Annotated in this window: 59 protein-coding genes (1 of these 59 cut by a window edge); 21 read left to right on the top strand and 38 right to left on the bottom strand. The window is 67.4% G+C overall.

Features of this window, described 5'->3' with window-relative positions:
• The 13 genes from RZ1_RS19420 to RZ1_RS19360 all read right to left on the bottom strand — a co-directional run.
• Positions 1-79, bottom strand: partial view of a hypothetical protein gene (locus tag RZ1_RS19420; protein WP_371305750.1) — the 5' portion only. 371 nt of this gene lie to the left of the window's left edge; the window shows 79 of its 450 coding nt (coding positions 1-79); its start codon is at positions 77-79; its stop codon lies off the left edge, out of view.
• A gap of 41 nt (positions 80-120) precedes the next feature.
• Entirely contained in the window at positions 121-726 is a 606-nt protein-coding gene (locus RZ1_RS19415; protein ID WP_238071623.1) for a TetR/AcrR family transcriptional regulator, read from the bottom strand.
• Between the two features lie 138 nt (positions 727-864).
• Positions 865-2010, bottom strand: a complete 1146-nt coding sequence (locus RZ1_RS19410; protein WP_072814198.1) for a thiolase family protein — start codon at positions 2008-2010, stop codon at positions 865-867.
• A 38-nt stretch (positions 2011-2048) separates the two neighbouring features.
• Positions 2049-2864, bottom strand: coding sequence for an enoyl-CoA hydratase/isomerase family protein (locus RZ1_RS19405; protein WP_072814142.1), 816 nt, complete (start codon positions 2862-2864; stop codon positions 2049-2051).
• Positions 2861-4102 carry a CaiB/BaiF CoA transferase family protein gene (locus RZ1_RS19400; RefSeq protein ID WP_072814141.1) on the bottom strand — a complete coding sequence of 414 codons (1242 nt, stop codon included), beginning with the start codon at positions 4100-4102 and terminating at the stop codon, positions 2861-2863. Before RZ1_RS19400 ends, RZ1_RS19405 begins: the two co-directional genes overlap by 4 nt.
• The gene (locus RZ1_RS19395) at positions 4102-4869 is read right to left on the bottom strand and encodes an SDR family NAD(P)-dependent oxidoreductase (RefSeq protein WP_072814140.1); all 768 of its coding nucleotides are present in this window, start codon (positions 4867-4869) and stop codon (positions 4102-4104) included. The genes RZ1_RS19400 and RZ1_RS19395 overlap by 1 nt, the downstream gene beginning before the upstream one ends.
• Positions 4869-6035 (bottom strand): acyl-CoA dehydrogenase family protein, encoded by a 1167-nt coding sequence (locus RZ1_RS19390; protein WP_072814139.1) that lies wholly within the window; start codon positions 6033-6035, stop codon positions 4869-4871. The genes RZ1_RS19395 and RZ1_RS19390 overlap by 1 nt, the downstream gene beginning before the upstream one ends.
• 98 nt (positions 6036-6133) lie before the next feature.
• Complete coding sequence (locus RZ1_RS19385) at positions 6134-6448, bottom strand: hypothetical protein (RefSeq protein WP_072814138.1); 315 nt, start codon at positions 6446-6448, stop codon at positions 6134-6136.
• The gene (locus tag RZ1_RS19380; RefSeq protein WP_072814137.1) at positions 6445-6798 is read right to left on the bottom strand and encodes a hypothetical protein; all 354 of its coding nucleotides are present in this window, start codon (positions 6796-6798) and stop codon (positions 6445-6447) included. Before RZ1_RS19380 ends, RZ1_RS19385 begins: the two co-directional genes overlap by 4 nt.
• Entirely contained in the window at positions 6795-7502 is a 708-nt protein-coding gene (locus RZ1_RS19375; protein WP_072814136.1) for an ABC transporter ATP-binding protein, read from the bottom strand. Before RZ1_RS19375 ends, RZ1_RS19380 begins: the two co-directional genes overlap by 4 nt.
• On the bottom strand, positions 7499-8212 hold the full coding sequence (locus RZ1_RS19370; RefSeq protein WP_072814135.1) for an ABC transporter ATP-binding protein: 714 nt from the start codon (positions 8210-8212) through the stop codon (positions 7499-7501). Before RZ1_RS19370 ends, RZ1_RS19375 begins: the two co-directional genes overlap by 4 nt.
• On the bottom strand, positions 8190-10325 hold the full coding sequence (locus RZ1_RS19365; RefSeq protein WP_072814134.1) for a branched-chain amino acid ABC transporter permease: 2136 nt from the start codon (positions 10323-10325) through the stop codon (positions 8190-8192). Before RZ1_RS19365 ends, RZ1_RS19370 begins: the two co-directional genes overlap by 23 nt.
• A complete protein-coding gene (locus tag RZ1_RS19360; RefSeq protein ID WP_238071692.1) occupies positions 10325-11725 on the bottom strand; it encodes an ABC transporter substrate-binding protein in 1401 nt (466 codons plus the stop codon). The genes RZ1_RS19365 and RZ1_RS19360 overlap by 1 nt, the downstream gene beginning before the upstream one ends.
• 344 nt (positions 11726-12069) lie before the next feature.
• Between RZ1_RS19360 and RZ1_RS19355 the strand changes: the two genes are divergently transcribed.
• The 7 genes from RZ1_RS19355 to RZ1_RS19325 are packed head-to-tail and all read left to right on the top strand — an operon-like array spanning position 12070 to position 17737.
• The gene (locus tag RZ1_RS19355) at positions 12070-12621 is read left to right on the top strand and encodes a carboxymuconolactone decarboxylase family protein (RefSeq protein ID WP_072814133.1); all 552 of its coding nucleotides are present in this window, start codon (positions 12070-12072) and stop codon (positions 12619-12621) included.
• A gap of 4 nt (positions 12622-12625) precedes the next feature.
• Complete coding sequence (locus RZ1_RS19350) at positions 12626-13909, top strand: aromatic ring-hydroxylating oxygenase subunit alpha (RefSeq protein WP_072814132.1); 1284 nt, start codon at positions 12626-12628, stop codon at positions 13907-13909.
• Complete coding sequence (locus RZ1_RS19345; protein WP_072814131.1) at positions 13890-14216, top strand: hypothetical protein; 327 nt, start codon at positions 13890-13892, stop codon at positions 14214-14216. The genes RZ1_RS19350 and RZ1_RS19345 overlap by 20 nt, the downstream gene beginning before the upstream one ends.
• Positions 14217-14219: 3 nt before the next feature.
• The gene (locus tag RZ1_RS19340) at positions 14220-15431 is read left to right on the top strand and encodes a metal-dependent hydrolase family protein (protein WP_072814130.1); all 1212 of its coding nucleotides are present in this window, start codon (positions 14220-14222) and stop codon (positions 15429-15431) included.
• On the top strand, positions 15418-15831 hold the full coding sequence (locus tag RZ1_RS19335; protein ID WP_072814129.1) for a nuclear transport factor 2 family protein: 414 nt from the start codon (positions 15418-15420) through the stop codon (positions 15829-15831). The genes RZ1_RS19340 and RZ1_RS19335 overlap by 14 nt, the downstream gene beginning before the upstream one ends.
• Complete coding sequence (locus RZ1_RS19330) at positions 15828-16919, top strand: acyl-CoA dehydrogenase family protein (protein ID WP_072814128.1); 1092 nt, start codon at positions 15828-15830, stop codon at positions 16917-16919. The genes RZ1_RS19335 and RZ1_RS19330 overlap by 4 nt, the downstream gene beginning before the upstream one ends.
• Positions 16916-17737 (top strand): acyl-CoA dehydrogenase family protein, encoded by an 822-nt coding sequence (locus RZ1_RS19325; protein ID WP_072814127.1) that lies wholly within the window; start codon positions 16916-16918, stop codon positions 17735-17737. The genes RZ1_RS19330 and RZ1_RS19325 overlap by 4 nt, the downstream gene beginning before the upstream one ends.
• A gap of 75 nt (positions 17738-17812) precedes the next feature.
• Here the strand turns inward: RZ1_RS19325 and RZ1_RS19320 are convergent, their stop codons facing one another.
• The 4 genes from RZ1_RS19320 to RZ1_RS19305 all read right to left on the bottom strand — a co-directional run bounded on the left by RZ1_RS19320 (position 17813) and on the right by RZ1_RS19305 (position 21469).
• Complete coding sequence (locus tag RZ1_RS19320) at positions 17813-18355, bottom strand: MTB12 C-terminal domain-containing protein (protein ID WP_072814126.1); 543 nt, start codon at positions 18353-18355, stop codon at positions 17813-17815.
• A gap of 163 nt (positions 18356-18518) precedes the next feature.
• The gene (locus tag RZ1_RS19315) at positions 18519-19301 is read right to left on the bottom strand and encodes an enoyl-CoA hydratase (RefSeq protein WP_072814196.1); all 783 of its coding nucleotides are present in this window, start codon (positions 19299-19301) and stop codon (positions 18519-18521) included.
• 10 nt (positions 19302-19311) lie between these two features.
• Complete coding sequence (locus RZ1_RS19310) at positions 19312-20487, bottom strand: acyl-CoA dehydrogenase family protein (RefSeq protein WP_072814125.1); 1176 nt, start codon at positions 20485-20487, stop codon at positions 19312-19314.
• Positions 20471-21469, bottom strand: coding sequence for an acyl-CoA dehydrogenase family protein (locus RZ1_RS19305; RefSeq protein WP_072814124.1), 999 nt, complete (start codon positions 21467-21469; stop codon positions 20471-20473). The genes RZ1_RS19310 and RZ1_RS19305 overlap by 17 nt, the downstream gene beginning before the upstream one ends.
• 183 nt (positions 21470-21652) lie before the next feature.
• Between RZ1_RS19305 and RZ1_RS19300 the strand changes: the two genes are divergently transcribed.
• The 3 genes from RZ1_RS19300 to RZ1_RS19290 are packed head-to-tail and all read left to right on the top strand — an operon-like array spanning position 21653 to position 24287.
• A complete protein-coding gene (locus RZ1_RS19300) occupies positions 21653-22306 on the top strand; it encodes a TetR/AcrR family transcriptional regulator (protein ID WP_072814195.1) in 654 nt (217 codons plus the stop codon).
• A gap of 57 nt (positions 22307-22363) precedes the next feature.
• Entirely contained in the window at positions 22364-23191 is an 828-nt protein-coding gene (locus RZ1_RS19295) for an acyl-CoA thioesterase (protein ID WP_072814123.1), read from the top strand.
• A 16-nt stretch (positions 23192-23207) separates the two neighbouring features.
• Positions 23208-24287 carry an NAD(P)H-dependent amine dehydrogenase family protein gene (locus tag RZ1_RS19290; protein WP_238071693.1) on the top strand — a complete coding sequence of 360 codons (1080 nt, stop codon included), beginning with the start codon at positions 23208-23210 and terminating at the stop codon, positions 24285-24287.
• Between the two features lie 80 nt (positions 24288-24367).
• On the opposite strand, the gene meaB is transcribed toward RZ1_RS19290, so the two are convergent.
• The 3 genes from meaB to RZ1_RS19275 are packed head-to-tail and all read right to left on the bottom strand — an operon-like array spanning position 24368 to position 27852.
• Positions 24368-25246 carry a methylmalonyl Co-A mutase-associated GTPase MeaB gene (gene meaB, locus RZ1_RS19285; protein WP_072814122.1) on the bottom strand — a complete coding sequence of 293 codons (879 nt, stop codon included), beginning with the start codon at positions 25244-25246 and terminating at the stop codon, positions 24368-24370.
• 34 nt (positions 25247-25280) lie between these two features.
• Positions 25281-26420 (bottom strand): thiolase family protein, encoded by a 1140-nt coding sequence (locus RZ1_RS19280; protein ID WP_072814121.1) that lies wholly within the window; start codon positions 26418-26420, stop codon positions 25281-25283.
• On the bottom strand, positions 26413-27852 hold the full coding sequence (locus tag RZ1_RS19275) for a class I adenylate-forming enzyme family protein (protein ID WP_072814120.1): 1440 nt from the start codon (positions 27850-27852) through the stop codon (positions 26413-26415). The genes RZ1_RS19280 and RZ1_RS19275 overlap by 8 nt, the downstream gene beginning before the upstream one ends.
• 53 nt (positions 27853-27905) lie before the next feature.
• Between RZ1_RS19275 and RZ1_RS19270 the strand changes: the two genes are divergently transcribed.
• Both RZ1_RS19270 and RZ1_RS19265 read left to right on the top strand, forming a co-directional pair.
• Positions 27906-28670 (top strand): SDR family NAD(P)-dependent oxidoreductase, encoded by a 765-nt coding sequence (locus tag RZ1_RS19270; RefSeq protein ID WP_072814119.1) that lies wholly within the window; start codon positions 27906-27908, stop codon positions 28668-28670.
• Positions 28667-29416, top strand: a complete 750-nt coding sequence (locus RZ1_RS19265) for an SDR family NAD(P)-dependent oxidoreductase (protein ID WP_072814118.1) — start codon at positions 28667-28669, stop codon at positions 29414-29416. Before RZ1_RS19270 ends, RZ1_RS19265 begins: the two co-directional genes overlap by 4 nt.
• A 582-nt stretch (positions 29417-29998) precedes the next feature.
• On the opposite strand, the gene RZ1_RS19260 is transcribed toward RZ1_RS19265, so the two are convergent.
• A complete protein-coding gene (locus RZ1_RS19260) occupies positions 29999-30901 on the bottom strand; it encodes a LysR family transcriptional regulator (protein WP_072814117.1) in 903 nt (300 codons plus the stop codon).
• Between the two features lie 108 nt (positions 30902-31009).
• On the opposite strand from RZ1_RS19260, the gene RZ1_RS19255 reads away from it, so the two are divergent.
• The 3 genes from RZ1_RS19255 to RZ1_RS19245 all read left to right on the top strand — a co-directional run bounded on the left by RZ1_RS19255 (position 31010) and on the right by RZ1_RS19245 (position 33169).
• The gene (locus RZ1_RS19255) at positions 31010-31594 is read left to right on the top strand and encodes a cupin domain-containing protein (RefSeq protein WP_169918010.1); all 585 of its coding nucleotides are present in this window, start codon (positions 31010-31012) and stop codon (positions 31592-31594) included.
• Positions 31595-32377, top strand: a complete 783-nt coding sequence (locus tag RZ1_RS19250) for an SDR family NAD(P)-dependent oxidoreductase (RefSeq protein WP_072814115.1) — start codon at positions 31595-31597, stop codon at positions 32375-32377.
• A 183-nt stretch (positions 32378-32560) separates the two neighbouring features.
• Positions 32561-33169: a TetR/AcrR family transcriptional regulator gene (locus tag RZ1_RS19245; RefSeq protein WP_072814114.1), complete on the top strand. Its 609-nt coding sequence runs from the start codon at positions 32561-32563 to the stop codon at positions 33167-33169.
• 76 nt (positions 33170-33245) lie between these two features.
• Here the strand turns inward: RZ1_RS19245 and paaK are convergent, their stop codons facing one another.
• The 9 genes from paaK to RZ1_RS19200 all read right to left on the bottom strand — a co-directional run bounded on the left by paaK (position 33246) and on the right by RZ1_RS19200 (position 40948).
• A complete protein-coding gene (paaK, locus tag RZ1_RS19240) occupies positions 33246-34541 on the bottom strand; it encodes a phenylacetate--CoA ligase PaaK (RefSeq protein ID WP_072814113.1) in 1296 nt (431 codons plus the stop codon).
• Positions 34542-34605: 64 nt separating this feature from the next.
• Positions 34606-35703 carry a 1,2-phenylacetyl-CoA epoxidase subunit PaaE gene (gene paaE / locus RZ1_RS19235; RefSeq protein WP_072814112.1) on the bottom strand — a complete coding sequence of 366 codons (1098 nt, stop codon included), beginning with the start codon at positions 35701-35703 and terminating at the stop codon, positions 34606-34608.
• A gap of 2 nt (positions 35704-35705) precedes the next feature.
• Complete coding sequence (gene paaD / locus RZ1_RS19230) at positions 35706-36230, bottom strand: 1,2-phenylacetyl-CoA epoxidase subunit PaaD (RefSeq protein WP_072814111.1); 525 nt, start codon at positions 36228-36230, stop codon at positions 35706-35708.
• 1 nt (position 36231) lies between these two features.
• Complete coding sequence (gene paaC / locus RZ1_RS19225; protein WP_072814110.1) at positions 36232-37149, bottom strand: 1,2-phenylacetyl-CoA epoxidase subunit PaaC; 918 nt, start codon at positions 37147-37149, stop codon at positions 36232-36234.
• A gap of 48 nt (positions 37150-37197) precedes the next feature.
• Positions 37198-37503, bottom strand: coding sequence for a 1,2-phenylacetyl-CoA epoxidase subunit PaaB (gene paaB / locus RZ1_RS19220; RefSeq protein WP_072814109.1), 306 nt, complete (start codon positions 37501-37503; stop codon positions 37198-37200).
• Complete coding sequence (gene paaA, locus RZ1_RS19215) at positions 37503-38453, bottom strand: 1,2-phenylacetyl-CoA epoxidase subunit PaaA (protein ID WP_072814108.1); 951 nt, start codon at positions 38451-38453, stop codon at positions 37503-37505. The genes paaB and paaA overlap by 1 nt, the downstream gene beginning before the upstream one ends.
• A gap of 80 nt (positions 38454-38533) precedes the next feature.
• A complete protein-coding gene (locus RZ1_RS19210; RefSeq protein WP_072814107.1) occupies positions 38534-39325 on the bottom strand; it encodes an enoyl-CoA hydratase-related protein in 792 nt (263 codons plus the stop codon).
• 43 nt (positions 39326-39368) lie between these two features.
• On the bottom strand, positions 39369-40223 hold the full coding sequence (locus RZ1_RS19205) for a 3-hydroxyacyl-CoA dehydrogenase family protein (protein ID WP_072814106.1): 855 nt from the start codon (positions 40221-40223) through the stop codon (positions 39369-39371).
• On the bottom strand, positions 40220-40948 hold the full coding sequence (locus tag RZ1_RS19200; protein ID WP_072814105.1) for an enoyl-CoA hydratase/isomerase family protein: 729 nt from the start codon (positions 40946-40948) through the stop codon (positions 40220-40222). The genes RZ1_RS19205 and RZ1_RS19200 overlap by 4 nt, the downstream gene beginning before the upstream one ends.
• A gap of 274 nt (positions 40949-41222) precedes the next feature.
• On the opposite strand from RZ1_RS19200, the gene paaZ reads away from it, so the two are divergent.
• From paaZ to paaI, 3 genes are read left to right on the top strand one after another with little or no spacing between them, the layout of a single operon-like run.
• The gene (gene paaZ, locus RZ1_RS19195) at positions 41223-43274 is read left to right on the top strand and encodes a phenylacetic acid degradation bifunctional protein PaaZ (RefSeq protein ID WP_072814104.1); all 2052 of its coding nucleotides are present in this window, start codon (positions 41223-41225) and stop codon (positions 43272-43274) included.
• A 1-nt stretch (position 43275) separates the two neighbouring features.
• A complete protein-coding gene (locus RZ1_RS19190; protein WP_072814103.1) occupies positions 43276-43605 on the top strand; it encodes an EthD family reductase in 330 nt (109 codons plus the stop codon).
• Positions 43602-44006, top strand: coding sequence for a hydroxyphenylacetyl-CoA thioesterase PaaI (gene paaI, locus RZ1_RS19185; RefSeq protein ID WP_072814102.1), 405 nt, complete (start codon positions 43602-43604; stop codon positions 44004-44006). The genes RZ1_RS19190 and paaI overlap by 4 nt, the downstream gene beginning before the upstream one ends.
• A 512-nt stretch (positions 44007-44518) precedes the next feature.
• On the opposite strand, the gene RZ1_RS19180 is transcribed toward paaI, so the two are convergent.
• The 4 genes from RZ1_RS19180 to RZ1_RS19165 are packed head-to-tail and all read right to left on the bottom strand — an operon-like array spanning position 44519 to position 48712.
• Positions 44519-45286 (bottom strand): enoyl-CoA hydratase/isomerase family protein, encoded by a 768-nt coding sequence (locus RZ1_RS19180; RefSeq protein WP_072814101.1) that lies wholly within the window; start codon positions 45284-45286, stop codon positions 44519-44521.
• 1 nt (position 45287) lies between these two features.
• On the bottom strand, positions 45288-46376 hold the full coding sequence (locus RZ1_RS19175; RefSeq protein ID WP_072814100.1) for an acyl-CoA dehydrogenase family protein: 1089 nt from the start codon (positions 46374-46376) through the stop codon (positions 45288-45290).
• A complete protein-coding gene (locus RZ1_RS19170; RefSeq protein ID WP_072814193.1) occupies positions 46363-47268 on the bottom strand; it encodes an acyl-CoA dehydrogenase family protein in 906 nt (301 codons plus the stop codon). The genes RZ1_RS19175 and RZ1_RS19170 overlap by 14 nt, the downstream gene beginning before the upstream one ends.
• Positions 47246-48712 carry a class I adenylate-forming enzyme family protein gene (locus RZ1_RS19165; RefSeq protein WP_083583782.1) on the bottom strand — a complete coding sequence of 489 codons (1467 nt, stop codon included), beginning with the start codon at positions 48710-48712 and terminating at the stop codon, positions 47246-47248. The genes RZ1_RS19170 and RZ1_RS19165 overlap by 23 nt, the downstream gene beginning before the upstream one ends.
• Positions 48713-48786: 74 nt before the next feature.
• Here RZ1_RS19165 and RZ1_RS19160 point away from each other — a divergent pair, with 74 nt between their 5' ends.
• Positions 48787-49815 (top strand): ferredoxin--NADP reductase, encoded by a 1029-nt coding sequence (locus RZ1_RS19160; protein ID WP_072814099.1) that lies wholly within the window; start codon positions 48787-48789, stop codon positions 49813-49815.
• Positions 49816-49882: 67 nt separating this feature from the next.
• On the opposite strand, the gene RZ1_RS19155 is transcribed toward RZ1_RS19160, so the two are convergent.
• From RZ1_RS19155 to RZ1_RS19140, 4 genes are all read right to left on the bottom strand, one after another.
• Positions 49883-50935, bottom strand: a complete 1053-nt coding sequence (locus tag RZ1_RS19155; RefSeq protein WP_072814098.1) for a CaiB/BaiF CoA transferase family protein — start codon at positions 50933-50935, stop codon at positions 49883-49885.
• Positions 50932-51888 (bottom strand): LLM class F420-dependent oxidoreductase, encoded by a 957-nt coding sequence (locus RZ1_RS19150; RefSeq protein WP_072814097.1) that lies wholly within the window; start codon positions 51886-51888, stop codon positions 50932-50934. Before RZ1_RS19150 ends, RZ1_RS19155 begins: the two co-directional genes overlap by 4 nt.
• Positions 51889-51967: 79 nt before the next feature.
• Positions 51968-52369: a cobalamin B12-binding domain-containing protein gene (locus tag RZ1_RS19145; RefSeq protein WP_072814096.1), complete on the bottom strand. Its 402-nt coding sequence runs from the start codon at positions 52367-52369 to the stop codon at positions 51968-51970.
• The gene (locus RZ1_RS19140; RefSeq protein WP_072814095.1) at positions 52369-53988 is read right to left on the bottom strand and encodes a methylmalonyl-CoA mutase family protein; all 1620 of its coding nucleotides are present in this window, start codon (positions 53986-53988) and stop codon (positions 52369-52371) included. Before RZ1_RS19140 ends, RZ1_RS19145 begins: the two co-directional genes overlap by 1 nt.
• A gap of 43 nt (positions 53989-54031) precedes the next feature.
• Here RZ1_RS19140 and RZ1_RS19135 point away from each other — a divergent pair, with 43 nt between their 5' ends.
• Positions 54032-54862: an SDR family oxidoreductase gene (locus RZ1_RS19135; RefSeq protein ID WP_072814094.1), complete on the top strand. Its 831-nt coding sequence runs from the start codon at positions 54032-54034 to the stop codon at positions 54860-54862.
• Positions 54863-54873: 11 nt separating this feature from the next.
• Positions 54874-55036: (2Fe-2S)-binding protein (locus RZ1_RS19130; RefSeq protein ID WP_072814093.1), on the top strand; the 163-nt coding region annotated here is incomplete at its 3' end.

Here is a 55036-nt window from a genome sequence, read left to right as displayed (position 1 = left end):
CCTCGGGATCGACCACGGCGACCGTGACCTCCCAGCCCGCCATCACATGATCGAACAGCCAGCCTCCGGCGAACTGCACGGCGTCGGCGACATTCGGTGCGACGACGGCCAGCCGACGCCTCAGCTGGTGGCGACGAGCGTGAGCTGTCGAGTAAGCGACTGTGTGTACTCCCGGAACACCTCGGTCAGAGGTATCGATGGATCGAGCAGCCATGAGGTTTCCATTCCGTTGAGAAAGGCGACGATCTCTACTGCCTTGGTCGCAGGGTCCACGTCGGCCCGATACCGTCCCGCGAGCTGGCCGCGCCGGATACCGTCTTCGACGGTGTCGAGCGAAGCCCGGTATCGATCGAGCAGGCGACCGTGCAGGGGTGCATCCGGATCGAGATTCTCGATTACCAGCGTGGCGAACATCCCTACCAGTTCGGGTGAGCGTTCGAACCGTTCCGGGACTCTCCCGAGCTGTTCGAGAAGGTCACCGGATCGATCCGCGTGCGCATCGTCGTCGCGGTCGCGGGCATCGAGCACCGCGTGCAACAACTGGTCCTTGGATTCGAAGTGATGCAGCAGCCCGGCGGTGCTGACGCCGGCCTCTCCCGCGATCTGGGCGAGGGTCGTGGTCCGCCAGCCGTTCCGTGCAAGCAGTCGCTGCGCGACCGCCAGAATGAGCTGACGGCGATCTTCACCTTTGGAGAGGAGTGTGTCGTACGGTCTTGGTGCAGACACCTCGCTCCTTCCTCGATCCAACCTACCTATCACACAGTAGGTCGATTCTCCGGATGTGACAAGTGTCTCACTCGGGATCTTCGGGTGGAGCATCTCACAGCATGCTCCCGGGTTGCTCGGACCCGGGCCGGCGACCTGTCAGGACACGAGTTCGACGACTGTCGCGTTGGCCGTACCCCCGCCCTCGCACATGGTCTGCAGCCCGTACCGGATCCCGTTGTCGCGCATGTGGTGGATCATCCGCGTCAGGAGAACGGCTCCGGAACCGCCGAGCGGATGCCCCAGCGAGATGGCGCCGCCGAGGGGGTTCATCAGCGCCGGGTCGGCGCCCGTCTCCGCGAGCCAGGCCAGCGGAACCGACGCGAACGCCTCGTTCACCTCGAACACTCCGATGTCGCCGATTCCCAGGCCCGCCTTCCGCAGCACCTTCTCGGTCGCCGGGATCGGGCCGGTCAGCATGAGCACCGGATCCGATCCGGCGACCACACCGGCCCGGTACCGCACGATCGGATTCAGACCGAGTTCGCGTGCCTTCTCCGTCGTGGTGACAAGGAGCGCCGCGGCCCCGTCGGCGATCTGGGAGGAGTTCCCCGCGTGGATCACCCCGTCCTCCTTGAACACCGGCTTCAGGCCGGCGAGCTTCTCGACGGTCGTGCCGCGCCGCAGACCCTCGTCGCGCGCGACCGTTCCGTCCCCGGTGTCGACGGGCACGATCTGGCCGTCGAACGCGCCGCTGTCGACCGCCGCGGCCGCCCATTCGTGGGACTGCGCCGACAATTCGTCGAGCCGGGTCCGTGACAGCCCCCACTTCTCGGCGATCATCTCGGCGCCGATGCCCTGGTTGAACTGGAAGTTGCCGTAGCGCGCGAGTGCGCGCGGTCCGTACGGCATCCCGTCTGCCTTCGCCGCACCGAGCGGCACCCGGCTCATCGACTCGACACCACCGGCGACCACGACGTCCTGCTGGCCTGACATCACCGCGTGCACGGCGAAGTCCAGTGCCTGCTGGCTCGACCCGCACGCGCGGTTGACCGATGTGCCGGGGATGCTCTCGGGCCAGCCCGCGGCCAGCACCGAGTACCGGCCGATGTTGCTGGATTGGTCGCCGACCTGCGACACGCATCCCCAGACCACGTCGTCGACGATCACCGGGTCTATCCCGGTTCGCTCCGCGAGCGCCGTGAGCACCACCGCGGACAGATCCGCCGGATGCACCCCCGACAACCCGCCGTTGCGCTTGCCCACCGGTGTCCGGACCGCTTCCGCGATCACCACTTCACGCATGTACTTCTCCCAGTCGTCATTCGAGGACACGCCGCGCATCACTTCTGCGCGCGGCCGACCGTCCACTGTCCTGTGAATCGCGGTTCCCGCTTCTCGACGAACGCCGCGAACGCCTCCGGCGCGTCGGCCGTCGCGAAATTCGTTGCCTGCGCGCGTGCCTCGTTCGCGAGGGCATCGCGCAGCGTCCGGTCGGCACCCTCGTTGAGCAGCGCCTTGGTCTGGGCGAGCGCAACAGGCGGCCCGCCGACGAGCCTGCGTGCAAGTTCGTCCACGAAGACGTCGATCTCGTCGCCGGGGACCACCCACGTCACCAAATTCATCGCGTGCGCCTGTTCGGCGTCGATCGTCTCGGCGAGCAGGGTCAAGCGCTTCGCCTGCTGCAGGCCGACGAGCTTCGGCAACAGCCACGAGCCGCCCAGGTCCAGCGACAGCCCCCGCTTCGTGAAGATCTGCGAGAACGTGGACTCCGGCGTCGCCACAACCAGGTCGCACCCGAGCGCCAGGTTCCAGCCCGCGCCCACCGCGACACCGTTCACCTTGGCGACGGTCGGCACCGGCAGCTCGTGCAGCAGGAGCGCGACGTCGCTGAGCACCCGCATCTTGCGCATCGGGTGCGCGACACCGGGGTTCGCGATGTCCGCGCCCGAACAGAACGCGCCGGCGGCGCCCGTGAGCACGACCGCACGCACGTCCGGGTCGGTACCGGCGTCGTCGAGTGCGTCGCGCAGACACCCCCAGAGTTCGGTGTCGATCGCGTTCTTCCGGCGCGGCCGGTTCAGTGTCAGCGTGCGGATACCGTCGAGGTCGTCGCGCAGCAGTACCGGTCCCTCGACGCGGAGCTCGCTCGCAGTCATCGTTCGTACTCCGGGCCGACTGCACCCTGCCGGCGCAATTGCTCGATCTCCGACTGTGCGAATCCGAAGTCGGACAGCACGAGGTCGGTGTGCTCACCGAGACCGGGGACCGGATCCATCCTCAGTTCGCGTCCGGCAACGATCGGCGGAGGCAGGATCGCCCGGATCGGGCCGGCCGGGGTGCCGATCGTCCGCCATCGGTCACGCTCGCTCAACTGCGGATGGACGAGGACCTCGCTCGGAACGTTGTAGCGCGAGTTGCCGATTCCCGCCTCGTCGGCGGTCTTCTGCACGTGAGCGAGATCGTGACGTGCGCACCACTCGACGATCGCCTCGTCGAGCACGGCACGGTTGCGGACCCGGTCGGAGTTCGTCCGGAACCGCTCGTCGTCGGCGAGGTCGTCGCGCTGCAGGATCTCCCGGGCCAGCCTTTGCCACTCCCGGTCGTTCGTCGTGCCCAGGACCACCGTCTGATCGTCCGCCGTGCGGTACGCGCCGTAGGGTGCGACCGCCGGGGAACTCATTCCGAGCGGCTGCTGGTCCACGCCCGAATGCTGGGTGTAGGTCAGGGGGTAGCCCATCATGTCGGTCATCGTGTCGAACAGACTCACCGACACGGCCTCGAGACCCCGGTTGCGCTCGGGATTGCGCGATTTGCCGCACAGCAGCGCCAGAATCGACAACGCCGAGTACAGGCCGGTCGAGATGTCCGCGAAGGGCGGGCCCGGTTTCGCGGGCTCGCCCGGGAAACCCGTCACCGCGCACGATCCCGATTCCGCCTGCACGAGAAGGTCGTATGCGCGCTTGTGCGACAGCGGCCCCCCGGACCCGTAGCCGTCGATCTCGACGACGATCAGCTCCGGATAGCGCATCTCGAGTTCCGCAGCGGTCAGGCCGAGACGCGCCGTCGCGCCCGGTGCGAGGTTCGACACGAGCGCGTCCGCCGATGCGAGCAATCGGTGCAACACGTCCAGTCCGGCATCGGATTTGAGGTCGAGTGTCACCGACTCCTTGCCGCGGTTGGCCCACACGAAGTGAGCGGCGAGGCCACCGACGACGTCGTCGTAGTCGCGGGCGAAATCGCCGCCCTTCGGGTTCTCCACCTTGATGACGCGGGCACCGAAGTCGGCGAGCACCCGCGTGGCCATCGGTGCCGAGACCGCCTGTTCGAGCGTCACGACGGTGACCCCGTCGAGCGGGCCGACCGTGCCACCGGCGGCTACCGGCTCCGGTGTCATCACATCACCATTCCACCGTCCACCGGCAGAACCTGGCCGGTGACGAAGGACGCGGCATCCGACGCAAGGAACACGAACGCCCCCGCAACCTCCGACGGTTCAGCCCAGCGGCGCAACGGAATACGGTTGAGCATCTGCTCGGAGAACTTCTCGTCGGTGCGAATGGTGGTCGTCATCGGGGTGGCCGCCAGCGGCGCGATCGCGTTGACAAGGATGTTCTTGCGAGCCAGTTCGCGCGCCAGGGACTTGGTGACACCGATGATGCCGGCCTTCGCCGCGGAATAGTTCACCTGCCCGAGCGTGCCCGTGATTCCGGCCGACGACGTGACGTTGATGATCCGGCCGGTACCGTCGGTCGGAAGGAACGGCAATGCCGCCTTGGCGCACGTGAACGCGCCCAACAGATGAATGTCGAGCATCTTCTGGACGCTCTCGATCTCGAGGTCCTTGAACATCGCGGGCTCGGTGACTCCGGCGTTGTTCACCAGGATGTGCAGCGCCCCCTCACCGAACCCGGCGGCGCGGGCCGCGGCAGCATCGGCGGCGGCGCGGTCGCGCACGTCCAGTCCGGCGCTGTCCGCCTTGCCGCCGCTCGCGGCGATCCGCTCGGCGACGGCGGCGGCCGCGTCCGGGTTGATGTCCGTCACGAGAACGGCCGCCCCCGCGGCGGCGAGTGCCTCCGCGACCGCTGCGCCGATGCCGCCCGCCGCACCGGTCACCAGAGCCGACCGGCCGGTCAGGTCGAACAGAGGATTGCTTGCTGCCATCAGTAACTCCTCGGCATTCCCAAAGTGTGTGATCCCAGATAGTTCAAAATCATTTCCTGGCTGATCGGGGCGATCCGCATCACCCGAGCCTCACGGAAATAGCGGGAGACGTTGTACTCCTCCGAGTACCCCATTCCCCCGTGTGTCTGCAACGCGCGGTCAGCCGCCGTGAAACCTGCTTCGGCACAAAGGTACTTGGCGGTGTTCGCCTCGCGGCCGCACGGTCTGCCGTTGTCGTAGAGCCAGGTTGCCTTGCGCAACACGAGTTCTGCCGCATCGAGATGCGCCAGCGAGTCCGCGAGCGGAAACTGAATTCCCTGGTTCATGCCGATCGGCCGGCCGAAGACCTCGCGCTCGTTGCCGTACTTGACGGCCCGGTCCAGAGCGACCCGCCCGATGCCGAGAGCCTCGGCTGCGATGAGCATACGCTCCGGGTTCAGACCGTCCAAAAGATACCGGAATCCCTTGCCCTCCTCACCGACCCGGTCCTCCACAGGGATCCGCAGATCGTCGATGAACAACTCGTTGGAGGAGACCGCATTACGCCCCATCTTCCGGATCGGCCGGACCTCGACACGGCTGCGATCCAGATCGGTGAGGAACAGCGTCATGCCGTCGGTCTTCTTGGCGACCTCGTCGTAGCGCTGCGTCCGGGTGAGCAGGAGGATCTTCTCCGACTCCATCGCCTTGGAGATCCACACCTTGCGGCCGTTGACGATGTAGTGGTCGCCCTCGCGGCGCGCGAAGGTCGTGATGCGCGAGGTGTCCAGTCCGGCACCGGGTTCGGTGACGCCGAAGCACACGTGCAGGTCGCCGCTGGCGACGCGGGGCAGGGTCCGCTGCTTCAACTCGTCGGAACCGTGAACCACGACCGGGTGCATCCCGAAGATGGACAGATGGATCGCGGTCGCGGCGTTCATACCACCGCCGGACCGGGCGACTTCCTCGAGCAGGATGGACGCCTCGGTGATGCCCAGACCGTGCCCGCCGTACTCTTCCGGAGTGGTGATGCCGAGCCACCCGCCGTCGGCGAGTGCCTTGTAATACTCAGTCGGAAATTCGTGCGCGAGATCCTTTTCCATCCAGTATTGGTCGCCGAAGTTCTTCATCAGCTCGGCGACCGACTTGCGGATCAGCTCCTGGTCCTCGGTCAGCTCGAAACTCATGCCACCGGGCACAGCCATGTTCTCAGCTTCTTTCTTCGTGTTCCCGCGGGACCGCCGGTCCGTGTCCGGCGGCCCCACCGGACCTGATGGTCGATACCTCAGTCGGAGGCGGGAAGAGCCTTGGCCGCCTTGACGGTCAACGGCACACCGTCGTAGCTCAGTTCACCCACGCCCGGCGAGGTGCACAGCACCTCGAGCGTGTCGCTCTCGTTGACGTACCGCTTGCCGATGAGCGTCACCAGGCCGGTGATACCCGCCGTCGACGGGCGCCCACCGGTCGCGGGCACCATCGGGCTCCCGCCGCACGCGAGGACCGCTTCACCGTCGGCCGGTGCGCGGACGACGACCACACGGACCGTGCAGTCGGCGCTGGCGAGCTGCTCGCCGGCACGTAGGGGAGTCGACATGGTCATGCTTGGACCTCACTATCGGAAGTGCGCTCGGCGAGCATGCCGAGATCGAAGGACTGACGGGCCATCCAGAACCGGAGGAATCCGGTGAGCGAGTAACGCAGGTAGAGCGCTGCGCCGACGACGGCGACGGCGACGCCCAGAATCGAGACCACGATCGCATCGCGCTGCACGAGCGCATCGGATGTGTTGTGCGACATGAAGTATGCCACCACTCCGAGGATCGGGCCGACCACCATGAGAGCGATACCGAGCCGCAGCCACAGCGACGACCGGCCGGCGGAGGGATCGGGGATCTTCAGCTCGGACAGTTCACGGGTGAAACGGTCCGCACGGGATTCGGTCGAGGTCATGCAGAACTCCCAAGGTAGAGGGCGGCGAGCTCGGATCTGAGTCCGCTGTCGGGATGGCCTTGTTTCTGGATGCGTCCGCGCACGAGAACGGCTGCGTGGTCGGCGAAGTCGAGTACGGCGTTCGCGAACTGCTCGACGACGAGGACCGCCACACCACTGCGGGCGATCTCGGCGACCTCGTCGTAGAGCCGGCCGACGACCAGCGGTGCCAAACCCATCGACAGTTCGTCGAGCAGGAGGACCGCGGGGTCGGTGGCCAGTCCACGGGCGAGTGCGAGCATCTGTTGCTCACCGCCGGAGAGCGTTCCGGCGGTTTGCGACGCACGCTTGGCGAGGATCGGGAAGCGCGAGAACGCGACCTCCTCGATCTGTTCGCGGGATGCGCCCGTGAACGTCATCATCAGCAGGTTGTCGCGGACCGACATGTTGGGGAACACGCCGCGCCCCTCCGGGATCAGGCAGACCCCGGCCCGCGCCAGGTCACGCGGCGCAACCCCGGTGACGTCGCGCCCGCCGAGCCACAGTTGCCCGGAACTCAGCGGATGGACCCCGGCGGCGACCTTGAGGGCCGTGGTCTTGCCGGCACCGTTCGGTCCGAGCAGTGCCACCACCTGCCCGGCGGAGACGCTCAGATCGATTCCGTGCAGCACGGTGATCTCGTCGTAGGCGGCGCGGACGTCGCGCAGTTCGAGGATGGCGTTCATGCTTCCCCCAGGTAGGCCGCGAGCACCTTCTCGTCCCGGCGGATCACGTCCGGTGCTCCGACGGAGATGATCCGGCCGAGGTCGAGGACGTACACCTGATCGCACACGTTCATGACCAGCTCCATGTCGTGTTCGACGAGCAGGACCGCGGTTCCGTCCTCCGCGAGGGACCGCAGCAGGCCGGCGAACAGCTCGGTCTCCTGCGGGTCCTGCCCGGCGGCGGGTTCATCGAGCAGGATCAAGCTCGGGTGGACTGCGAGCGCACGCGCGACTTCGACGAGCCGGCCCATGCCCGTGGACAGCGCATCGGCCGTCGTGTCGGCGAGGTGGTGCAGGCCGAGACGTTCGATGATCTCGTCGGCCACCCGCTGGGCACGGCGACGCTCCGGCCCGAGTTCCGCTGCGACGAGCAGGTTGTCGCGGACGCTGAGCCGGCCGAACAGTTCCAGTCGCTGGAACGTGCGGGCCAGGCCGTGACGAGCGCGGCGTGCCGGGCCGGCCCGCGTGACATCGTGTCCGTCGAGATACACGCGTCCCGCAACGGGCCGGCGCAGGCCGGTGATGACGTCGAACAGGGTGCTCTTGCCGGCCCCGTTCGGGCCGATGAGCCCGGTGACCTGTCCGCGTTCTGCTTTCAGCCCGACCCCGTCGAGGGCGCGGTGACCCCCGAACGCGACGGCGATGTCGTCAACCTCGAGTTGCGACGGCACGATCGAGCACCTCCTGATCCTCCGGAGTCCAGGGCCGTTTCACGCCCCACCACTCGACGGGTATGTCCTCGACCGGACCGTCCGGTCCCGGCGGTGCCTTGCGGCGCGAGTTCGACCAGATGCGGGCGCCGAGAACCCCGAGGACGATGCCCGCGAAGAACACGTACCCGTTGATCACGTCGCCGAGGCGCAGCAGCCACAGCACGACGACCCAGCCCGCGAGCGATGAGACGACGAGCGTGTCGCGGAACGTGGCCTCCCATTCCTTGCGCATCGACGGCACGACGCCGTCGTCGACGGCCCCGGACCCGTAGGCGAGTCCGGCCGCGGCAGGCAAGGTCTGCACGAGGTTCTGAGCACCGGGCCACAGCGCGACGATCGCGTGGAGCGGCCCGGCGATCATCGTGCCGGTGAACAGGCCGTTGCCGACGACGCCGAGCCCGCCGACGACCGCGATGAGGAAGATTCCCAGTCCGGCAATGAAATTGAACTGCTCGGGCGCGACGGACTGCAGTTGCATCCCGTAGAGCGCGCCGCCGAGTCCCGCGATGCCCGCGGAGATCGCGAACACCAGTGTCTTCATCATCAGCAGGCTGCCGCCGAGGGTTGCGTAGGCGGCTTCGCTGTCGCGCAGTGCGATCAGCTGCCGGCCGAGACGGCCGCGGCGCAGCGCCGCGACCCCGATGGTGACCAGTGCCAGACAGATCGCGGCGAACACGGTCAGCTCCGCAGGAGTGTCGATCCGGAAGCCGAACAGGCTCGGCCCGACCAGGTCCACCGAACCCTGGTTGAAGAACGCGAAGTCCACCCCGAACAGCTCGAAGGAGGGCATCGAGAAGATCCACCGGTCCAGTACGACGGCGATGGCCGCGGTACCGAGGGCGAGGTAGACACCCGACAGGCGTAGCGCCGGGATCGCGACGATCGCTCCGGCGACGCCCGAGATCACCATCGCGGCGAGCAGCGCCCACCACTGTCCGTCCGCACCGAGGTGCGCGCACACGATCGCACCGATCCCCGCCATGCTGAGCTGGGCGAGGGAGATCTGGCCGGCGTAGCCGACCAGCGGGACGAACGACATCGCGATCACACCGAACGCGAAGATCTGCCCGTAAGTGATGAGATCGCCCTCGCCGAGCACGGTGGCGAGGATGATGCCGAACGCGACGATCACTCCGGCGAAAGCGAACGTCCCGCGCACTGTGGGTACCGGAACCTGGCTGAGGTTCCGGTCGCGGCCGCGCAGGCGACCGTGCGGGAACAGCAGCAGGGCGAGCAGCAGCAGGATCGCCGGTGCGGCCAGGCGCAGCCCCGGCAGGTAGTCGTTCTGCGGCAGGTAGCCGGCCATGTAGGCCTCCATACACCCGACCACGACGGCACCGACGAACGTCATCGGCAGGCTCTTGAGGCGTCCGAAGATCGCCGCCGCGTAGGCGCTGACGATCAACAGCGACAGCTGGGTGGCCTCGAGCGCGACCATCGGGGCGATGAGCACGCCACCGAGGGCCGCCAGCACGGTTCCGAGGATCCAGGCGACACGGTTGGCGCGGACCGGGTCGGCGCCGGTGAGACCGACGAGGGCGCGGTCGTCGACCGTCGCCCGCATCTCGGCGCCGGTGCGTGTGTTGAACATCAGCACACGCAGTCCCAGTGCTACCGCAACCGCGACGATCATCGTCAGTGCCTGGTGCCAGGTGATCGTCGCCGAGCCGATATGGAACGGCTGCTGCTCGTTGAAGAACGTGGGCAACGACCGTGCCTTGATGGGGTTCCAGATCCAGCGCGCCAACGCGATCAGACCGCTCAGCAGCGCGATGGTCATGACGAGTTTCTCGGCCTCGCCGAGTCTCTGGACCGGGCGCAGCAACCGTTCGACGAGAAGACCGAATGCCGGCGCCAGCACCAGCAGCACGACGGCGACGGACAGCCACACCGGCCAGCCCCAGCCGACGCTGAGCTGCCAGTAGGCGAAGGCCGCCATCATGCCCGTGGCACCGTGCGCGAAATTGAACACACCGGTGGTCGTGAACGTGACGACCAGGCCACTGCTGATGATCGCGTAGATCGCGGCCGTGGTCAGGCCGACGATCCCGAAGGTGATGAACTGTTCCATTACTGGACGTCGCTCATGCTCTTGCCGACCGCGGCGAGCGTCAACGGCACCCCGAAGTCCTGCGTGATCTTGCGGGCCGGGATGTCACACCGGTACAGACCGCTGTCGGGGTTGAAGTCGGCGGTCCCCCAACCGTCCGCAGTCGCCTTTTCGATGTTGAAGCACGACTTCGGCGGCATCGGCGTCTGCAGGTCCGACGGCGCGTGCAGTCCGCCGCCCGTCCAGGCCGTCTCGGTGCGCGCGGTCTCGTAGACACAGGCACGCGTGAGTTCGTCACCGCAGGCCGCGGCAGCCTTGGCGAACAGCAGCCAGGACGACCAGGCGCGCATCGCCGGAAGGGTGATCTGCGCGTCGGGTGCGTACTGTGCGTAGAGCTCCTTCAGTTGCTCGACGGCGGGCTCGTCGCTTTCGAGCGGAGCCATGCCGCTGAGGTCGACGAGATTGTTCTGGAACTCCGCGGAACGACCGAGGAGTTCGATGAACTGTTCGTTGTAGGCGTTGTTGTTCGCGTCGATCCAGTCGAGCTTGTAGTCCATGTTGGTCAGGACTTCTTCGAGCTTGGCGAGCTGATCGAAGCTACCCATGAAGATCAGGCCGCGCACACCCTTGCTCTTGATCGCCTGCGCATAGGGCGTCCAGTCGGAGACACCCATCGCCGGGTACAGCTCGTTGTAGACGACGGTCGCACCGAGCGACTCGAGGGTCTCCTGCGTCACCGCGCCGACGACCTTGGTGACCGCCGAGTCACCGTTGATCATTCCGACGGCGGACTTGGAATCGGGGTAGGCCTCGTTGACGGCCCACTCCCGGAATCCGGCGTAGTTGTCGTATCCGGGGATCTTCGAGGGCGAGGCGCTGATCTCGAGGTCGGCGCCGGCGGCGGCCTCCTGCACGGTCTGGGCTGTGAAGGTCGGAAGCAGACAGTTCAGACGTTCCTTGACGCCGAGGCCGTCCAGCGCCGCACCGCCGCCGACCAGGACGAAGTCCTCCCGGCACGCCTCGATCATCCGCTGGCGCGGTTCCATCAGCTTCGCATCGCGGGTGTTGGCGACGAGGGTGCGGCCGTTGATGCCGCCGTTGTCGTTGCACCACGACGTGAACACGTTGGCGGCGTCGACGAATTCGGGATTCTTGGTGAACCCCATGTCGGTGAAGACACCGACCTCGATCTGTTCGGCGGTGACACCCTGCGCGCTCGCGGCCGAGGCGTCACCGTCCTGACAGATCTCGCCGAGATCGCCGAATTCGGCGGATGCCGCCGACGACGAACCGCCGCCGGAGCCCTCGTCGCCGCTGGTCTCGGTGCCGGTGCGTCCACCGCAGCCGGCGAGGAGCAGCGAGACGGCGGCGAGTGCTACGAGCGTCCGCCGTCCCCGGGTGAATGTGTGCTGTCGTTTCACGTTCTTCCTCCCCTGGCCTGAGCGGCCGGCCGGTGTGAGTCAGGAGATTGCTGCGGGCCCGCGCGACCGTGGTGGTCCTGCCGAGGATCGAAAGGCCATAGTGCTCTCACCTGACAGGGAAACTAGCCTCTCCCTGTAGGAGAATCAACCTATTTGACTGGCGGTCAGCGGGGAGAAGTTTCGCGAATTCGACGGAGGGCATCTGGAGGCGGCCACCCGGGATCCACCGAGCGGTGGCATCCCCACCTGGGATTTCACACCGGGCGTTGACTATCGGACGAAAAACTGGAAACCTACTGAGCAGAAATGAGAATGTAATTCTCGTCGATGAGAGGAGGTTGTGCATGGCCCTGCTTCCGCCGCTACCCGCAGAGGAGTGGGACGACAAGACGCGTGCGGCGTTCATCGGGATGCTGGCACGGGATCGTCAGAACCCGGAGGGAGCCGGCACGGCCCTGTCCGCGCTCGCGCACCACCCGGACCTGACCAAGGCATTCCTCGGCTTCAGCGTCTATCTGCTGTACCGGTCGACCCTGCCGCCACGACTGCGGGAGCTCGCGATTCTGCGCGTCGCCCACCGCCGCGACTGCGAATACGAATCGCAGCACCACGTTCCCATCGCGCAGGAAGCCGGGCTGACCCTCGACGAGATCGAGGCCGCACGACACGGCGAGGCCACGGACGAGTTCGAGCGCACGCTGCTCGCCGCGGTCGACGAACTCGAGGACAAGAACCGGCTCTCCGAGCGGACATGGACCGCCCTCGGCGAGCGGCTCGACAAGCGTCAGCGAATGGACTTCATCTTCACGGTCGGCGGCTACGGCCTCATGGCCATGGCTTTCAACACATTCGGTATCGGACTCGCACACGACGACGAGTTCGGACAGGAAAGGTAGATCCGTGCCCCATTTCCCGAAACCAGCCGAAGGCAGCTGGACCGAGCACTGGCCCGAACTCGGCACCGCACCGGTCGACTACACCGACTCGTACGACCCGCAGTTCTTCGAGGACGAGCGCAACGCGATCTTCAAGCGCACCTGGCTCAACGTCGGCCGTGTCGAGAAGCTCCCCCGCAAGGGCAGCTACTTCACCAAGGAACTGCCCTCCGCCGGCCCCGGCACCTCACTGATCATCGTCAAGGGCAACGACGGTGAGATCCGCGCCTTCCACAACGTGTGCCGCCACCGCGGAAACAAGCTGGTCTGGAACGACTTCCCCGGCGAAGAAGTCGCCGGCAGCTGCAAGCAGTTCACCTGCAAGTACCACGCCTGGCGCTACAGCCTCGAAGGCGACCTGACCTTCGTCCAGCAGGAAGACGAGTTCTTCGACCTGGACAAGCAGAACTTCGGCCTCAAGTACGTGCGCTGCGAGATCTGGCAGGGCTTCATCTTCATCAACCTCGACGACGACGCCCAACCCCTCGACGAATACCTCGGCCCGCTGGCCAAGGGCATCGAAGGCTACCCCTTCGACCAGATGACCGAGGTCTACAGCTACAAGGCCGAGATCGGTTCCAACTGGAAACTGTTCATCGACGCGTTCGCCGAGTTCTACCACGCCCCGATCCTGCACATGAAGCAGGCCACCAAGGACGAAGCCGAAAAACTCGCCGGCTACGGCTACGAAGCGCTGCACTACGACATCCAGTCCCCGCACTCGATGATCTCCTCGTGGGGCGGCATGGCCCCGCCCAAGGACCTGAACATGGTCAAGCCCATCGAACGCGTCCTGCGCTCGGGCCTGTTCGGACCCTGGGACCGCCCCGACATCGCCGGCCTCGCGGACGACGAACTGCCCGAGGGCATCAACCCCGGCAAGTACCCCGTCTGGGGCCAGGACTCCTGGGAGTTCTTCCCCAACATGACCCTGCTCATCTGGGCACCGGGCTGGTACCTGACCTACCACTACTGGCCCACTGCACCCGACCGCCACATCTTCGAGGCCAACCTCTACTTCGTGCCCCCGAAGAACGTCCGCGAACGCCTCGCCCACGAACTCGCCGCGGTCACCTTCAAGGAATACGCACTGCAGGACGCCAACACCCTCGAAGCGACACAGACGATGATCGGCACCCGCGCCGTCACCGACTTCCCGCTCTGCGATCAGGAAATCCTCCTCCGCCACCTGCACAAAACCGTCGGAGACTACGTCAAGGAGTACCGTGATGGCGCTGCTGCCAACTGAATTCGCCGACCTCGAGCCCTACACCGACTGGGTCCTGGCCACCGAACCCGAACGCTACGCCAAGCGCCTGGCCTCGACCATGCCCGACATGCAGAAGTTCTACGACGCCGCCTTCGGCCGCATCGAGGACGCCATCACCTACTGCGACAAATTCGACCTCGACGACCTGCCCGACGACGCCCGCGCCCTCGTGCACCTGATGCAGTCGCTCATCATGGTCTCCTTCCCCGTCGAAGTCTGGAAACAACCCCGCGTCCCCGACAGCGGCGCAGCCTGGGCCGACATCACCCACGAACCGGTGGTGTAGCCCATGATCACGCTCAAGGCGGCCGGTCTCCTCGACGTCGACAGCGGACAGATAGTGCGTCCCGGGATCATTCGCGTCGAGGGCGACAAAATCGTCGGCATCGGCGGTGAACCCGAGGGCGAGGTCGTCGATCTGGGCGACCAGATCCTCCTGCCCGGCCTGATGGACATGGAAGTCAACCTGCTCATGGGTGGACGCGGCGAGAAGCCCGTCTACTCCACCGTCCAGGACGACCCGCCGCTGCGCATGCTCCGCGCGGTGGGCAACGCCCGACGCACCCTCCGCGCCGGTTTCACGACGGTCCGCAACCTCGGCTTGTTCGTCAAGACCGGCGGTTACCTGCTCGACGTCGCACTGGGCAAGGCCATCGACGCCGGCTGGGTCGACGGTCCGCGGGTCGTGCCGGCCGGTCACGCCATCACTCCGACCGGTGGTCACCTCGATCCGACGATGTTCGCGGCGTTCGCCCCCGGGGTGCTGGACCTGACCATCGAGGAAGGCATCGCCAACGGAGTCGACGAGGTCCGCAAGGCGGTGCGCTACCAGATCAAGCACGGGGCACAGCTCATCAAGGTGTGCGTCTCGGGTGGCGTCATGTCGCACACCGGAACCCCCGGCGCACAGCACTATTCCGACGAGGAGCTGCGCGCGATCGTCGACGAGGCGCACCGGCGCGGTCTGCGCGTCGCGTCGCACACGCACGGTGCGGACGCCGTCCGGGCCGCCGTCGCCGCCGGAATCGACTGCATCGAACACGGATTCCTCGTCGACGACGACGCGATCGAGAAGATGGTCGCCGCCGGTACCTACCTGGTTCCCACCACCCGGCTCGCCGACGCGATGGACGTCTCGCACGCACCACCGGATCTGCAGGCCAAGGCCGCCGAGATGTTCCCCAAGGCTCGCACCTCGGTGAAGGCTGCCTACGAGGCGGGCGTGAAGATCGCGCTCGGCACCGACGCCCCGGCCATCCCGCACGGCAAGAACGCGGACGAACTCGTCGCGCTCGTCGAACGCGGCATGTCCGAACTGGACGCGCTGCGCGCCGCGACGGTCACCGCGGCCGAGTTGATCGACGTCACCGACCGCGGCCGGCTGGCCGAGGGTCTGCTCGCCGACATCATCGGTGTTCCGGGAGATCCCTTGCAGGACATCACCGTCACGCAGGACGTGCGGTTCGTGATGAAAGGCGGAAAAGTCTATGTCGGCAACTGACGACCTCGTGGAGATCAACCAGCTCCTCGCCAAGTACGCGGTCAACATGACCAAGAACGACGTCGAAGGAGTCATGGCGGTCTTCACCCCCGAGGGCACCTACAGTGCCTTCGGGGATGCCTTCACTCTCGACCAGTTCCCCGAACTGGTCGCCGCGGCACCGAAGGGCCTGTTCATGACGGGCACCGCTCTCGTCGAGCTCGACGGCGACACCGCGACGGGAACCCAGCCGCTGTGCTTCGTCGACCAGACCACCCACAACATGCGCATCGGGTACTACAGCGACACCTACGTCCGCACCGAGGACGGCTGGCGTCTGAAGACCCGCTCGATGACCTTCCAGCGTCGCAGCGGCGACCACGACTCGGGTATCCCGCACGCTTTCGAGCCGTCGGCATGAACGTCGACGAGTTCCGGGCCGACCTGCGCGCCTGGCTCGACGAGAACGACCTGACCCCGCCGCCCGACCATTCGCTCGACGGTCAGGTCGCGCAGCTGGGCAGGGTGCGCAGGGCACTGTTCGATGCGGGCTGGATGCGGTACGGATGGCCGGTCGAGGCCGGCGGCCTCGGCGGCGACGCGGTGCTGCGGGCCGTGCTCGGCGAGGAGGTCGCCACCCGCGACCTGGCCGAGCCGGGGATCTACTCGATGATCGAGGTCCTCGCCCCGACGATGATCTCGTACGCCCGGCCCGAACTCGCCGCCGAGATGGTGCCGCTGCTCCTCAGCGGTCGCGAACAGTGGTGCCAGGGCTTCTCCGAGCCCGGCTCGGGCAGCGATCTGGCGTCGCTGAGCACTCGCGCCGTGCAGCGTGGCGCCGACTGGGTGATCAACGGCCAGAAGGTCTGGACCAGCCTGGCGCAGTACGCATCCCGCTGCGTGCTCCTCACCCGCACCGCGCCCGGCCACGACGGGATCACCGCCTTCTTCGTCGACATGGACACCCCCGGCATCACCGTCAAACCGTTGCGCACGATGCACGGCATCGACGAGTTCGCCGAGGTGTACTTCGACGACGTCGTGGTCCCCGCCGACCGCATGCTCGGTCGGCCGGGCGACGGCTGGCGGGTCGCGATGGATCTGTTGCCGCACGAACGCTCGACGTGTTTCTGGCACCGGATCGCCTATCTGTTCACCCGCCTGGACAAGCTGCTCGACGAGACCGATCTCGACGCCGACGACGATCTCGGCTCGGCGTATCTGGCACTGCACACCGTGCGGTGCCGTTCGCGGCTCACGCAGCAGCGCCTCGCCGACGGGGCCGCCCTCGGACCGGAGACCTCGATCGACAAGATCCTGTTGGCGGGCGCCGAACAACAGTTGTTCGACACGGCGCGCGACCTGCTTCCCGGTGTTCTCGAGCTCGACGACACCGTGTGGCGTCCGGAGTTCCTGTACTCGCGGGCCGCGACGATCTACGGCGGTACCGCCGAGATCCAGCGCAACATCGTCGCGCGCCGGCTGCTCGACCTGGGGAGGGAATCATGACCGACGCCGCCACCGTCGCCGAGGCCGCGCAGGACCACGAACTGGTGCTGCTCGGCGATGCCCTTCGCGGGACCATGACCTCGGTACCGGCGGCCGAACTCGATTCGGCGCTCGCCGATCTCGGCTGGGGCGACATGCTCACCGAGATGCCCGACGTCGCGATCCCGTTGGTGTTCCGCCTGCTCGGCGAGACCGGCGCGCACGCGCCGGTGATCAACGACGTCGTGCTGCACGCGGCCGGGCTGCCGATCGCCGATAGCCCACCGCTGCCGTACGCGGGCGGCCGGTGGGTCGTGTGGGAACGGTCCGCCACGGCCGGGACCTCGTTGGACGAGGAGATCACGCTGCGCGCCGTCGAGACCGGCGAGGCGTTCGATCCCTCCGCGATCGCGGCAGGGCGTCGTGCGCTCGGCTGGTGGCTCGTCGGGACGAGCCGGACCATGTTGTCGCTCGCGCGAACCCACGCTCTGGACCGCACCCAGTTCGGGAAGCCGGTCGCGTCGTTCCAGGCGGTGCGGCACCGGCTCGCCGAGACACTCGTCGCGATCGAGGGGGCCGAGGCGACGCTGCGCACCGCGAACGACGACCTCGGGTCGTTGCTCGCGAAGGCCGCGGCCGGGAAGGCGGCACTGGCGGCGGCCCGTCACTGCCAGCAGGTGCTCGGCGGAATCGGATTCACCGCCGAGCACGATCTGCATCGGCACATTCGCCGGGCGCTCGTTCTCGACGGGTTGCTCGGCAGTGCACGCGAACTCACTCGCGAGGCCGGCGCCCACATCCGTTCGACGGGTTCGGCTCCGCGCCTCGTCCACCTGTAGGGCGACGCACGCACGCACGAACGAGGGGCGCCCGCGATGCGGGCGCCCCTCGTTCGTGTTCCGGTCGGCGCCGGATCAGCAGCCGGGGACGGGAGCGCCACCGCCCTGGATCGCGAGCAGGGTGCAGAAGGTGGTTGCGCTGACCTTCCACTGGCCGTCCTGCTCGATGGCGTTACCGGACTGGTCCGGCAGCACCGGTGCACCGTTCATGAGCAGCGTCCACTTGACGTCGGCGGTCGCCGGATCGCTGAGGGTCACGCCCTCGACCGTCGCGGTCGTGCCCATCGCCTGCGGGTTCGCGGTCATGCCCTCGAGGGTCGGCAGGAACACGTCGCCGTTCTCGACGAGCGCGGCCCGCTCGGCCGGCGGGGTCGAGCCATTGAAGAACGTGACGTAGGCGTTGGTGACGGCCTCGGTCGTCGCCGGATCCGCCGACTCGCCGGCTGCGGCAGCCGCGGACGTCTCGGTGGCCTCGGTGGTCGTGGCCGCCGTGGCCGCCGTGGTCGTGGTGCTGTCGCCGGAGCTGTCGTCGTCGCTGCTGCAGCCCGCGATGGTGGCGGCCGCGACCGCCACCATCCCGAAGGTGGCGACAGCACGACGGATGTTCGAAACGCGCATGACGGATCCTCTCCGGTGGACGGACCGATTCCGACCACCAAGGTTTGTTGGAACTTCCCCCCAGGTCCTGCGAGAGTACGTTGCCGACCGTCCCTGGGATGGGCTTTTCGCACCTCGAATCCCGTTGCCGTCCAGATGCTCCGGCAGTGCGGGTCGGGCGACGTTATTCGAGTTTCGCCTTCATCTCGTCCAAACTCACCAGAATCGGGAATCCGCCGACGCTCAGCGCGTTGCCGTGGCCGGTCTGATGGATGTCGAACACCGATTGGATTGCAGCGTAGAAGCCCTGCACGTCGAGGGTCTGGTTGACGGCACGTTTGGCCTGCCGCAAACCGAACGGGGGCATCGACGCGATCTTCGTCGCGAGTGCGCGGGTCTCCTCGTCGAGGCGGTCACGGGGCACGACCTTGTTGACCATCCCGGTCTGCTCGGCTTCGTGCGCGGTGACCGGACGTCCGGTGAACAGGATCTCCTTGGCCTTGCGAGGTCCGAGCTCCCATGTGTGACCGTGGTATTCGACCCCTCCGATGCCCATGAGCACCACCGGATCGGAGAAGGATGCGTCCTCGGACGCAATGATGAGGTCGCACGGCCAGCACAACAGCAGACCACCGGCGATGCACCGGCCCTGGACGGCGGCGATCGACGGTTTGGGGATGTTCCGCCAGCGCAACGAGTACTCGAGGTAGCGGCGGCTCTCGTTGGCGTAGATCAGATCGAGCGTGATCTTCAGATCGTCGGGGACCTTGGTGCCCAGGTCGTGACCGGCGGAGAAGTGTTTGCCCTCGGCGCGCAACACGATGACCGCCACGTCGGGATCGGCGGCGGCGCGCATCCAGGCGGCATCGAGTTCGTCGAGCAACCCGGCGTTCTGGGCGTTGGCGGCTTCGGGACGATCGAGCGTGATCGTGGCGATCTTGTCGGCTACCTCGTACTGGATGTACACGGCTGGAACCTCACCCCCGGGGAAGGCCGAGCACACGCTCGGCAACGATGGTCCTCTGGATTTCGGATGTGCCGCCGGCGATGGTGCCCGCGAAACTGCGGACGTAACGCTCGAACCAGCCGGTCGAGAAATGGTCGTTGTTCCACGGATTGAACGGTGCGGTCCAGGCCGGATGGACGAGACCGTCCTCCCCCGCCGCGTCGAGCGCGTGTTCCGACGCGCTCTGGACCGCTTCGGATCCGAGCAGCTTGAGCACCGACAGGGCCGCGACGTCCTGTTCGCCGCGGTCGGCCCGCGCCAGCGCGGCCGAGCCCAGCAGCCGCAGGCTCTGCAGATCCATCGCGAGGGTCGCGTAGCGATCGCGGTCCAGCACGGTGACGGGCCGGAAGTCCTCGACGAGATCCTGCAGGCGATCCGCGAAGCTGAGCCACAGCAGCGTACGTTCGTGTCCGAGTGCGCCGTTCGCGACGCCCCAGCCCCCGTCCAGTTCACCGATGAGGTTCTCGGCGGGCACCCGCACGTCGGTGAAGAACACCTCGTTGAAGTCGAGGTCGTGGGAGGCGGCGACCGACGGGAACGGCCGGCGCACGACCCCGGGGGTGTCGGTCGGGATCAGCAGGACGCTGATCCCCTTGTGCTTGGGCGCATCCGGATTCGTGCGGACGAACGTGAGCAGTACGTCCGCATTGTGGGCGCCGGACGTCCAGACCTTCTGTCCGTTGACGACGAAGTGGTCTCCGTCGAGCACCGCCCTGGTGCGCAGCCCCGCGAGGTCGGATCCAGCGCCGGGTTCGCTCATGCCGAGAGCGGCGGTGATCTCCGCACGCAGGATCGGAACGGCCCAGCGCTGCTTCTGTTCCGGGGTTCCGAACGACAGGATCGACGCGGCGATGATCCCGAGCCCCTGCGGGTTGAAGCTGTGGTAGATCCGGCGGCGGGACAACTCCTCCAGGTGCACGTACTGCTGCAGGATCGTGGCGTTGCGTCCGCCGAACTCGGGCGGGTTGCCCGGGAGCAGCCAGCCGTTGTCGAACTGCAGCCGCTGCCACGGCCGGGCCCAATCCGGCACGTCCGCGCTCGAGCCGGGACGGACACCGGTCGCGGCACCGTCGGGCAGGTTCTCGTCGAGGAAGGCCACGAACTCGGCCCGGAAGTCCTCGACATCGGAATCAAAGGTGAGTTGCACGGTACTCCTCGGCAATCAGCGCCCGGTGCTCCGCCGCGCCACCGAGCAAGTGCTCGCCGGCCTTGGCGCGCTTGAGCGCGAACTGAAGGTCGTTCTCCCAGGTGAATCCCATGGCGCCGAACAGCTGGATACCGTTGCGGAACACCACGGATTGGCATTCGCCGGCGGCGGCCTTGGCCATCGATGCGGCCACGCGCCGCCTGGGGTCGTTCTCGGCGATGGTCAGGGCCGCGTAGTACGCGAGCGCGCGTGCCCGTTCGATCGCGACGTGCATGTCGACGGCCTTGTGTTTGACGGCCTGGAACGAGCCGATCGGAACACCGAACTGCCGCCGTTCCCGCACGTGCTCGAGCACCATGTCGAGGATCCGTTGGCACGCGCCGACGACGGTCAGCGCGAGACCGGTGAGCGCCACATGGCGGGCCGGCTCGACGTCGACGTCCACGCGCCGGTCGCCGTCGACCCGGACCCCGTGGAACGAGACTTCGGCGAGGTGGAGCACCGGATCGAAGACCGGGCTACGCGTGACGACGGCCTGTTCGGCCGGCACCACGAAGACTCCGGCCCCGGTCGCGACGGCCAGCCGGTCGGCGCGGTCGCCGTCGAGAACGTTGGATGCGGTGCCGTCGAGGATCCAGCCGTCGCCGTCGCGGCGCACGCTCACACCGTCGTAGATCGCGGCACCGGAACGCCCGGCATCGTCGAATCCCGGTGCAAGAGGGGTGAACTGGGTCATCGTCGCGAGATAAGGGGTGGGATCGGTCGCCCGGCCCAGCTCCTCGAGGACGATGGCGAGTTCGACCGTCGTGTCCGGGTCCGTCAGTTCTGTCCACCCGAGGTCGATGTAGGTCCTCCACAGCGGGGACGGGTCGGCGCCGGTGTCGACGATGCTGCGGATCAGTGTGGGCGCGCATTCCTTGGCCGTGACCTCACGGACGGTCTTCTGCCATAGCCGCTGATCGGAGTCGAACTCGAAGAGCATCCCGGCTTGCCTCCCTGCCAGAGCTGCGGTGCATAATGTCGATGCGAGAATAGCATTCTCGTATGACGAAAGTAATAGTCTCGAAAAACTGACGACACGGGTGCGGCCGCCACACTGCGCAAGGAAACTCTCCGGTACAGTTGCTCGCATGCTCGGTACACGTGTCACAGAACAGAGCCGGTGGTGACCGGCCCCAGCGAAGAGCCGGCCTGGAAGCAGCGCGCAGTCGAGCGCTCCATCAGGACCGCCAAGATCCGTGCCGAACAGCGGGTGCAGCGTTTCCTCGATGCGGCTCAGTCGATCATCGCCGAGAAGGGCAGCACGGACTTCACCGTGCAGGAGGTCGTCGACCGGTCCAAGCAGTCCCTCCGCAGCTTCTACCTGCAGTTCGACGGCAAACACGAGCTGCTGCTCGCGCTGTTCGAAGACGCCCTGAGCCGTTCCTCCGATCAGATCCGCGCCGCGGCATCCGGTCAGGACGCTCCCATGGATCAGCTCCGAGTCGCGATCGAGCTGCTCTTCGAGTTCTGTCGCCCGGATCCGAGCGCACAGCGGCCGCTGTTCACCGACTTCGCGCCGCAGCTCCTGCTCACACACCCCGCCGAGGTCAAAGTCGCGCACTCCTCGATGCTCGCGCTGTTCACCGAGCTGATGGAGAAGGTCGCCGCCTCGGGCGAGCTGCGACCGGGCTCGAACCCGCGCCGACTGGCCGCGATGACGATGCAGACCGTCATGTTCATCGCGCAGTCCGCAGGCGGCACCGACGACGCCACCATCAAGCCGATCTCGGCCGAGGAAGTGTGGAACTTCTGCTCACGCGGGTTCGCCGGTAACTGAGCGTCAGCAGACGAGAATCGTATTCTCAATTCGGGATAGTTCGCTTACACTGGCGGCGTGCCCGATCTCTGGAACGACCTTCTCGCCTGTCTCGATCTTCGCGCCGACTCGCCGGCGGACCCACCGGAAGCCGCCGGACCGGTGGTATTCGAGGGCCGCAATCAGCACCTCGAATATCACCGGTTGTTCGGCGGCCAGATCCTCGGCCAGTTCGTGCGCGCCGCCGAAGCCACGTGTCCGACGAAACGCGTCAAGTCGCTGCACGCGTTGTTCCCGCGCGAGGGCAAAGCCTCGGAACCGGTCCGATACGAGGTCACCCGCCAGCACGCGGGACGCTCGTTCGCCACGTTGAGCATCGTCGCACGCCAATCGTCGGGAGTCATCGCTACCGCCTCGGTCTCCATGCACGTGGGTGAGGACGGCCCCGAATTGCAGACCGTCGACGCCGTACCGCCCGTACTCGGCGAGGACGACCGCGCCCGCGTCGATCTGATCCCGTGGGAGATCCGGACGACCGAGGACCTCAACTCGTACGAGTCCTCGCCGCCTGAGTATGAAATGTGGATGCGCACACCGGAAGTCGATCCCGCACTCGCTCCGGCCCTGACCGCGTACGCAACCGACCTGACGCTCATCGGAACCGCCCTGCGACCGCTCGAGGGCCTGGCCCAAACGGGCAACGGCACCGTCTTCACCTCGGCCGTCACCTCCCACACGCTGTGGTTCCACCGGCCGTTCCGCACCGACGAGTGGCTGCTGCTGCGCCAGCACAGCCCACTGATCGCCCACGGCCGATGCTTCGGACGGGGCGACGTCCTCGACGAGAAGGGCACGCTCGTCGCGTCCTTCGCTCAGGAAGCCCTGCTCCGCCTTCCCCGTCCCTGACCCGAGCGAGGTTTCGTTGGATCCGAAAACACTGTCCGGCAATATCATCGGAGCGTCCGTTCCCGAGCGCACGTATCGGGTGGTTCAGTGGGCCACCGGCAACATCGGTACCCGCGCCCTGCGCGGTGTGATCGAGCATCCGCACCTGGCGCTGGCCGGCCTGTACGTCCACACCCCGGACAAGGCCGGTCGCGACGCCGGAGACCTGTGCGGCGCCGAATCCACCGGCATCACCGCGACCACGGACATCGACGACATTCTCGCGCTCGGCGCGGACTGTGTACTGTACATGCCGCGCTCGTTCGACCTCGCCGAGGTGTGCCGAATCCTCGCTTCCGGCAGCAACATCGTCACCACTCGTGGCGAGTTCCACCATGCGTCGGCCATGGATCCGGCGGCACGTTCCGAGGTCGAGGCCGCGTGCGCACTCGGCGGCACGTCGATCCACAGCACCGGCAGCAGTCCGGGATTCGTCACCGAGGCGCTGCCGCTGGTGCTCACGTCGATACAACGCAACCTCGACCGGCTCGCGATCGACGAGTTCGCCGATCTGTCGCAGCGCAACACGCCCGGAATCCTGTTCGACATCATGGGTTTCGGTCGGGAGCCGACGGTATTCGAGGACTATCGGATCGACCACATCCGCTCGAACTTCGGTCCGTCGCTGCAGTCGGTCGCCGATGCGCTCGGACTGCGGCTCGATTCCGTCGAGGCCCGCGGCGAATTCGCCACGGCCCGCGAGCAGGTCAGCATCGCGGCGGGCACGATCGACCCGGGTACCGTTGCCGCACAGCGGGTCACCGTGACCGGCGTACGTGACGGCGAAGCGCTGCTACAGTTCCGCGCCACGTGGTACTGCACCACCGACGTCGCGGTCGACTGGGACATCCGCCCGACGGGATGGCACATCGACATCGCCGGCGATGCGCCGATGGACATCGACATCCGGTTCCCGATCCCCTTGGAGCGGATGAGCGCGGTGTCCCCGTCGTACACCGCGAACCGGGCGGTCAACGCCGTACCGGTTGTATGCGCGGCGGCGCCGGGCATCCGCACCACCGCCGAGCTGCCGCAGGTGCTCGCCGCCCTGAGATGAACCGCCGAGCGTTCTGGTGATGGGACGGGACCGATCTTCGGTCCTCCCGGGTGATGGGTACATTCACCCGGGAGCGCGGGTCAGGGCCGGCTCCGCGAGTCCCGGCCGAGCAGCCGCGCGGCGGCGCTGTACGGGTCGCTGCTCCCGTCCGCGACCGAGGCGGCCAGGTCGTCGAGTTCCGGCAGCGTCCGCAGCTGCGACAGGGCCAGCGACAGGATCTGGGATCGGGCCCGGGCGGCCCGTCGCTCCCTGCTGTCGGCGCGCTGGTGCAGTTCGATCGCGTCGACCAGCGCGTCGACCCCCTCCCCCGTCGACGCGACGAGCCTGAGGATCGGAACGTCCGTCTCCGCCTTCAGATCACGGACCGTCCGGTCGGCGCCGTCCCGGTCGGCCTTGTTCACCACGAGCAGGTCGGCGACCTCGAGCAAACCGGCCTTGGCCGCCTGGATCGCGTCGCCGCCACCGGGATTGAGGATCACGACCGTCGGGTCCGCGACCGCCGCGATCTCGATCTCGGACTGCCCGACACCGACGCTCTCGAGCAGCACCACGTCGTAGCCGAGTGCGGCACACAGCCGGATCGCGGCGGGCACCGCGGCGGACAGACCACCGAGATGCCCGCGCGCCGCGAGCGACCGGATCAACACCTCGGGGTCGTTGACGTGCGCGGCCATTCGGATTCGGTCACCGAGCAGCGCTCCCCCGCTGTACGGGGAGGACGGGTCGACGGCGAGCACCGCGACCCGCAGGCCTCGCTCGCGGTAAGCGGCGACAAGGGCTCCGACGGTCGTCGACTTGCCGGCGCCGGGCGGTCCGGTCACGCCGACCACCCGCGCGGGCACCGGGTCGAGAGCGGCGAGCACTTCGTCGCGCCGGTCGTCCTCGACCATCGTCAGCAGACGCCCCGCCGCGCGCATCGATCCGGTGCACGCGGCGGCGACGAGTTCGTCGATCGTCACGGCACACCGGACCCCGCGCCGCGAACCGCAGTCCTCACGGCGCGGGCACCTCGATGACCGTGGCCGAGCCCATGCCTCCACCCGCGCACATCGCGGCCACACCGATTCCGCCGCCGCGACGGCGCAATTCGTGCACCAGGGTCACCAGCATGCGCGCGCCGGTCGCGGCCACCGGGTGTCCGAGACCGCAACCGCTGCCGCTGACGTTGACCTTGTCGGGGTCGATGTCGAGGAGCTTGACGGTCGCGACGCACATGGCGGCGAACGCCTCGTTGATCTCGTACAGGTCGACGTCGCAGAACGTCAGCCCGGCGCGACGCAGCGCCTTCGGAATCGCCTGCACCGGAGCGAGTCCGGTGATGGCGGGGTCGACCGCGACCGACGCCCAGGAGCGGACGTAGCCGAGCGCGGGCAGGCCGAGTCGGTCGCTGGCGATCGCGAGGGCCGCGGCGCCGTCGTTCGCGCCGCACGCGTTGCCGGCGGTGATGCTGAAGCCCTCGATCTCCGGGTGCAGGACCTTGAGGGAGGCGAGCTTCTCGAGGGTGGTGTCGCGGCGCGGATGCTCGTCGACGGCGAACACACCGTGCGGCGTGTCGATCGGGACGATCTCCTCCTTGAACCGGCCCTCGTCGATCGCGGCGATCGCGTTGCGGTGCGAGCGCAGCGCCCACGCATCCATCTCCTCGCGGGTCACCCCGGCCTCGACGGCCGCGTTCCAGCCGACGGTGATCGACATGTCGCGGTTGGGGGCGTCCGGACGGTCCGGGTGGGTCGGCGAGTTCCACGGGACCCAGTCCTCACCGGAGCGCATCAGGGAGCGCGGCGAAGTGGAGGCGGAGTTCACGCCACCGGCGATGATCAACTCGTCCATGCCCGCGCGGATGCTCGCCGCGGCGGTCTGGACCGCGGACTGTCCGGCCGCGCAGTGCCGGTTCAGGGCCAGACCCGGCACGGTGGTCAGTCCCGCTGTGATCGCGGCGTGGCGGGCGATGACGCCGCCGCCGTAGAGCCCCTCACCGAGAATGACGTCGTCGATCGCGCTCGGGTCGAGATCCTTCGCGGTCTCCGCGACCACGTGGTGGGCGAGGTCGAACGCGGTGGTGTCGCGGAGCGTGCCCTTGCCTGCGGTTCCGATCGGGGTTCGCAGCGCGGAGACGATGACAGCTTCAGGCATTGGTGTTCTCCAGTTCGGTCAGTAGGGTCCGGCGCAGGAGTTTTCCTGTTTCGGTCTTGGGAAGTTCGTCCCGGAACACCACGGCGTCCGGTGTCTTGGAGGACCGCAGCCTGTCCTTGACCCACGCGGTGATCTCGTCCGGATCCGCGTCGCCCACGAGCACCGCGACGATCCGCTGTCCCCATTCGGCATCGGCGACACCGACGACCGCGGCCTCGGTGATCCCGGGGTGTTCGAGCAGGACGTCCTCGATCTCGGCCGGGGCGATGTTCTCGCCGCCGCGAATGATGGTGTCGTCCGCGCGCCCCTCGATGAACAGATAGCCGTCGTCGTCGACGTGGCCGAGGTCGCGGGTGGCGAACCAGCCGTGTTCGTCGAGCACGCTGCGCCCGCCGTACTCACCGGAGATCTGCTCGCCGCGGACGAACACCAGTCCGGTCTCGCCCGGGTCCACTGGTTCACCTGTCTCGGTGCGGATCTCGATCTCGATGCCGGGCAGGGGGCGGCCGACGGAGCCGAGCCGGTCGCGGACCGCCGGATCGTCGGACGCGAAGGCCGTCCGGTGGTCGTCCGGTCCGAGCACCGCGACCGACGACGCGGTCTCGGTGAGCCCGTAGGCGTTCACGAACCCGGTGTCGGGGAACGCCCGCAGGGCGTGCTCGAGCACGGGGCGCGGGGTGCGCGAGCCGCCGTAGGCCAGGCTCTGCAACGACGGCACGTCGGCCGGCGCGTCGCCGAGTCCGGCCACGATCCGAGCCAGCATGGTCGGCACGAGCATCGCGTGCGTGACGCGTTCGCGCCGCACGGTGTCGAGCCAGGTGCCGGGGTCGAAGGCATCGAGGTAGACCACGCGACGACCCGTGTACAGGTTCGACAGCAGATTCGTCAGGCCCGCGATGTGGTACGGCGGGACGGACACGAGCGAGGCGTCGGTCTCTGCGGCGGAGGCGAACTCCATGGTGTTGAGGACGTACGCCAGCAGGTGCCGGTGCCGCAGGACCGCGGGTTTGGGATCCGACGTGGTGCCGCTCGTGTAGATGATCGCCGCGACCGCGTCGCCGTCCCACTCGGGCACGACCTCGTCGTCGGCGTCCGCGGGTGTCGCGGTGGAGTCGACGAAGGCGTCGAGATCTTCCGGTGCGAGTTCGAGCGCCCCGGGATGCCGGTCCCGCAGGGCGGTCAGCTGCGCTTCGCCCAGCCGATAGTTCAGAGCCACGAACGGCACACCAGCCAGCGCGGCACCGAACAAGGCCACCGGGTAGGCCAGGTGGTTGGTGCCCAGGTACAGCACCGCCGGGTATTCACGGAAGCGACTCGCAGCGGCGCGGGCCCGGTCGTGGAGTTCGGGGCCGGTGAGCGACCGGCCTCCGTAGGTCACGACGGACCGTTCTCCGCTACTTGCGGCCATTTCTAGAATCATGCTGATGTTCATGAGAACATTATTCTCTCAAGCAGAGAGCAATAGTTGCAAGAAGGGAAATCAACATGCAGATCACGGGCAGTTCAGCGCTCGTCGTGGGTGGTACCGGCGGCCTGGGTGAAGCCACCGTGCGCCGCCTGCACGCCGCCGGAGCCAAGATCGTCGTGGCCGATGTCAACGACGAGAAGGGCAAGGCGCTCGAGGAGGAGCTGGGCGTGCGCTACGTCCGCACCGACGCCGGCAGCGAGGAGTCGGTGCTCGCCGCCATCGCCGAAGCCGAATCGCTCGGACCGCTGCGCGTGTCGGTGGACTGCCACGGCGGCCCCGCCGGCGGTGGGCGGCTCGTCGGCAAGGACGGCAGCGCGATGCCGCTCGAGAACTTCACCAAGACGATCAACTCGTACCTGATCTCGGTGTTCAACGTGATGCGCCTGGCCGCCGCCGCCATCGCCCGGCAGGAACCGCTCGAGGACGGGCAGCGCGGAGTCATCGTCAACACCGCGTCGATCGCCGCGTACGAGGGCCAGATCGGACAGCTGCCCTACTCGGCCGCGAAGGGTGGCGTCGTCGGCATGACCCTCGTCGCCGCACGCGACCTGTCACCGCTCGGTGTCCGCGTAATGACGATCGCGCCCGGCACGTTCCTGACGCCCGCCTACGGCAAGGCAGGCGAGCAGCTCGAGGCGTACTGGGGACCGCAGGTTCCGCACCCCAAGCGCATGGGTCGTTCTCCCGAGTACGCGACGCTCGTCGCGTCGATCGTCGAGAACGACTACCTCAACGGCGAAGTCATCCGCCTCGACGGCGCACTGCGGTTCCCGCCGAAGTGACCTCACTCGACGGCAAGGTCGCGTTCGTCGCCGGTGCCAGCCGCGGCATCGGTGCCGCGGTGGCCGCCGCACTCGCCGAGGCGGGTGCGGCGGTCGCGGTCGCGGCACGCTCGGAGAACGAGGGCCGGCTGCCCGGCACGATCCATTCGGTCGCCGACCGGATCGTCGCGGCGGGTGGTCGCGCCCTGCCCGTGTCGTGCGACGTCACCGACGAGGAGTCCGTCGAGGCGGCGATCGCCGCGACGGTCGGCGAGTTCGGCGGTCTCGACATCGTGGTCGCCAACGCCGGAGTCCTCTGGCAGGGCCCGATCGAGACGACCCCGCTGAAACGGTGGCAACTGTGTCTCGACGTCAACACCACCGGGGTGTTCCTGGTGACCAAGACGGCGATTCCACATCTGCGCGCACGCGGGGGCGGGTCGCTGATCGCGGTGACCACGACCGGCGTGACGATGACGGACCGCGGGTCCAACGCGTACTGGGTGTCCAAGGCCGCGGTCGAACGGCTCTACCTCGGTTTGGCCTCGGACCTGCGCGGCGACAATATCGCCGTGAACTGCCTGAGTCCGTCCCGGGTCGTCCTCACCGAGGGCTGGACCGCCGGCGGCAGCGGCATCGAGATTCCGCCGGAGATGGTCGAGCCGCCCGAGACGATGGGCGCGGCCGCGGTGCTGCTGGCCGCACAGGACGCCGCCGGAATCACCGGCACCGTTCAGCGATCGGAGACATTGCTGTCACGGCGGTAGTCCGGTTGCAGCATCGACTCGACTGCGGCACATCGAGTTTCGAATGATGGGTGACCCGGTGGCGGTTGTCGACTCCAACCCGGACAAGGGCACTCTGCGACTCGGGTTCCCGACGGCAGTCCGCGCGGACCCCGACACTGCACCGCGACACTGCCGCGGACGGTGCGGTGTACGCGGAGATCCTCGACTTGCTCATCGCCGACGACCGCGTGATCGTCGCTGACTGCGGCGCCGGCGCAACCTCCGACGTGGCCCGTGAGGTCCTGGCCCGCGCCACGCAGTTGGTGGTCGTGCCGGCGGCGCAGATCGACGGGTTCTACGCGCTGCTGGAGACGCTCGACGAGCTGGTCAACGTGCGCACACCAAGCTGCTCGGCGATGCGGTGGCGGTCACCACACGTTTCGGCTGCACGATCCGTAGGTGGAGGAGGAAACGGGATCACCGATGGGATTGCCGGTCCCCCCGGGTATGGCGCGCCTGCACCCACCGATCGCAACGGACGCCATGCAGTGCAGGGAGCGATGTCCCTGCCGAGTCGGCAGCGCCGGTTCGGGACCCTGAGAAGGAGAGCCTCCCTCTGGGTCAGCGGGTGCCGAGGACAGCGCTCAGCTCGACCGCGACCGCCACGAAACGTTCGACGGCGCTGGGCATGTCCGAGGCCAGGAAGACAAGTTCGACGGTCGACGGAGCGGCGTCCGCGATGAGTCGCGAGGTGGTCTCCGCCCGCCGGAACAGGCTGGCCACGCCTGCGCCCGTGATTGCGACCGCATCGGTGGTCGCGACGACCTGGACCATCTCCTCGACGCTGTTCACCCTGGGGCCGTAGGTGGGGCGTGTGCCGTCCGGCCGTGGATCGATGGACCACCAGTTGCGCCAGTCTCGGGTCCCTTCTCGGGTGTCCACCTGAACGACATCGGCGAGGTCGGCGATTCGCAGCTTCCGTCGGCGGGCCAGCGGGTGGTCGTGTGCCATCAGCAGGACACGAGGCTCCTCGAACAGAACGACCCGGCGTAGCCGGGGGTGCGACTCGAGAGGCGGGCGGGCGACCACTATGTCGACCCGACCGGAGGTCAAGGCCGACAGCTCGTCCCCCCACGCCAGCTGTGTCAGTTCCAGTTCCACTTCGGGTTCTCGTCGTTGGAACTCGTCGACGATCGGACGGGTCAGCTCCCCGGCGCCGCCGGCAAGGAATCCGAGGTGCATCTTGCCGGACGAGCTGCGCTGGTGGCGGCGGGCCGCGCCGATCGCGGATTCGGCGGCCGCCAGCAGTACCCGGCTCTCCTCGAGGAAGTCCTGCCCGGCCGCCGTGAGACGAGCTCCGCGGTGGTCACGCTCGAGCAGCGAGACGCCCAGCTCCACTTCGAGCTTGCGTACCTGCTGACTCAGCGACGGCGTCGCAATATGCAGTTGCTCAGCTGCTTTCGTGAAGGTCCCGGCATCGGCAACGGCCACGAAGTACCGCACGAGCCGTAGATTCAGATCCATCGTGCACGACCTTAGGTATTCGTCTAACGATCGAGTGAGAATACGTCATGGACGTGACGGTCGCCACATCGGAGTATGAGTGGGTCCGCAAATCCAGGAGGAAATTCGATGTCTGTCAACGCCACTCATCATGACGATGCTCGTGTGGTCGATCCGATCCGTCCGCAACCGACCGGTCCCGAAATCGACCCGCAGTCCAACGCTCCGGTCGCAGAGGTCTTCGCTCGCGCGAGCTCCCCGATGACCGGCCCGACGCTCAGCCTCGCCTCCCGGGTCAACAACTGCGATGAGATCCCGTGGACCCCGTTCCCGATGCCGGGTACCTCTTTCAAGCTCCTGAACATCAACGAGACCACTGGTGCAGCCTCGATCCTGCTGTACGTGGCGGAGAATGCGCAGGCGCCGCTGCACATGCATTGCGGTGCCGCGGAGGCGTTCAACATCTTCGGCCGTTGGGCGTACGAGGGTGAGGCCGAATCCATCGGCCCCAACCACTACATCTACGAACCGGCCGGCATCGTGCATCTGCCCAAGCAGGAGGTTGAGTCCCTGATGTTCGGCGTCTTCCACGGTCCGATCGTCGGGTACAACGAGGACGGCACCGTCGCCGGGGTCATCACGCACGACCTGCTCTACGACCTCGCCGCGGCGAACGACGCGGTCGCGCACCTGCCTGCTCGGGCGGACCGCTAGATGGCGGGCGCGGTCCTCGTCACGGGTGCCGGAGGTGGCCTCGGTCGCGGTGTCGCCGAACGGATGTCCACCGACGGTCGGGGTGTGGCACTGCTCGACATCGACGAAGAGCGGTTGGCGGAAACCGCTGCCGCAGTGCGGTCGCGTGGAGTGACGGTGACCACCCACGTGGTGGACATCTGCGACGTGGGTGCGCTGCAGACGGCCGTAGCGGAAGCCTTCGCCGCCCACGATGACCTCGACGGTCTCGTCAACGTGGCCGGGCTCGGCGGATTCTGGCAGTTCGACGGGCTCGACGTGGATACCTGGGACAAGACATACGCGGTCAATGTCCGCGGGGTCTTCTTCGCCATCCAGGCCTTCGCCGCAGAGCTGGCCATGCGTGGTCGCGAAGGTGCTGTCGTGAACTTTTCCTCGATCGCGGCCCGAAACGGGCACGAGTTGCTCACCGCGTACGGCTCGTCGAAGGCGGCGGTGCTGGCGTTGACCCAGTCCTCGGCCCGTGCGCTCGCCCCTTCCGTTCGAGTCAATGCGGTTCTGCCCGGACTGATCTGGACGGACATGTGGCGGCAGTCCGCGGGCTGGCTCGCCGAGCACGACCCGGCCCTGGCTGGGGTGGCGGCCGAGCAGATCTTCGGCGCGATGGTCGACCAGCTCATCCCGATGAAGCGCCCGCAGACCGTCGAGGATGTCGCCGGAGCCGTCGCGTACCTGCTCTCGGCGGACGCGGCCAACGTCACCGGGCAGTCTCTGCACGTGGACGGCGGCGCGGTGCTCCCGTAGCACCGGCACCGGGCCCTGCACGCCCACGCCCTCCGCGCACATCGCGCGGAGGGCGTGGGCATTGTCGTGCCCGGGACATCCTGATCTTGCGGTCGGTCGACGGGGATTACCGAACCTTCGGTAGACTGATGTCGAGCCGCACGTTCTGAGGCGGGGTGTCCACGTCCTGGAAGGAACGCGCGAGTGGCGGCGGCAGGTTCAGTCCAAAGAACGGGGTCGCCCGGGCGACCGGGATACGATCTCGACTCGTTGCTTGCCGTTGCGGTGAAGGTGTTCAACGACAAGGGGTACGACGGCACCAGCATGGAGGCGCTTGCCCAGCGGCTCGGCATCACGAAGTCGTCGATCTACCACCATGTATCCGGCAAGACGGAGCTCCTGGAACTCGCGCTGGCCCGGGCCCTCAACGCGCTCTTCGCGGTGACGACCGAAGATCAGGTGACCAGCGGCCGGTCCATCGATCGACTCGAGTACCTCGTGCGGCGAAGCGTCGAGGTGCTCGTGACCGAGCTTCCCTATGTGACATTGCTTCTCAGGGTTCGTGGGAATACCGCGGTCGAACGACGCGCACTCGCGCGCCGGCGGGAATTCGATGCCTTCGTGAGTGATCTGGTGGTGGCAGCCGCCGAGGAGGGCGACCTCAGGCCGGGGATCGACCCGGCGCTCACGAGCCGGCTGGTGTTCGGGATGGTCAACTCGCTGATCGAGTGGTACAGGCCTCGCGGGGGCGAATCGGTTCCCGAGCTCGCCGACGCGGTAGTCGCACTCACCTTCGATGGGATGAAAGCCTGACCCGGGTTTCCGGGTGACGGACGTACCGACAAGACGCGGGGCGCCTCGGATCGGATCCGGGGCGCCCCAATCATTTTCAGGAAGGTCGATTGTCTATCAGGCGACGAGCTTTGCCGATCGATCGGTCCAGGCTCCCCGGGGACAGGACCTCCACGACGACGGTGACACCGATGCGATCCTTCACCAACTTCCGCAGCCTGCCGGCCTGCTGGTCGGCCTCGTGAGTCGAGCCGTTCGCCCGGGACTCGACGCGGACGGTCAGCTCGTCCATGCGGCCGGGGCGGTCGAGAACGCACTGGAACTGAGGAGCCAGACCGGGCACCGCGAGAATGAGCTCCTCGATCTGCGTCGGAAAGAGATTGACCCCGCGCAGGATGATCATGTCGTCGGTGCGGCCGGTCACCTTCTGTATGCGACGCATCGTGCGCGCGGTGCCCGGTAGCAGTCGGGTGAGGTCGCGGGTGCGGTATCGAACGATCGGCATCGCCTCCTTGGTGAGCGAGGTGAAGACGAGTTCGCCCTCCTCACCGTCGGGCAGCACCTCGCCGGTGATCGGGTCGATCACCTCCGGATAGAAGTGGTCCTCCCAGATGTGAAGTCCGTCCTTGGTTTCCACACACTCCATCGCGACCCCAGGACCCATGACCTCGGACAAACCGTAGATGTCGACGGCGTCCATGTTCAACTGCTGCTCGAGTTCACCGCGCATCTCCTCGGTCCACGGCTCCGCTCCGAAGACGCCCGTGCGCAGTGACGTTCGGGCGGGATCGATTCCCTTGGCGATCATCGCGTCGACGATCGTGAGCATGTACGACGGGGTGACCATGATCGCATCCGGGCGGAAATCCTCGATCAGCTGGATCTGACGCTCGGTCATCCCTCCCGACATCGGAATGACCGTGCAGCCCAGCCTTTCTGCGCCGTAGTGGGCACCGAGTCCGCCAGTGAACAATCCGTACCCGTAGGCGACGTGGACCTTGTCGGACGGTTTCACGCCGCCGGCGCGAAGGCTCCGCGCGATCAGGTCGGCCCAGTTGTCGAGGTCGGTCGCGGTGTACCCGACCACGGTGGGACGTCCCGTCGTTCCCGACGATGCGTGAATTCGTGACACGCGATCCTGTGGCACTGCGAACATTCCGAACGGGTAGTTGTCCCGCAGGTCTGCCTTCGTGGTGACCGGGAACTTCGCGAGGTCGCAGAGGTCCTTGAGATCGCTGGGGTGGACCCCGGCGTCGTCGAACGACTTCCGGTAGTGCGGGACGTTCGCGTAGGCGTGGCGCAGCGACCACTGGAGGCGCTCGAGCTGCAGGGACGAGATTCGGTCGCGCGTTGCGAATTCGATGTCCTGTGACGGGGTGACAGTGCTGGTCATAGTGGTCTCCGGGTGCCGCGGTCGGGCGCGACTGGGTTGATGCGGTGAAGGGTGGGCCGGGCGGTCAGGCGTCGAAGTCGACGGTCACGTCGCCGCTGTCCGGATAACTCTGGCAGGTGAGGACGAAGCCGGCATCGACCTCGTAGTCCTCGAGCGCGTAGTTGCGTCGCATGTCGACGTCTCCGTGGGTGACCTTCGCGCGACAGGTGCCACATACTCCGCCCTTGCAGGCGAACGGCAGATCCGATCGATAGCTCTCTGCGGCGTCGAGGATCGTCTCGTTCCGCGGCAACGTCGCGGTGGTCGAGCGTCCGTCGAGGACGAGGGTGACCTCGCTGCTCGGGCCGGTGACCCCCTCGTCACGGTGACGTGCCGGGGATGGGGGCACGTCGTCGACATAGAACAGTTCTTGGCGGACACGCTTCGGGTCGACGCCCAGCTCGCCGAGTACGAACTCGGCATCGGTGACCATGCCGTACGGCCCGCACAACCAGAAATGATCGACACCGGCGATCGGCACCACGGCACCGAAGATCGCGCGGAGCCGGTCGGCGTCGAGACGGCCGGAGAAGAGCTCCACCTCACGGGGCTCCCGAGACAGGACGTGGACGACGTGGAAGCGCGCACCGTATCGATCCTTGAGGTCTGCGATCTCCTCGGCGAACATCACCGAACGCGTGTGCCGATTCCCATAGAGGAGAACCACTTCGGTCTCAGGGTTGACGAGCATCGTCGCGGCGATCGAGAGCATCGGGGTGATTCCGGAGCCCGCCGCGATCAGGACGTGCCGGCCACCGGCGGCGGGATCGGCGACGAACGATCCGGAAGGGGGCTGGACATCGATCCTGTCGCCCCGGCGTACCTGGTGGACCAGCCAGTTCGAGAAGAGCCCGTCGGTGACTTCGCGGACCCCGATACGGGGCGTGGAACCGATTGGGGCGCAGATGGAGTACGAGCGTCGGTGCTCGACGCCATCCACGGTGCGACGGAGCGTGAGGGATTGTCCGGCGCCGAACGCGAACTCCCCGGAAAGATCGGCAGGAATCTCGAAGGTGACGGCAGCGGCGTCGTCGCACAGCGCCTCGACTGCTGCGACCGTGAGGGTGTGGAAGGGCCTGTTGCGCGTCGAGACAGCGGGTCTCGTGGTGTCCACAGTGTCCATATTCAGATCTCTTTCACATGATCGAAGGGCTCCAGGCAATCGAGGCACCGGTAGAGGGCCTTGCACAATGTCGCGCCGAATTCGGAGTCGAGGTGGGTGTCGGCACTACCGCACCGCGGGCATTCGATCGTCCGAGGAGCGGCGGTGAGCGTCAACGGCACCGGGCCAGTACTGCGGCGTGGAGCCGGGCCGGGAGTGGAGTAGCCGTTCTCGTGCAGTTTCCGACGTCCCTCGTCGGTTATCCAGTCGGTGCTCCATGGAGGCGAGAGCGTGGTCCTCACCTCGACCGAGGGGAAGCCCGCGAGCTGCAGACGGTGCTGGATGTCGTCGCGCATCGTGGCCATGGCGGGGCAGCCCGAATAGGTGGGGGTAATGATGACGACCACGGCACCGTCTGCTCCCACCTCGACATCGCGCAGGACACCGAGATCCGCGAGGGTCAGCATCGGCATCTCGGGGTCGAGAACCGACTCCGCGATACGCCGCGCACCGCGGACGTGCAGCTCGGCGTGTGTGGAAGCGGACATGTCACCACACGCCTTCCGGATGCGCCCGGGCGACCACTTGCATCTCGGCCAGGAGCAATCCGAGCGCTTCGCTGTGCAGGCCCTGACGGCCCGCACGTCCTCCTACCGTGCCGGCGACGCGGCCGGTCGGCGCGGACAGCTCGGCAGCGTGCAACACCTGATCGAGAACTGTGTCGAACTCCTCCCGTAGCTCGCCGGGATCGACCGCTACACCCACCGCAGCGAGCGCGCGTTCCTCGCTGGTGGGGACGAAGAGCTCGTCCACGTACGGCCACACGCGGTCGAGGGCCGATTCCATCCGCGCTTTCGATTCGGCTGTGCCGCAACCAAGTGTGACGGTCCAGCGGGCGGCGTAGTCGCGGTGGTAGGTGAGTTCCTTGACGCCTTTGACGGCCACGGCGGCAAGGACCGGATCACGGGACTCCCGTAACCCGTCGAGGAGTGCGAGTCGCCACGTCGAGAACACCAGCAGGCGAATCACGGTCTGCGCAAAGTCACCGTTGTCGATCTCGACGAGTCGGACGTTGCGAAACTGGTTCTCGTCGCGGAAGAAGGCGAGGGCATCCTCACCCGGAAGCTGTGCCGTGTCGGAGACGTGGGGCACGACGGCCGCGTCGGCCGCGGCCGCCCGCGCCAGGAGAAGGCGCGCCTGGCCGAGCAGGTCGAGCGCGACGTTGGCGAGGGCGACCTCCTCTTCGAGTTCCGGTGCACGCGTGACCCACTCGGTCAGGCGCTGCGAACTGATCAGCGCATCGTCGCCGAGCATCAGACAGTAGGTGGCGAGCGCCGAGAGATCGACGTCGTCGGGGGCCGTGGTGTCGACGCCGGCCAGTGGGTCGTCGAAGCTGGTGCCGAAGACCCACTGGTCGTGGCTGTCCTCGTCGACGAGGCCGTCGTAGGCGTGGTCGTGGTCGGTCATCGTGCATCCTCGAAGATTGTGGACGGCCGCGCGAGCGAGCCGGCCGGGTCACATGTGGGGAACGTTGTCGGGGATTTCGTAGAAGGTGGGGTGGCGGTAGACCTTGTCGCCACTGGGCGCGAAGTACGGATCCTTCTCGGACGGGCTGGATGCCGCGATCGAGTTCGCCTGCACCACCCAGATACTCACGCCTTCATTGCGCCTGGTGTACACGTCGCGGGCGTGCCTGAGCGCCATCTCGTCGTCGGCGGCATGCAGCGAACCGACATGGACGTGATTGAGTCCGCGCTTGCCGCGGAGGAATACCTCGTACAACGGCCAGTCGGCGCTGGTGGCTCGGTCGGCTGCATTCATCATGCGTTCTCCTTCGTGCTCGCCTGGCGGGCGAAGGCGGTGGCGGCCTCGCGTACCCAGGTACCGTTCTCGTGCGCGGCGCGGCGGTTGGTGATGCGCTCGATGCTCGACGCACCGTTCCCCGCAATCACCTGCATGAATTCGCTCCAGTCGGGTTCGCCGAAGTCGTGCGCACCGCGCTCGGCGTTCCATTTCAGGTCCGGGTCCGGGAATGTCACGCCCAGTGCCTCGGCCTGCGGTATCGACATGTCGACGAACCGCTGGCGGAGTTCGTCGTTCGTGTGTCGCTTGATGCGCCACTTCATCGACTGCTCCGAGTTCGGTGACCGGTCGTCCGGCGGGCCGAACATCATCAGGGCCGGCCACCACCAGCGGTTGACCGACTCCTGCACCATCTCGCGCTGGGCATCGGTGCCGCGCATCATCGTCATGAGCAGCTCGTAGCCCTGCCGCTGATGGAACGATTCCTCCTTGCACACACGGATCATCGCCCGCGCGTAGGGCCCGAAGGAACTGCGACACAACGGAACCTGATTGCAGATCGCGGCACCGTCGACGAGCCAACCGATCACGCCGACATCGGCGAAGGTCAGGGTCGGATAGTTGAAGATCGACGAGTACTTCTGCCGGCCGTCGAGCAGTTTCTCGGTGAGGTCGCCGCGGTCGGCGCCGAGTGTCTCCGCCGCGGAGTACAGATACAGGCCGTGCCCGGCCTCGTCCTGCACCTTCGCCGTCAGGATCGCCTTGCGGCGCAGTGACGGCGCCCGGGTGAGCCATGCGCCCTCGGGCTGCATGCCGATGATCTCGGAGTGCGCGTGCTGCGCGATCTGCCGGATCAGGGTCTTGCGGTAACCCTCGGGCATCCAGTCCCGCGGCTCGACTCGCAGGTCGGCCGAGATGGTCTCCTCAAAGTGGCTCTGGAGCTCATTTTCTGCAGTAGATGAGGTCATATGTCCTGCTTCTAATACCGAATGATCGGTTGGTGAGAGTATGCATGGAAGTGACGCGCGACACAAGCGCGCGGGCGCGGTCAGCGGCCTTCGAAGACCGGTGCGCGTTTGGCGAGGAAGGCGTCGACCGCGGCGCGATGATCCGCCGAGCGGCCCAGGTCCTCTTGCGCCTGGCGTTCACGCTCGAGCGCCTCGGTGAGGCCCGCGAACGACGCGGACACGAGGCGCTTCACGTGCACGTGGGCCGCAGTCGGTCCAGCCGCGAACTCAGCGGCCAGCGCCCGGGCCGCCTCGGCGAGGTCGGCGTCGGGCACGACCCGGTGGACCAGACCCCAGTCGAGGGCCTGGGCAGCCGAGAATTGGTCGCCGAGCATCAGCAGGCCCGTGGCACGGCTCGGACCGAGCATCTCGACCAGCGTGTGGCTCAATCCGGAATCGCCCGCCAGTCCGATCCCGGTGAAGGCGGTGGCGAACCTTGCGCTCTCCCCGGCGATGCGGATGTCTCCTGCCAACGCGATACCCAGCCCGGCCCCCACGCACGCCCCGTTGATCGCGACGACCACCGGTACGCGCACTGCGGCGAGCGCAGTGAGTAACGGGTTGTAGTGCGCGCCGACGGTATCCATCGCCCGTGCGGGGTCCGACGCCAGGCCCGCTGCATGTTCGGTGAGGTCCTGACCGACGCAGAAGTTCCTGCCCTCGGCCTCGAGGAAGAGCGCGCGCACCGTTCGGTCCGCGGCCACCGCCTCGACCGCAGCCGACAACCGTTCCTTCACTTCGCGATCGAGCGCGTTGGATGCGCCGGCGCGGCGCAGGGTGATCGTCGCCAGACCCGCAGTCGTGGTCAGCCCGACCGTCTCGATGCCGCTCATGGAATATGCCTCCTGTCAGTGGGGTACGGGCCCGAGCGTCGTCTCAGGACCACGTGAAGAAGCCTCGACCCGACTTGCGCCCGAGTTCGCCTCGCGCGACCTTCTCGCGGAGCAGAGCCGGTGGCCGGAAGCGTTCGCCGAGCGTGTCCGTCAGGTGCTCGGCGATGGCGAGTCGAACGTCCAGGCCCACGAGGTCGGTCGAACGTAGCGGACCCATAGGGTGCCGATATCCCAGTTCCATTGCACGATCGATGGACTCAGCGTCTGCGACACCTTCCTCGAGCATCCGGATCGCCTCGAGTCCGAGGCAGACACCGAGCCTGCTCGTTGCGAAGCCGGGCGAATCGTTGACGAGTACTCGGGACTTGCCGAGCTGGGAGACCCACTCGCACACCCGTGCCACGACGTCGGTGTCGGTCGAGGGAGTCCGAATGATCTCGACGAGCGTCGACGCCGGTACCGGATTGAAGAAGTGCATGCCGATCAGTCGACGGGGATCGTCCAGCGCCGCGCCGAGATCGGCGATCGAGATGGAGCTGGTGTTGGTCGCGATCACCGTTGTCGGATCGACGGTCTTCTCCACGAGGGTGAGCACGCCGAGCTTGAGCTGCAGGGATTCCGGGACGGCCTCGACCACGAGATCGAGTCCGGAGGGCAGCTCTTCCGGTGCGTCGACGAGCGACACGCGTCCGAGTATGGTCGCCGGATCGGATTCGCCGAGCCTTCCGCGTTCGTGGGCGCGGTCCAGTCCGTCCGAAACGCGGGTGAATGCCGCCTGTCGATCGCCGCTCTCGACGACAGTGACGGTGGAACCGAGTGTCGCGAACACCTGCGTGATTCCGGCGCCCATTCGTCCACCGCCGACGACACCGACACGGCCGGGGATTGTGCTCGTCATTTCTTCTTCTCCAGAAAGGCCGTCATGCGGTCGTGTTTGTCCCGGCTCTCGAACAACACCGCCTGCGCGATGTCGTCGGCGAAGGGGTGGGATCCGGGTGCGTCGGCGATCAGCTTGCTGAGCCGGAGCGCGAGTGGTGCGGAGCGGTTGATGCAATCGACGATGTCGTGCGCGGCGGCAACGTGTTCGTCCGGGGGGACGACGCTGATCACGAGCCCGCAACGTAGCGCCGCCGCCGCGTCGAGGTTTCGGCCGGCGAGGAGCACCTGCTTGGCGATCGACGTGCCGACCAGTTCCTGCAGGCGATAGCTGGCGCCGGCAGCGGCCATGATGCCGAGACCCGGCTCGGGGTTGCCGAACACCGCGGTGTCCGTTGCGACCCGGATGTCGCAGGCGTACGACAGTTCCGCGCCGCCGCCGAGCGCGAATCCGCTCACCGCCGCAACTGTGGGCATCGGCAGCCCTGCGACGCGATCGAAGAGATTGCGATTGATACCCGCGAGCGCCTCGTCCCGACCCCGCTCCCGTAGCTCCGCGATGTCGGCCCCAGCCGCGAAGTGATCACCGGATCCGCTGATCAGCAGCGGCTTCGGCGCGTCCTCGAGAAGCGCGCATACCTGGTACAGCTCGGAGATCATTTCGGCGTTGATCGCGTTTCGCTGCTGCGGACGATGGAGAGTGACCACCATCCGGTCAGCCCGATCGTCGATCGTCAGGGTGTTCACGGCGCCTCACTCGCTAGGGGGATCCAGGCGAGGGTCCGGCCTGAGCACTCGTGTGGGATGCGGGCTCCGCGCATCAGGATTGCTTGCACCACTTTCGTCTCCTTCGCAGCGTGCTGGTGTCCATTAATAACCGAACCTTCGGTCGGTACGCAAGGGTTCGAGCGATTCGGTCGAGTTCTGCAAGGGTGGTCGGAATTCGTCTTCTACCTTGACAATCCGACGGTATTCCGGCGATCCTAATTACCGACCGAACGTACGGTGAGAAGAGGTTGTCGTGAGCAGGTTAGTGCAAAGTTACGTGGCCGGGAGCTGGTACACGGCACCCGATGCCGGAACGCCGCTGCTGAGCGCAGTCGACGGTTCCGAGGTGGCGCGCATCTCGTCGACCGGGCTCGACGTTGCCAGGATGGTGACGTATGCCCGTGCGGTCGGTGGGCCCGCCCTGGCCGAACTGACCTTCCACGAGCGCGCCGCAGCGCTGAAGGCGCTGGCCCTGACGCTCATGGCCGGCAAGGACGAGTTCTACGAACTGTCCACTGCCACCGGCGCGACGCGACGCGACTCTGGTGTCGACATCGACGGCGGCTTCGGAACTCTCCTGAGCTACGCGAGCAAAGCACGGCGCGAACTGCCGAACGACACCGTCCACCTCGACGGGCCCCACGAGCAACTCGGCAAGGCGGGGACGTTCCTCGGCCAGCATGTCTACACCTCGCGTCGCGGTGTCGCCGTCCAGATCAACGCATTCAACTTCCCCGTGTGGGGGTTCCTCGAGAAGCTGGCGCCGGCATTCATCGCCGGAGTGCCGTCGATCGTCAAACCGGCAAGTCAGACGGCCTATCTCACCGAACTGGTGTTCCGCCGCATCATCGAGTCCGGAGTGCTACCGGAAGGGTCGGTCCAGCTGCTCTCGGGCAGCGCGGGCGATCTGCTCGACCACCTCGGTGGGCAGGACTCGGTCGCGTTCACCGGATCCGCCGACACCGCGGCAAGGCTGCGGGCCCATCCGAGGGTTGTCTCAGAAGGTGTGCACTTCAATGCCGAGGCGGATTCGCTCAACGCCTCCATTCTCGGTGCGGACGTCGAACCCCGCAGTGAGGAGTTCGATCTCTACGTCAGGCAACTCGTCACGGAGATGACAGTGAAGGCCGGCCAGAAGTGCACCGCGATCCGCCGTGCATTCGTTCCGTCGGGCCTGGTCGACGAGGTGGTCGAGGCCGCGCGTGGCCGCCTCGCGCGGGTCGTGGTCGGCGCCCCCGACACCGAGGGAGTCACCATGGGCCCCCTGGCGAGCATCGAGCAGCGCGACGAGGTCTTGAAAGCGCTTCGTGGACTGACGAAGTCTGCGGAGATCGTGGTGGGGGACCTGGAGGACTTCGCCGTCGTGGGAGCGGACCGGTCGACCGGCGCGTTCCTGCCCCCGATCCTGCTGCGCTGTGACGACAAGACTGCCGACGAGCCGCACGACATCGAGGCGTTCGGTCCGGTGAGTACGGTGATCGGATACGACGGCACCGACGAGCTGCTCGAACTCGCGGCCCGCGGCAAGGGCAGTCTGGTCGCTTCCCTCGTCACCCGCGAATCCGGGCTCGCCCGCGACATCGTGCTGGGGCTGGCGCCCTTCCATGGACGCGTCCTCGTTCTCAACCGGGATGATGCGCGGGAATCGACCGGGCACGGCTCGCCGCTGCCCGTGCTCGTGCACGGCGGCCCGGGCCGCGCCGGCGGCGGTGAGGAACTCGGTGGCATCCGCGGAGTCCTGCACCACATGCAGCGCACCGCGATCCAGGCGACCCCCGACATCCTGACCGCAGTCGGCAACCGTTGGGTTCCCGGATCACGGCGAGCCGACGAGGGTGTCCATCCGTTCCGGAAGAATCTGGCGGAGCTGCGGATCGGGGACACGGTTGTCGGAGGACCGCGGCAGGTCACACTGGCGGACATCGACCATTTCGCGGAGTTCACCGGCGACACCTTCTATGCGCACACCGATCCCGCTGCCGCGGCGGCGAACCCCCTCTTCGGCGGCATCGTCGCGCACGGCTACCTCGTGGTCTCGCTCGCGGCCGGGCTTTTCGTCGAGCCGAACCCGGGGCCTGTCCTCGCGAACTTCGGCGTCGACAGCCTCCGCTTCCTGACTCCGGTGAAGGCGGGCGACAGTCTGACCGTGACGTTGACGGCGAAGCTGATCACACCGCGCAGTAGCGCCGACTACGGCGAGGTGCGGTGGGACGCTGTGGTCGCGAATCAGAACGGCGACGCCGTAGCGACCTACGACGTCCTCACCCTCGTCGCCAAGGGAGCGTCCGACGATGGAGGGCTCTGACATGGGGTTCAAGGTGGTGGTCTGTTACGGTCATCCCAAGGATCCCGAGGCCTTCGACGCCCACTATCGCGCCACGCACATCCCGTTGGCGCGGAGGATCCCCGGCCTGTCGGGCTACACCTGGGGGAAATGCAGCGCGCTCGACGGCGGCAGCCCCGCCTACTATTCGATTGCGTCGCTGTGCTTCCCCGATGCCGAGACCATGCACGCCGGACTGGCGTCGAAGGAGATGCGGGAAGCAGGCAGGGACGTTCGCAACTTCGCCACCGGAGGGGTGACGATGTTCACCCAGGAAGTGGAACCGCTCCACTGTCCGACGGGAGAAGCATGACCATCGAATACCGTTCGGCGCAAGAGATGTTCGATGCCGATGTGGCATCGAAGGCGCTCGGGATCGAGCTTCGGGAACTGGCCCCAGGCCGCGCAGTCGCATCGATGACGGTCGGCGAGACGATGGTGAACGGGCACGGAATCACGCACGGTGGATTGGTCTTCGCCCTGGCGGACACAGCATTTGCGCTTGCGTGCAACGGATACGGTGAGCCTGCGGTCGCCGCGCGGGCGGATATTCGGTTCCTTGCGCCCACACGTCTGGGTGACGAGCTCGTCGCGCAGGCAGTCGAGCGGGAACGCTACGGCCGCAATGGTATCTACGACGTCACTGTGCGTGTTCGGGACAGGGTCGTTGCCGAGTTTCGGGGCGACAGCCGGTCTCTCGCACGCTCTCGCTGAGCCGGTTCCCCGGCCGAGGACCGCGACACAGGCGTGCACCCGCCACGGCGGGGGCGGAGCTGTGACGGGTGCACGGCCTGCGCGAGACCGATCAGACCTGCAGGCCCGCCTCGATCTCGAAGTTGATGGAGATCCTGTCGCCGACCACGGCGCGGGGCGAGGAGTTCGGTGAAGTGGGAGGTCTACCAGCCGAAGCGACCACGGCGGACGCGGGTGCCGGGGTGAAACACCCCGGCACCGCGCCACGCCATGTGGTGGGCGTCCCGCCCCAACGAAGGACCGCCCGTGCAGGTACTCGCTTTCCCGACTGACCCGGCGTGTATCCAACGCGCTTCGTCGGGGCGTCGGAACCGGTTCGGACTCACCCGCGGCCTACCGCGCCGTGGACACGGGCCACCTCGTCACCCCGCTGGACGGTGACGAGCAGAAGAACGTGTTCGTGCCGGTCAGCGCGTGAACCGACGATCGGGAGCCGGGTGAGGCGTTGCGGAGGGCCAGAAGACACACGGGCGTCAGCCCTTCTTGGCCGTGAGCCTGGCGATGTTGGCATGGAAATCGGCGCTCTGGAACGTGAGGTCCTCGGCGGTCATCGCGTAGTCGAGGCTCGCGAGGATCGCGCGCTCGAGGTGGATGTTCACCAGCCGCTTGGTGCTCTCGACCGCCTTCTGCGGAAGCTCGGAGAGCTTCTTGGCAGCAGCCAGGGCCTCGGTGAGCGGGTCGGCGACGACATGGTTGGCGAGACCGAGCGCAAGGGCCCGTTCCGCCGGGATACGCGTGCCGAGGAGCGCGAACTCCTTGGTCTGCAACAGACTGATCTGCAGCGGCCACGTGAGCGGGCCACCATCGGCCGCGACCAGCCCGACCTGCACGTGCGGATCGGCGAGGTACGCGTTCTCCGCCATGTACACGATGTCGCTGAGCGCCACCAGGCTGCAGCCCAGGCCGACGGCCGGCCCGTTGACGGCCGCGACCACGGGAATCCGGCAGCGCGCCATGCCGATCACCAGCTCGCGACCGTCCGCGATCGTCTTGGCACGCAGATCCTCGTCCTGCGCCAGCTCCGCGAGATACGCGAAGTCGCCACCCGCGGAGAACGCCTTACCGGCACCGGTGATCACCGCCGCACGCGCGGTGCGGTCCGCCGTCAGTTGCGGCCACAGCTGCGCGAGCCCGTGGTGCAGGTCGTCGTTGACGGCGTTCAGCGCGTCCGGCCGGTTCAGCGTGATGATGCGCAGCGAACCGTCCGCGCGGACGTCGATCTCTTCCGGCATGTCGTACATGTCAAACTCCCAATCCGAGGATGCGCGAGGCCACGATGTTCTTCTGGATCTGCGACGTGCCGCCCATGACGGACTGCGCGCGGCTGTACATGTACGCGCCGAACATCTCGGTGTCGCGAGTCCCGGCCTCCGACAGCGCCGCATGCCCCACCGACTGTTCGACCCATGTCATGAGCAGCTTGTCGAGCGAGCCTTCCGAGCCGTGGACGAGGCCGTCGAGCTGTTCGGACAACCGGCGGCGCACGTGCAACCGCAGCATCTCCGACTGCACTGCCGCCCAAGCCAGTTCGTCGGACGGCGGGCCGTCGGACCGGGCCGCGAGTTCACGGACGGTCTTGGCGTAGCGCGCCGCGAACCCGAGCGTGGACGGTTCCCGCTCGTGCCCGACCACCGTCATGGCCAGCTTCCAACCCTCGCCGGGATTGCCGACCATCCGGGACGCCGGCACGCGGGCACCGTCGAACAGCACCTGCCCGAATTCCTTGGTGACACCGCTGATCATCTTCAGCGGTCGCTGTTCGATCCCGTCCTGATGCATGTCGACGATGAACGCCGAAATGCCCTTGTGCCGCGGCTTGTCCGGTTCGGTGCGGGCGAGCAGCAGGCACCAGTCGGCGACGTCGGAATAGCTGGTCCAGATCTTGTGCCCGTGGATGACGTACTCGTCGCCCTCGCGGGTCGCGGTCGTCGTCAGCGACGCCAGGTCCGATCCGGCTCCCGGTTCGCTGAAGCCCTGACACCAGCGTTCGGTGCCGTTGATCATGCCGGGCAGGAACTCCTGCTGCAGTTCCTTGCTGCCGTGGTGGCCGAGACCGATCACCAGGTAGCCCAGGCTCGGGCGGGCCGGCGCACCGGCGATCGCGAGTTCCTCGTCGAGGATGACGTCGTACACCGGCGGCAGGTCCTGCCCACCGAACTCGTTGGGCCACGACAGCCCGAAGAAGCCGGCGCTGTACAACGCGCGATGCCACTCGGGCTGTTTCGCCCAGTACTCGTCGCCCGACGTCGGGAATTGCTTGGCCGTGGTCGCGAGCCAGGACCTCAGACGGTCGCGGAACGCGGCTTCCTCCGGCGAATCACGAAACTCCAAGATCGATCTCCTTCAGGCTCACGGGGAACAGTTCGATGGACGCCAGGGCCCGCCGCAGGTAGACGTGCGCGAGGCACTCCCAGGTGTTGCCGATGCCGCCGTGCACCTGGATCGAGGTCTCACAGATCGCGAGAGCGGCACGGGCACAATAGATCTTCGCGACCTTGCCGGCCTGGATCGCGGCGGCCGTGTCGAGTTCGTCCACGGCCCATGCCGCGTGCCGCAGCACGCTGATCGACCCCTCGATCAGCGCCCGGCTCTCGGCCAGCATGTTCGCGACCGCCTGGTACGACCCGATGGTGTGACCGTACTGCTCGCGCATCTTCGCGTACTCGACGGCGAGGTCGTGCACGCCGCGGGACGTGCCGAGGAGGTCCGCGGTGGTCGCGACGAGGGCCAGCGCGTACCAGCGGTCGGCGTCCTCGGCGGACAGTTCACCGAGCGGCTCGCCCGGCTCGCCCAGTTCCGCAAAGCGGCGGGTCAGATCCGCGGCGGCGATACCGGAACCGACCGGCGCCGCACGGATCTTCCTGTCCTGCAGAACAACCGCGTGGTCGAGGCCGCGTGCGTCGACGGCCTCACCCCCGACACCGACAGCCCACGGGGACTGGTCGTCGCCGAGGTGGCGGCGCAGGTCGTCGGCGAGGACCGGGCCGAGGAACGGCACGTCGACGAGACCGCGACCGAACTCCTCCGCGACGATCGCGACCTCGACACCGGACGCACCGTCGGAGCGGAGAGCGCGCCACCCGGTCGTGTCGACCGCCTTCTCGAGCCGGGCGACACGGCTGTCGTCGTCGAGATCCAGGACCGAGCCCGGTCCGAGGTCGTCGGCCAGTTTCGCTGCCGCATCACGTAATTGTCGTTGTTCACTCGTCAGACGGACGTCCATGGCGCTCCTTGAGTACTCGGCGCAACACCTTGCCGGAGGGCAGGCGAGGGATTTCGGGGACGAACAGGATCCGGCTCGGGCGTTTGTAGGACGCCAGCCGGTCGCCGACCAGGGCGATCAATTCGGCTTCGGTGACGGGGGTTCCGGTCACGACCGCAGCGATGACGGCCTCGCCGGTCACCGGGTCGGGCACGCCGAACACGGCACAGTCGGCGACGTCGGGGTGCCCGTGCAGCACGCTCTCGACCTCGGCCGGCGCGACCTGGAATCCCTTGACCTTGATCATTTCCTTCGACCGGTCGGTGAGCCGCAGCCAGCCGTCCTCGTCGAGGTAGCCGACGTCGCCGGTGCGGTACCAGCCGTCGTCGAAGGCGTCCGGATTCGCGTCGGCGGGTAGATATCCGGCCATGAGGGACTCGGCGCGAACCTGGATCTCGCCGACACCGTTCGCCGGCAGGATCTCGCCGGTATCGAGCGAGACGACGCGCACACTCACGCCGGGGACGGGACGTCCGACGCTGTCCAGCCGCGCACCGTCGATCGGATTGCAGGCGATGACCGGGAGTTCGCTGGCGCCGTACGCCGGGACCCACCCGACCCCGGTGCGGCGGGTGACGATGTCGGCGATGCTCGCGGTGACCGGGGTTGCGCCCCACATGATGTAGCGCAGCGACGACAGGTCGTACGACTCGAGATCCGGATGCTGGGCGATCGCCAGGGCGATCGGCGCGACGGCCATCTCGACGGTGATCCCGTCGCTCTCGATGTGCCGGAGCATCAGGTCGATGTCGAAGCGGCGGTGCAGCCGGAGCCACGCGCCGACCTCCAGCGCGGTGACGATGTTGAGGATGCCCAGGATGTGTGAGGGCGGGGTGAGCACCTGCATCCGGTCCGCGGAGGTCAGTTGCAGCGCGTCGCGCCAGTGTGCGACGGCGGCGGCGAGGGAGCCGTGGGTGTGCCGGACGGCCTTGGGCATCCCGGTCGTGCCCGAGCTGAATACCAGCACCGCCTCCGCCGCCGGGTCGAGGCCGCCATTCGCTGCCTCGCCGGTCACCGGCGTGATCGGCTCGTCGAGGTTCAGCATGTCGGCCTGTTCGGCGAGGACGGGATGGTCGCCGACCGCGGCGATCGGGCGGGTCAGTTCGAGGGCATGCGCGACCTCGTCGTGCTTGTAAGCCGGGCTCAGCAGCACCACGGACGCTCCGAGCCGCCAGATCGCCTGCACGGCCACGACGAATTCCGGCCGGTTCGACGACATCAGCGCGACCCGGGTGCCCGCAGCGGCGCCGCGCTCGGCCAACTGCGTCGCCAGGCCGCACGCGAGTGCGTCGAGCTCGGCACGGCTGTACGCGCGGTCCTCGAACACCAGTGCGGTGGTCGCGTTCCGCGTCCGTCCGATCGTAGGGTCCGGCAACTTCGCCTCCTCTCGGGTGGTACTCGACATGGAGAAGATCCTATATCGTAGGTGAGAATATAATTCTCCATGCAGTAGAACAATCCCCGAGGAGGAGACGATCCATGGCGAGACCCCCTATGTTCCAGCACGCGCGGGTGACCCGGATCGTGAAGGAGACCGACGACGCCCGGTCGTTCGTGCTCGCTCCCCACGACGGACCGTTCACCTACCGCGCGGGGCAGTTCTGCAACTTCAAAGTCACCGTCGACGGCACCGAGTTGTACCGCTCGTACTCGATGTCCAGTGCTCCCGAGACCGACACCGAACTCATGGTCACCGTCAAACGCGTACCCGGTGGCAAGGTGTCGAACTGGTTGCTCGACAACGTCTCCGAGGGCGACGATCTGGAGATCAGCCGGCCCACCGGCACGTTCTGCCTGCGTGAGAGTCCCGAGCCGCTGCTCGGGTTCAGCGGGGGCAGCGGCATCACCCCGATCCTGTCGCTCGCCAAGTCCACACTGGCCACCACCGACCGTCCGGTCCGGCTGCTGTGCGCCGACCGCGATCACCCGTCGGCGATCTTCGAATCCGTCCTCGATGCGCTGGTCGCGCAGTACCCGGACCGCCTGACCGTCGTGCGTCACCTCGACGACGAGAAGGGCCTGCTCGACGCGGATGCCATCCGCGCGTTCGTCGGCACCGACGTCGGCGCGGACAGCTACCTGTGCGGCCCGGAGCCGTTCATGGATCTGATCGAGTCGACGCTGACCGGCCCGGGCCGCGTGTTCAGCGAGCGTTTCGGCGCTGCCCCCGCGGCTGCGGACCCCGCGACTGCGGGGGTATCGGACACCGATGCGGCGGCCGACGCGGACGAGGAAGAGGGCACCGTCACGATCTTCGTCGGACGCAAGAAGGGCACGGTGCCCCGCCAGAAGGGCGAGACCCTGCTCGAAAGCGCTCGGCGCGCGGGCCTGACGCCACCGTTCTTCTGCGAGATGGGCAACTGCGGCACCTGCATGGCGCAGGTGACCGAAGGTTGCGCGACCATGCGCACCAACGACGCACTCAGTGACGACGAGGTCGAGGAGGGCTATGTGCTCACGTGCCAGGCCGTGCCGGACACCCCGTCGATCAAGGTCAAGTACGAGTGACGAACAACCCGCCCCGTGCGCGTTTTTGGTAGCACCAGCTACCAAAACCGCGCACGGGCGACGGGGGTCAGGAGCGAGCCGGAAGTGCGCCGTGCTCACCGAGCCGCGGCGGCGCACCGTATTGCGGTTCGTAGCCGGCGACCTTGACGGGACTGCCGACGAGCCGGAAATCGCCCGCCGTGACGACGGATTCGGGGGTCTCCGCGAGCGCCTCCGGCAGGGACCGGACCGCAGCAGACGGCACACCGAGCGGCCGCAGCCGCGCTTCCCATCCGGCGGCGGTGTCGGTCGCGAGGACCGCGGTCACAGCGGCGAGGACCTCGTCGCGGTTCCGGGCCCGCTCGGCCATCGTCGTGAATCCGTCGATGCCCGCTTCCTTCGCGAACGACCGCCAGAATCCGTCGTGCGTGACGAACAGCGCGAGATAGCCCTCCGAAGTCGGAAAGAGTTGCGCCGGAACATAGTACGAGTGCGCCCCGTGCAGCATGCGGCGCGGTTCGGTGCCCTCGTTGAGGTAGGCGGAGGCGCGGTAGTTGAGCTGCGAGAGCATGACGTCGCGCAACGACACGTCGACCTGTCCGCCACGGCCCGAGACGATCTGGGCAAGCAGACCCAGGGCGGCGGTCAGACCGGTGGAGTTGTCCGCCGCCGAGTAGCCGGGCAGGGTCGGCGGACCGTCCGGGTCGCCGGTGAGCGACGCGACCCCGGTCAACGCCTGGATCACGTAGTCGAATGCCGGATCGTCACCGGAGTCGAGCCCGTAGCCGGTGAGTGCGACGCACACGATCTTGTCGTTCCACTTGCGCAGCGCGTCGTACGTCAGGCCGTACTTGCGGATCGCGGACGGCTTGAGATTGACCAGCAGGGCATGGGATTCGGCGGCGAGCTCCCCGAGCCGGCGTTGCCCCTCGTCGGTGCCGAGATCGAGGCAGATGCTGCGCTTGCCGCGGTTGAGGCTCGCGAAGTACGCGTCGCTGACCTGCCGCGAGAGGTCGCCGGTGGGCGGTTCCACCTTGGTGACCTCGGCGCCGAGATCGGCCAGCATCATCGTCGCGTACGGTCCGGCGAGGATGTGGCCGACCTCCAGGATCTTGATCCCCTCGAGCGGACCGGCACTCACCGCAGTTCCTTGACGAGTTCGGAGACGACATCGCGGGTGCGGTACTTGGAGGCGACGAGTTCGTCGCGGGTGTTGCCGATCGGCAGCAGCCGCATCGACAGGTCGGTGACACCGGCCTCCTCGTACCTGCGGAAGCCGGCGAGGATCGCGTCCTCGTCGCCGACGATGGCCATGTCGCCGATGTCCTTCGACTCGCCCTGTTCGAGGAGCCGCTGGTAGTTCGGTGAGATCTCGGCCTCGGCGAGGATCCGGTTGGCGCGTTCGCGGGCGATATCCACCTCCGACGGCGCGCACAGGCACACCGGGACGCCGGCGACGATCCGCGGATCGGGCCGGCCGGCCTCCGCGGCGGCCTTGGTGATGCGCGGTGCGATGTGCTCGCCGATGGCGCGTTCGTCGGCCATCCACAACACCGTGCCGTCGGCGCGCTCACCGGCGATCTTCAGCATGACCGGACCGAGCGCGGCGACGAGGACAGGCATCGGCGCCACCGGTGCGATGTCGAGCGGATTGTGCACCCTGAACGTGTCGTTCTCGACGTCGATCGAACCGGGCAGATTCTTCATCGCACCGAGCACCTCGAGGTAGTCCCGGGTGAACTTGGCGGGCTTCTCGTAGGGCAGACCGAGCATGTCCTGCACGATCCAGTGGTGCGACGGTCCGACACCGAGCGCGAGCCGGCCGCCGAGTGCGGCGTGTGTGGACAGCGCCTGGCGCACCAGGTGCACCGGATGCTGCGCCTGCAAGGGCACCACGGCGGTGCCGATCTCGATCCGCGAGGTGCGGACGCCCATCAGCGCGACCGCAGTCAATGCGTCGAAGTCCGTGGGGATCTGGGGCACCCACACGGTGTCGAGGCCGGCGGCTTCCGCCCACTCGACGTCCTTCAGCATCCGGTCGACCTTGCGAGCGGTGTCACCCTGTTCGGGCCCGACCATCACTCCGATCCGCACGATTCCTCCACGTTTGTCGAGATCCGGGTTCCCGCACGCCCGAGGGAGCGTCGCGGCGGTGAAATTGGGTGTGTTGCGGTCACGCCGGGTTGCCGGTGCCGGTCAGCTTGCGCACCTCGGTGACCAGGACGTCCAGCGGGGTGCTCGTGGGGAACACGGCCGCGGCGCCCGCGGAGAGCAGTTTCGGCACGTCGCCCTGCGGGATGGTGCCGCCGACGATCACCGCGATGTCGCCGGCGCCGGCGGCCTCGAGTGCCTCGACCGTGCGGGTGGTCAGTGCGATGTGCGCACCCGAGAGGATGCTCAGGCCGACGACCGCGACGTCCTCCTGCAGGGCGATCGAGACGATGTCCTCGATGCGCTGGCGGATGCCGGTATAGATGACCTCGAAACCGGCGTCGCGCAGGGCCCGCGCGACGATCTTGGCGCCACGGTCGTGGCCGTCGAGTCCGGGCTTGGCGACGAGGATGCGGGCGGTCATCAGAACACCACCGGCTGCTGGAACTCGCCCCACACGGCCTTGAGCGCGGAGACCATCTCGCCGACGGTGCAGTACGCGTTGGCGCAGTCGATCAGTTTGTGCATGATGTTGTCGGTTCCTTCCGCGGCGCGGGACAGGGCGGCGAGACTGGTGCGGACCAGCTCGGGATCGCGTTCGGCCTTGACCTTCGCGAGCCGCTTGAGCTGCAGTTCGCGACCTTCCGCGTCGAGCTCGTAGGTGCTGATCTCCGGTGGCGGTTCGTTCGAGGTGAACTTGTTGACACCGACGACCGTGCGCTCGCCCGCCTCGATGTCGAGGTGGAGCTTGTAGGCCTCGTCCGCGATGAGACCCTGCAGGTAGCCGTCCTCGATCGCGCGGACCATGCCACCGTGCTGCTCGAGATCCGTCATGATCTCGACGATCTTCTCCTCCGTCGCGTCCGTGAGGGCCTCGACGAAGTACGAACCACCGAGCGGATCGGCGACCCGCGCGACACCGGTCTCGTACGCGAGGATCTGCTGGGTGCGCAGCGCGAGCGTCGCCGACTCCTCGCTGGGCAGCGCGAACGGCTCGTCCCATGCGGCCGTGAACATCGACTGGACGCCGCCGAGCACCGAGGCCATCGACTCGTACGCGACGCGTACCAGATTGTTCTGGGCCTGCGGGGCGTACAACGACGCACCGCCGGCGACGCAGCCGAAGCGGAACATCGACGCCTTCTCCGTCTTCGCGCCGTAGCGTTCCCGCACGATGGTCGCCCAGCGGCGCCGTCCCGCACGGTATTTCGCGATCTCCTCGAAGAAGTCGCCGTGGGTGTAGAAGAAGAACGAGATCTGCGGGGCGAACTGGTCGATCGTCATGCGCCCGCGCTCGACGACGGTGTCGCAGTAGGTGACGCCGTCGGCGAGGGTGAACGCCATCTCCTGCACGGCGTTCGCGCCGGCGTCACGGAAGTGCGCGCCCGCCACCGAGATCGCGTTGAACCGCGGGACCTCCGCGGCGCAGAACTCGATGGTGTCGGCGATCAGCCGCAGCGACGGGTCGGGCGGCCAGATCCACGTTCCGCGTGAGGCGTATTCCTTGAGGATGTCGTTCTGGATCGTGCCGGTGAGCTTCTCTCGGGGGACACCGGACTTCTCCGCGGCGGCGACGTAGAACGCGAGCAGTATCGCGGCCGTGCCGTTGATGGTGAAGCTGGTGCTGATCTTGTCGAGTGGGATTCCGTCGAACAGGATCTCGGCGTCGGCGAGGGTGTCGACGGCGACGCCGACGCGGCCGACCTCCTCGCCGTATTCCGGGTCGTCGGAGTCGTACCCGCACTGCGTCGGCAGGTCGAGCGCGACGGACAACCCGGTGCCGCCCTGGTCCAGGAGATACCGGTAGCGCCGATTGGATTCCTCTGCGGTACCGAATCCCGAGTACTGGCGGAACGTCCACAGCCGACCTCGGTAGCCGGTCGCGAAGTTGCCGCGGGTGAAGGGGAACTCCCCCGGGGCGGGCGGTTCGACGTCCCGGTCGGCCGGTCCGTACACCGCATCCACGGGGATTCCCGACGAGGTCTCAGCGAAGTCGTTCACGCCGGATACGATACTTGCAGAAAATGAGAATGCCAATATCATCAGCGAGAACGCTGCGTGTGAACCACCGATTGCAGGGAGAACGATGTCGAGCCAGCCCAATGCACTGTCCGACCGCACCATGGTGATCTCCGGTGCCAGCCGTGGAATCGGCCTGGCCATCGCGGTCGCCGCGGCGAAGCAGGGCGCCAACGTCGTTCTGCTCGCCAAGACCGCCGAACCCCACCCGAAACTGCAGGGCACCGTCCACACCGCGGTCGCGGACATCGAAGCGGCCGGCGGCAAGGCCGTCGCCGTGGTCGGGGACGTCCGCAACGAGGACGACGTCCAGCGCCTGATCGACACGGCAGTCGACCGGTTCGGCGGTGTCGACATCTGCGTGAACAACGCGAGCGCGATCGCGACCGGCTCCACCGAGGACCTGTCGGCCAAGCGTTACGACCTCATGCAGGAGATCAACTGCCGCGGCACCTTCCTCATGACGAAGGCCGCCGTTCCGCACCTGCGCAAGTCCGCGAACCCGCACGTACTCACCATCTCGCCGCCGGTCAACATGAACCCGTACTGGCTCGGGGTCCATCCCGCGTACACGCTGTCCAAGTACGGAATGTCACTGCTGACACTGGGTTTCGCCGCCGAGTACGCCGCGGAAGGCATCGCCGCGAACTGCCTGTGGCCGCAGACCTTCATCGCGACGTCCGCGGTCGCGAACATGCAGGACGGCACCACGCTCCTCTCGTCCTCGCGTAGCCCCGAGATCATGGCCGACGCTGCCGTCGAGATCCTCGCCCGCCCGGCCCGCGAGACCACCGGCCGCTGCTTCATCGATGCCGACGTGCTCACTGAGGCCGGGGTCACCGATCTGTCGCGCTACGGCGGCGGCGACCACCCGCAGATCGACCTGTTCCTCGACTGACGGAGCGACCCATGTACATCTGCCTGTGTCACGGCGTCACCGGCGACCTCGTGAACGAGATCGTGAACCGCGGTGCGCGCAGTTCGAAGGAGATCGCCGCGGCCTGCGGGGCGGGGTCGGACTGCGGGCGGTGCCGGCGGACCGTACGCGCGATCATCGCCCAGCACAGCGCGA

The organism is Rhodococcus zopfii NBRC 100606 = JCM 9919 (genome assembly GCF_001895025.1).
Classification (GTDB): domain Bacteria; phylum Actinomycetota; class Actinomycetes; order Mycobacteriales; family Mycobacteriaceae; genus Rhodococcus; species Rhodococcus zopfii.
Note: the sequence above shows the minus strand (reverse complement) of the source record. Positions and strands in the feature narration are given on the sequence as shown.

Excerpts from the sequence above, each read along its gene's own strand:
- RZ1_RS19410 (WP_072814198.1), bottom strand. The coding sequence starts at position 2,010 with ATGCGTGAAGTGGTGATCGCGGAAGCGGTCCGGACACCGGTGGGCAAG.
- RZ1_RS19405 (WP_072814142.1), bottom strand. The coding sequence starts at position 2,864 with ATGACTGCGAGCGAGCTCCGCGTCGAGGGACCGGTACTGCTGCGCGAC.
- RZ1_RS19400 (WP_072814141.1), bottom strand. The coding sequence starts at position 4,102 with ATGACACCGGAGCCGGTAGCCGCCGGTGGCACGGTCGGCCCGCTCGAC.
- RZ1_RS19395 (WP_072814140.1), bottom strand. The coding sequence starts at position 4,869 with ATGGCAGCAAGCAATCCTCTGTTCGACCTGACCGGCCGGTCGGCTCTG.
- RZ1_RS19390 (WP_072814139.1), bottom strand. The coding sequence starts at position 6,035 with ATGAGTTTCGAGCTGACCGAGGACCAGGAGCTGATCCGCAAGTCGGTC.
- RZ1_RS19385 (WP_072814138.1), bottom strand. The coding sequence starts at position 6,448 with ATGACCATGTCGACTCCCCTACGTGCCGGCGAGCAGCTCGCCAGCGCC.
- RZ1_RS19380 (WP_072814137.1), bottom strand. The coding sequence starts at position 6,798 with ATGACCTCGACCGAATCCCGTGCGGACCGTTTCACCCGTGAACTGTCC.
- RZ1_RS19375 (WP_072814136.1), bottom strand. The coding sequence starts at position 7,502 with ATGAACGCCATCCTCGAACTGCGCGACGTCCGCGCCGCCTACGACGAG.
- RZ1_RS19365 (WP_072814134.1), bottom strand. The coding sequence starts at position 10,325 with ATGGAACAGTTCATCACCTTCGGGATCGTCGGCCTGACCACGGCCGCG.
- RZ1_RS19355 (WP_072814133.1), top strand. The coding sequence starts at position 12,070 with ATGGCCCTGCTTCCGCCGCTACCCGCAGAGGAGTGGGACGACAAGACG.
- RZ1_RS19345 (WP_072814131.1), top strand. The coding sequence starts at position 13,890 with ATGGCGCTGCTGCCAACTGAATTCGCCGACCTCGAGCCCTACACCGAC.
- RZ1_RS19340 (WP_072814130.1), top strand. The coding sequence starts at position 14,220 with ATGATCACGCTCAAGGCGGCCGGTCTCCTCGACGTCGACAGCGGACAG.
- RZ1_RS19335 (WP_072814129.1), top strand. The coding sequence starts at position 15,418 with ATGTCGGCAACTGACGACCTCGTGGAGATCAACCAGCTCCTCGCCAAG.
- RZ1_RS19330 (WP_072814128.1), top strand. The coding sequence starts at position 15,828 with ATGAACGTCGACGAGTTCCGGGCCGACCTGCGCGCCTGGCTCGACGAG.
- RZ1_RS19325 (WP_072814127.1), top strand. The coding sequence starts at position 16,916 with ATGACCGACGCCGCCACCGTCGCCGAGGCCGCGCAGGACCACGAACTG.
- RZ1_RS19320 (WP_072814126.1), bottom strand. The coding sequence starts at position 18,355 with ATGCGCGTTTCGAACATCCGTCGTGCTGTCGCCACCTTCGGGATGGTG.
- RZ1_RS19305 (WP_072814124.1), bottom strand. The coding sequence starts at position 21,469 with ATGCTCTTCGAGTTCGACTCCGATCAGCGGCTATGGCAGAAGACCGTC.
- RZ1_RS19280 (WP_072814121.1), bottom strand. The coding sequence starts at position 26,420 with ATGCCTGAAGCTGTCATCGTCTCCGCGCTGCGAACCCCGATCGGAACC.
- RZ1_RS19275 (WP_072814120.1), bottom strand. The coding sequence starts at position 27,852 with ATGAACATCAGCATGATTCTAGAAATGGCCGCAAGTAGCGGAGAACGG.
- RZ1_RS19270 (WP_072814119.1), top strand. The coding sequence starts at position 27,906 with ATGCAGATCACGGGCAGTTCAGCGCTCGTCGTGGGTGGTACCGGCGGC.
- RZ1_RS19260 (WP_072814117.1), bottom strand. The coding sequence starts at position 30,901 with ATGGATCTGAATCTACGGCTCGTGCGGTACTTCGTGGCCGTTGCCGAT.
- RZ1_RS19255 (WP_169918010.1), top strand. The coding sequence starts at position 31,010 with ATGTCTGTCAACGCCACTCATCATGACGATGCTCGTGTGGTCGATCCG.
- RZ1_RS19250 (WP_072814115.1), top strand. The coding sequence starts at position 31,595 with ATGGCGGGCGCGGTCCTCGTCACGGGTGCCGGAGGTGGCCTCGGTCGC.
- paaK (WP_072814113.1), bottom strand. The coding sequence starts at position 34,541 with ATGACCAGCACTGTCACCCCGTCACAGGACATCGAATTCGCAACGCGC.
- paaE (WP_072814112.1), bottom strand. The coding sequence starts at position 35,703 with ATGGACACTGTGGACACCACGAGACCCGCTGTCTCGACGCGCAACAGG.
- paaD (WP_072814111.1), bottom strand. The coding sequence starts at position 36,230 with ATGTCCGCTTCCACACACGCCGAGCTGCACGTCCGCGGTGCGCGGCGT.
- paaC (WP_072814110.1), bottom strand. The coding sequence starts at position 37,149 with ATGACCGACCACGACCACGCCTACGACGGCCTCGTCGACGAGGACAGC.
- paaB (WP_072814109.1), bottom strand. The coding sequence starts at position 37,503 with ATGAATGCAGCCGACCGAGCCACCAGCGCCGACTGGCCGTTGTACGAG.
- paaA (WP_072814108.1), bottom strand. The coding sequence starts at position 38,453 with ATGACCTCATCTACTGCAGAAAATGAGCTCCAGAGCCACTTTGAGGAG.
- RZ1_RS19210 (WP_072814107.1), bottom strand. The coding sequence starts at position 39,325 with ATGAGCGGCATCGAGACGGTCGGGCTGACCACGACTGCGGGTCTGGCG.
- RZ1_RS19205 (WP_072814106.1), bottom strand. The coding sequence starts at position 40,223 with ATGACGAGCACAATCCCCGGCCGTGTCGGTGTCGTCGGCGGTGGACGA.
- RZ1_RS19190 (WP_072814103.1), top strand. The coding sequence starts at position 43,276 with ATGGGGTTCAAGGTGGTGGTCTGTTACGGTCATCCCAAGGATCCCGAG.
- paaI (WP_072814102.1), top strand. The coding sequence starts at position 43,602 with ATGACCATCGAATACCGTTCGGCGCAAGAGATGTTCGATGCCGATGTG.
- RZ1_RS19180 (WP_072814101.1), bottom strand. The coding sequence starts at position 45,286 with ATGTACGACATGCCGGAAGAGATCGACGTCCGCGCGGACGGTTCGCTG.
- RZ1_RS19170 (WP_072814193.1), bottom strand. The coding sequence starts at position 47,268 with ATGGACGTCCGTCTGACGAGTGAACAACGACAATTACGTGATGCGGCA.
- RZ1_RS19165 (WP_083583782.1), bottom strand. The coding sequence starts at position 48,712 with ATGTCGAGTACCACCCGAGAGGAGGCGAAGTTGCCGGACCCTACGATC.
- RZ1_RS19160 (WP_072814099.1), top strand. The coding sequence starts at position 48,787 with ATGGCGAGACCCCCTATGTTCCAGCACGCGCGGGTGACCCGGATCGTG.
- RZ1_RS19145 (WP_072814096.1), bottom strand. The coding sequence starts at position 52,369 with ATGACCGCCCGCATCCTCGTCGCCAAGCCCGGACTCGACGGCCACGAC.
- RZ1_RS19140 (WP_072814095.1), bottom strand. The coding sequence starts at position 53,988 with ATGATATTGGCATTCTCATTTTCTGCAAGTATCGTATCCGGCGTGAAC.
- RZ1_RS19135 (WP_072814094.1), top strand. The coding sequence starts at position 54,032 with ATGTCGAGCCAGCCCAATGCACTGTCCGACCGCACCATGGTGATCTCC.